At 68.8% G+C, this 57,331-nt stretch carries 53 protein-coding genes, 1 tRNA gene and 1 pseudogene (1 of these 55 cut by a window edge); 33 read left to right on the top strand and 22 right to left on the bottom strand.

Annotation, left to right across the window (positions count from 1 at the left end):
* Together A5655_RS28935 and A5655_RS21685 are read left to right on the top strand one after the other, a co-directional pair.
* Positions 1-62, top strand: partial view of a zinc finger domain-containing protein gene (locus A5655_RS28935; RefSeq protein ID WP_231999234.1) — the 3' portion only. Its footprint begins 409 nt before the window's first position; 62 of the gene's 471 nt are visible here — the last part of the coding sequence; its start codon lies off the left edge, out of view; it ends in the stop codon at positions 60-62.
* Between the two features lie 29 nt (positions 63-91).
* A complete protein-coding gene (locus A5655_RS21685) occupies positions 92-841 on the top strand; it encodes an SDR family oxidoreductase (RefSeq protein ID WP_067013595.1) in 750 nt (249 codons plus the stop codon).
* A 3-nt stretch (positions 842-844) separates the two neighbouring features.
* On the opposite strand, the gene pgi is transcribed toward A5655_RS21685, so the two are convergent.
* The gene (gene pgi / locus A5655_RS21680) at positions 845-2,509 is read right to left on the bottom strand and encodes a glucose-6-phosphate isomerase (protein ID WP_067013593.1); all 1,665 of its coding nucleotides are present in this window, start codon (positions 2,507-2,509) and stop codon (positions 845-847) included.
* A 112-nt stretch (positions 2,510-2,621) separates the two neighbouring features.
* Positions 2,622-2,939, bottom strand: coding sequence for a chorismate mutase (locus tag A5655_RS21675; protein ID WP_082978798.1), 318 nt, complete (start codon positions 2,937-2,939; stop codon positions 2,622-2,624).
* Between the two features lie 236 nt (positions 2,940-3,175).
* Between A5655_RS21675 and pcrA the strand changes: the two genes are divergently transcribed.
* Positions 3,176-5,509, top strand: coding sequence for a DNA helicase PcrA (gene pcrA / locus A5655_RS21670; RefSeq protein WP_067013589.1), 2,334 nt, complete (start codon positions 3,176-3,178; stop codon positions 5,507-5,509).
* 85 nt (positions 5,510-5,594) lie between these two features.
* Here the strand turns inward: pcrA and A5655_RS21665 are convergent, their stop codons facing one another.
* Positions 5,595-6,155 carry a hypothetical protein gene (locus A5655_RS21665; RefSeq protein WP_197508764.1) on the bottom strand — a complete coding sequence of 187 codons (561 nt, stop codon included), beginning with the start codon at positions 6,153-6,155 and terminating at the stop codon, positions 5,595-5,597.
* Position 6,156: 1 nt separating this feature from the next.
* Complete coding sequence (locus A5655_RS21660) at positions 6,157-7,263, bottom strand: M23 family metallopeptidase (protein WP_067013610.1); 1,107 nt, start codon at positions 7,261-7,263, stop codon at positions 6,157-6,159.
* A gap of 278 nt (positions 7,264-7,541) precedes the next feature.
* Between A5655_RS21660 and sucC the strand changes: the two genes are divergently transcribed.
* Together sucC and sucD are read left to right on the top strand one after the other, a co-directional pair.
* Complete coding sequence (gene sucC, locus A5655_RS21655) at positions 7,542-8,705, top strand: ADP-forming succinate--CoA ligase subunit beta (protein WP_067013587.1); 1,164 nt, start codon at positions 7,542-7,544, stop codon at positions 8,703-8,705.
* A gap of 15 nt (positions 8,706-8,720) precedes the next feature.
* Entirely contained in the window at positions 8,721-9,623 is a 903-nt protein-coding gene (gene sucD / locus A5655_RS21650) for a succinate--CoA ligase subunit alpha (protein ID WP_067013585.1), read from the top strand.
* 71 nt (positions 9,624-9,694) lie between these two features.
* On the opposite strand, the gene A5655_RS21645 is transcribed toward sucD, so the two are convergent.
* A complete protein-coding gene (locus A5655_RS21645) occupies positions 9,695-10,543 on the bottom strand; it encodes an LLM class F420-dependent oxidoreductase (protein WP_067013583.1) in 849 nt (282 codons plus the stop codon).
* Between the two features lie 215 nt (positions 10,544-10,758).
* Here A5655_RS21645 and A5655_RS21640 point away from each other — a divergent pair, with 215 nt between their 5' ends.
* The 7 genes and pseudogenes from A5655_RS21640 (at position 10,759) to A5655_RS21610 (ending at position 19,618) form a co-directional block, all read left to right on the top strand.
* Complete coding sequence (locus A5655_RS21640; RefSeq protein WP_067013581.1) at positions 10,759-11,673, top strand: DUF5336 domain-containing protein; 915 nt, start codon at positions 10,759-10,761, stop codon at positions 11,671-11,673.
* A 39-nt stretch (positions 11,674-11,712) separates the two neighbouring features.
* Positions 11,713-12,901: pseudogene (locus tag A5655_RS21635) on the top strand (DUF6350 family protein); the annotation flags it as partial.
* A gap of 192 nt (positions 12,902-13,093) precedes the next feature.
* Positions 13,094-13,723, top strand: coding sequence for a phosphoribosylglycinamide formyltransferase (gene purN / locus A5655_RS21630; protein WP_067013579.1), 630 nt, complete (start codon positions 13,094-13,096; stop codon positions 13,721-13,723).
* Positions 13,720-15,288, top strand: coding sequence for a bifunctional phosphoribosylaminoimidazolecarboxamide formyltransferase/IMP cyclohydrolase (gene purH / locus A5655_RS21625; RefSeq protein ID WP_067013577.1), 1,569 nt, complete (start codon positions 13,720-13,722; stop codon positions 15,286-15,288). Before purN ends, purH begins: the two co-directional genes overlap by 4 nt.
* A 42-nt stretch (positions 15,289-15,330) precedes the next feature.
* Entirely contained in the window at positions 15,331-16,725 is a 1,395-nt protein-coding gene (locus A5655_RS21620) for an ATP-binding protein (protein ID WP_067013575.1), read from the top strand.
* Entirely contained in the window at positions 16,718-18,709 is a 1,992-nt protein-coding gene (locus A5655_RS21615) for a VWA domain-containing protein (protein ID WP_067013573.1), read from the top strand. Before A5655_RS21620 ends, A5655_RS21615 begins: the two co-directional genes overlap by 8 nt.
* A 60-nt stretch (positions 18,710-18,769) precedes the next feature.
* Entirely contained in the window at positions 18,770-19,618 is an 849-nt protein-coding gene (locus A5655_RS21610) for an aldo/keto reductase (protein ID WP_067013571.1), read from the top strand.
* Positions 19,619-19,657: 39 nt separating this feature from the next.
* Here A5655_RS21610 and A5655_RS21605 read toward each other — a convergent pair whose 3' ends face one another.
* The 7 genes from A5655_RS21605 to A5655_RS21575 all read right to left on the bottom strand — a co-directional run bounded on the left by A5655_RS21605 (position 19,658) and on the right by A5655_RS21575 (position 28,769).
* Positions 19,658-20,266, bottom strand: coding sequence for a DUF1707 domain-containing protein (locus tag A5655_RS21605; RefSeq protein WP_067013608.1), 609 nt, complete (start codon positions 20,264-20,266; stop codon positions 19,658-19,660).
* A gap of 114 nt (positions 20,267-20,380) precedes the next feature.
* The gene (locus A5655_RS21600; protein WP_067013569.1) at positions 20,381-21,163 is read right to left on the bottom strand and encodes an enoyl-CoA hydratase family protein; all 783 of its coding nucleotides are present in this window, start codon (positions 21,161-21,163) and stop codon (positions 20,381-20,383) included.
* On the bottom strand, positions 21,163-22,329 hold the full coding sequence (locus tag A5655_RS21595; RefSeq protein WP_067013566.1) for an acyl-CoA dehydrogenase family protein: 1,167 nt from the start codon (positions 22,327-22,329) through the stop codon (positions 21,163-21,165). Before A5655_RS21595 ends, A5655_RS21600 begins: the two co-directional genes overlap by 1 nt.
* Positions 22,326-24,305, bottom strand: coding sequence for a biotin carboxylase N-terminal domain-containing protein (locus tag A5655_RS21590; protein WP_067013564.1), 1,980 nt, complete (start codon positions 24,303-24,305; stop codon positions 22,326-22,328). Before A5655_RS21590 ends, A5655_RS21595 begins: the two co-directional genes overlap by 4 nt.
* A gap of 5 nt (positions 24,306-24,310) precedes the next feature.
* Positions 24,311-25,906 (bottom strand): acyl-CoA carboxylase subunit beta, encoded by a 1,596-nt coding sequence (locus A5655_RS21585; RefSeq protein WP_067013561.1) that lies wholly within the window; start codon positions 25,904-25,906, stop codon positions 24,311-24,313.
* Positions 25,903-27,051, bottom strand: a complete 1,149-nt coding sequence (locus A5655_RS21580) for an acyl-CoA dehydrogenase family protein (RefSeq protein WP_067013559.1) — start codon at positions 27,049-27,051, stop codon at positions 25,903-25,905. Before A5655_RS21580 ends, A5655_RS21585 begins: the two co-directional genes overlap by 4 nt.
* Positions 27,048-28,769, bottom strand: coding sequence for an acyclic terpene utilization AtuA family protein (locus tag A5655_RS21575; protein ID WP_067013557.1), 1,722 nt, complete (start codon positions 28,767-28,769; stop codon positions 27,048-27,050). The genes A5655_RS21580 and A5655_RS21575 overlap by 4 nt, the downstream gene beginning before the upstream one ends.
* A gap of 229 nt (positions 28,770-28,998) precedes the next feature.
* On the opposite strand from A5655_RS21575, the gene rpmF reads away from it, so the two are divergent.
* The 5 genes from rpmF (at position 28,999) to A5655_RS21550 (ending at position 33,657) form a co-directional block, all read left to right on the top strand.
* Positions 28,999-29,172, top strand: a complete 174-nt coding sequence (gene rpmF / locus A5655_RS21570; RefSeq protein ID WP_066942127.1) for a 50S ribosomal protein L32 — start codon at positions 28,999-29,001, stop codon at positions 29,170-29,172.
* A gap of 63 nt (positions 29,173-29,235) precedes the next feature.
* A complete protein-coding gene (gene mprA / locus A5655_RS21565) occupies positions 29,236-29,922 on the top strand; it encodes a two-component system response regulator MprA (protein ID WP_067013606.1) in 687 nt (228 codons plus the stop codon).
* 16 nt (positions 29,923-29,938) lie between these two features.
* On the top strand, positions 29,939-31,486 hold the full coding sequence (locus tag A5655_RS21560; protein ID WP_067013555.1) for a HAMP domain-containing sensor histidine kinase: 1,548 nt from the start codon (positions 29,939-29,941) through the stop codon (positions 31,484-31,486).
* 90 nt (positions 31,487-31,576) lie between these two features.
* Positions 31,577-33,100 carry a S1C family serine protease gene (locus tag A5655_RS21555; protein ID WP_067013553.1) on the top strand — a complete coding sequence of 508 codons (1,524 nt, stop codon included), beginning with the start codon at positions 31,577-31,579 and terminating at the stop codon, positions 33,098-33,100.
* Positions 33,100-33,657, top strand: coding sequence for a molybdenum cofactor biosynthesis protein B (locus A5655_RS21550; RefSeq protein ID WP_067013551.1), 558 nt, complete (start codon positions 33,100-33,102; stop codon positions 33,655-33,657). The genes A5655_RS21555 and A5655_RS21550 overlap by 1 nt, the downstream gene beginning before the upstream one ends.
* A 7-nt stretch (positions 33,658-33,664) precedes the next feature.
* Here A5655_RS21550 and mscL read toward each other — a convergent pair whose 3' ends face one another.
* The 4 genes from mscL to A5655_RS21530 form a co-directional block, all read right to left on the bottom strand.
* Entirely contained in the window at positions 33,665-34,129 is a 465-nt protein-coding gene (mscL, locus tag A5655_RS21545; RefSeq protein WP_067013549.1) for a large-conductance mechanosensitive channel protein MscL, read from the bottom strand.
* 65 nt (positions 34,130-34,194) lie between these two features.
* Positions 34,195-34,863: an SAF domain-containing protein gene (locus A5655_RS21540; RefSeq protein ID WP_067013547.1), complete on the bottom strand. Its 669-nt coding sequence runs from the start codon at positions 34,861-34,863 to the stop codon at positions 34,195-34,197.
* Between the two features lie 66 nt (positions 34,864-34,929).
* Positions 34,930-35,277, bottom strand: coding sequence for an FmdB family zinc ribbon protein (locus A5655_RS21535; RefSeq protein WP_067013545.1), 348 nt, complete (start codon positions 35,275-35,277; stop codon positions 34,930-34,932).
* Between the two features lie 75 nt (positions 35,278-35,352).
* Positions 35,353-35,943, bottom strand: a complete 591-nt coding sequence (locus A5655_RS21530) for a 5-formyltetrahydrofolate cyclo-ligase (RefSeq protein ID WP_067013543.1) — start codon at positions 35,941-35,943, stop codon at positions 35,353-35,355.
* Positions 35,944-36,020: 77 nt separating this feature from the next.
* Between A5655_RS21530 and A5655_RS21525 the strand changes: the two genes are divergently transcribed.
* From A5655_RS21525 to A5655_RS28020, 7 genes are all read left to right on the top strand, one after another.
* Positions 36,021-36,932: a UTP--glucose-1-phosphate uridylyltransferase gene (locus A5655_RS21525; protein WP_067013541.1), complete on the top strand. Its 912-nt coding sequence runs from the start codon at positions 36,021-36,023 to the stop codon at positions 36,930-36,932.
* A gap of 33 nt (positions 36,933-36,965) precedes the next feature.
* Entirely contained in the window at positions 36,966-38,246 is a 1,281-nt protein-coding gene (gene glp, locus A5655_RS21520; protein ID WP_067013539.1) for a gephyrin-like molybdotransferase Glp, read from the top strand.
* A 21-nt stretch (positions 38,247-38,267) separates the two neighbouring features.
* Positions 38,268-38,921: a GNAT family N-acetyltransferase gene (locus A5655_RS21515; RefSeq protein WP_082978800.1), complete on the top strand. Its 654-nt coding sequence runs from the start codon at positions 38,268-38,270 to the stop codon at positions 38,919-38,921.
* Positions 38,922-39,074: 153 nt separating this feature from the next.
* Positions 39,075-40,082, top strand: a complete 1,008-nt coding sequence (gene glpR, locus A5655_RS21510; protein WP_067013604.1) for a gephyrin-like molybdotransferase receptor GlpR — start codon at positions 39,075-39,077, stop codon at positions 40,080-40,082.
* 50 nt (positions 40,083-40,132) lie between these two features.
* Positions 40,133-40,208, top strand: a tRNA-Ala gene (locus A5655_RS21505).
* An 89-nt stretch (positions 40,209-40,297) separates the two neighbouring features.
* Entirely contained in the window at positions 40,298-40,516 is a 219-nt protein-coding gene (locus tag A5655_RS21500) for a hypothetical protein (protein WP_156764978.1), read from the top strand.
* A gap of 265 nt (positions 40,517-40,781) precedes the next feature.
* Positions 40,782-41,252: a DUF732 domain-containing protein gene (locus A5655_RS28020; protein WP_156764977.1), complete on the top strand. Its 471-nt coding sequence runs from the start codon at positions 40,782-40,784 to the stop codon at positions 41,250-41,252.
* Positions 41,253-41,275: 23 nt separating this feature from the next.
* Here the strand turns inward: A5655_RS28020 and A5655_RS21495 are convergent, their stop codons facing one another.
* Complete coding sequence (locus A5655_RS21495; protein WP_156764976.1) at positions 41,276-44,170, bottom strand: hypothetical protein; 2,895 nt, start codon at positions 44,168-44,170, stop codon at positions 41,276-41,278.
* Here A5655_RS21495 and A5655_RS29155 point away from each other — a divergent pair.
* The 3 genes from A5655_RS29155 to A5655_RS21485 all read left to right on the top strand — a co-directional run bounded on the left by A5655_RS29155 (position 44,157) and on the right by A5655_RS21485 (position 47,157).
* The gene (locus tag A5655_RS29155) at positions 44,157-44,288 is read left to right on the top strand and encodes a hypothetical protein (protein WP_255362022.1); all 132 of its coding nucleotides are present in this window, start codon (positions 44,157-44,159) and stop codon (positions 44,286-44,288) included. The genes A5655_RS21495 and A5655_RS29155 overlap by 14 nt on opposite strands.
* 384 nt (positions 44,289-44,672) lie before the next feature.
* Entirely contained in the window at positions 44,673-46,601 is a 1,929-nt protein-coding gene (locus A5655_RS21490) for an alpha/beta hydrolase (RefSeq protein WP_067013602.1), read from the top strand.
* Complete coding sequence (locus A5655_RS21485; protein WP_067013531.1) at positions 46,582-47,157, top strand: hypothetical protein; 576 nt, start codon at positions 46,582-46,584, stop codon at positions 47,155-47,157. The genes A5655_RS21490 and A5655_RS21485 overlap by 20 nt, the downstream gene beginning before the upstream one ends.
* Positions 47,158-47,159: 2 nt before the next feature.
* On the opposite strand, the gene A5655_RS27415 is transcribed toward A5655_RS21485, so the two are convergent.
* Positions 47,160-47,393: a hypothetical protein gene (locus A5655_RS27415; protein ID WP_082978795.1), complete on the bottom strand. Its 234-nt coding sequence runs from the start codon at positions 47,391-47,393 to the stop codon at positions 47,160-47,162.
* A gap of 160 nt (positions 47,394-47,553) precedes the next feature.
* On the opposite strand from A5655_RS27415, the gene A5655_RS21480 reads away from it, so the two are divergent.
* The gene (locus A5655_RS21480) at positions 47,554-48,687 is read left to right on the top strand and encodes a M20/M25/M40 family metallo-hydrolase (RefSeq protein WP_067013529.1); all 1,134 of its coding nucleotides are present in this window, start codon (positions 47,554-47,556) and stop codon (positions 48,685-48,687) included.
* Here A5655_RS21480 and A5655_RS21475 read toward each other — a convergent pair.
* Positions 48,684-49,430, bottom strand: a complete 747-nt coding sequence (locus A5655_RS21475; protein WP_067013527.1) for a class I SAM-dependent methyltransferase — start codon at positions 49,428-49,430, stop codon at positions 48,684-48,686. The genes A5655_RS21480 and A5655_RS21475 overlap by 4 nt on opposite strands.
* Before the next feature lie 78 nt (positions 49,431-49,508).
* On the opposite strand from A5655_RS21475, the gene A5655_RS21470 reads away from it, so the two are divergent.
* The 3 genes from A5655_RS21470 to A5655_RS21460 are packed head-to-tail and all read left to right on the top strand — an operon-like array spanning position 49,509 to position 51,890.
* Positions 49,509-50,525, top strand: a complete 1,017-nt coding sequence (locus tag A5655_RS21470) for a GNAT family N-acetyltransferase (protein WP_156764975.1) — start codon at positions 49,509-49,511, stop codon at positions 50,523-50,525.
* A 6-nt stretch (positions 50,526-50,531) separates the two neighbouring features.
* Positions 50,532-51,206: a DUF5642 family protein gene (locus A5655_RS21465; RefSeq protein WP_067013523.1), complete on the top strand. Its 675-nt coding sequence runs from the start codon at positions 50,532-50,534 to the stop codon at positions 51,204-51,206.
* Positions 51,207-51,233: 27 nt separating this feature from the next.
* On the top strand, positions 51,234-51,890 hold the full coding sequence (locus tag A5655_RS21460) for a DUF5642 family protein (protein WP_067013521.1): 657 nt from the start codon (positions 51,234-51,236) through the stop codon (positions 51,888-51,890).
* On the opposite strand, the gene A5655_RS21455 is transcribed toward A5655_RS21460, so the two are convergent.
* Positions 51,887-52,483 carry an alpha-ketoglutarate-dependent dioxygenase AlkB gene (locus A5655_RS21455; protein WP_197508763.1) on the bottom strand — a complete coding sequence of 199 codons (597 nt, stop codon included), beginning with the start codon at positions 52,481-52,483 and terminating at the stop codon, positions 51,887-51,889. The genes A5655_RS21460 and A5655_RS21455 overlap by 4 nt on opposite strands.
* Before the next feature lie 70 nt (positions 52,484-52,553).
* On the opposite strand from A5655_RS21455, the gene arcA reads away from it, so the two are divergent.
* The gene (gene arcA, locus A5655_RS21450; RefSeq protein WP_067013517.1) at positions 52,554-53,765 is read left to right on the top strand and encodes an arginine deiminase; all 1,212 of its coding nucleotides are present in this window, start codon (positions 52,554-52,556) and stop codon (positions 53,763-53,765) included.
* 56 nt (positions 53,766-53,821) lie between these two features.
* Here arcA and A5655_RS21445 read toward each other — a convergent pair whose 3' ends face one another.
* Together A5655_RS21445 and A5655_RS21440 are read right to left on the bottom strand one after the other, a co-directional pair.
* A complete protein-coding gene (locus A5655_RS21445; protein ID WP_067013515.1) occupies positions 53,822-54,670 on the bottom strand; it encodes a hypothetical protein in 849 nt (282 codons plus the stop codon).
* Positions 54,671-54,786: 116 nt separating this feature from the next.
* The gene (locus tag A5655_RS21440) at positions 54,787-56,346 is read right to left on the bottom strand and encodes a dolichyl-phosphate-mannose--protein mannosyltransferase (protein ID WP_067013513.1); all 1,560 of its coding nucleotides are present in this window, start codon (positions 56,344-56,346) and stop codon (positions 54,787-54,789) included.
* Between the two features lie 24 nt (positions 56,347-56,370).
* Between A5655_RS21440 and rsmI the strand changes: the two genes are divergently transcribed.
* Entirely contained in the window at positions 56,371-57,207 is an 837-nt protein-coding gene (gene rsmI / locus A5655_RS21435; protein WP_067013511.1) for a 16S rRNA (cytidine(1402)-2'-O)-methyltransferase, read from the top strand.
* Positions 57,208-57,331 lie beyond the last annotated feature (124 nt).

Raw genomic sequence — 57,331 nt, 5'->3', positions numbered from 1 at the left:
CGACGTGCCAGACCGGCGGCAAGGTGCTCGCCGACCGCCGCTTGTCGCGGCTGCTCAAGTAGCCGCCGGCGACGGTCGATATGCTGCCCGGGTGACTCGCCAGAAGATCCTGATCACCGGCGCCAGTTCCGGTCTGGGCGCCGGCATGGCGCGCTCCTTCGCCGCCAAGGGCCGCGACCTGGGGCTGTGCGCCCGTCGCACCGAGCGCCTCGACGAGCTGAAGACCGAACTGACACAACGGTATCCGGGAATCAAGATCGCCGTCGCTGCACTGGACGTGAACGACCACGAGCAGGTGCCGAAGGTGTTCGCCGAAATCAGCGACGAGCTCGGTGGCGTCGACCGCATCGTCGTCAACGCCGGCATCGGCCATGGCGCGAAGCTGGGTTCGGGCAAGCCGTGGGCGAACAGGAAAACCCTCCAGACCAACCTGGTGGCCGGTCTGATCCAGATCGAGGCCGCGCTGGAGATGTTCAACGAGAGCGGGTCCGGCCATCTGGTGCTCATCTCGTCGGTGCTCGGCAACAAGGGGGTGCCGGGCGTCAAGGCCGCTTACGCCGCAAGCAAAGCCGGGATGCGCTCGCTGGGTGAGTCGCTGCGCGCCGAATACCGCGGCGGCCCGATCAAGGTTTCGCTGATCGAGCCGGGCTACATCGAGTCGGAGATGACCGCCAAGTCGGAGAGCACAATGTTCATGGTGGACAACGAAACTGGCGTCAGGGCGCTGGTCGACGCGATCGAACGCGAACCCGGCCGCGCCGTGGTGCCGTGGTGGCCGTGGGCTGCCCTGGTGCAGCTGATGCGGGTGCTGCCGCCGCCGCTTACGAAACTGTTCGCGTAGTCATCAGCTCGTGCGTCCCCGCTCCGTCCGGTAGCGACGGACCAGCGCGTCGGTCGAACTGTCGGTCTGCGGCGCGGGTGAGGCGTCGGCGGTGATCACCGGAAGCAACGCCTTGGCCTGCGTTTTGCCCAGCTCCACACCCCACTGGTCGAACGAGTCGATGCCCCAGATCACGCCCTCGGTGAAGACCTGGTGCTCGTAGAGCGCGATCAGCTGGCCCAGCACCGACGGGGTGAGCCGGTCGGCCAAAATCGAAGTGGACGGCCGGTTTCCGGGCATCACCTTGTGCGGCACGACGTCGGCGGGGGTGCCCTCGGCGGCGATCTCCTCGGCGGTCTTGCCGAACGCCAGCACCTGCGTCTGGGCGAAGAAGTTGCTCATCAACAGGTCGTGCATGCTGCCGGTGCCGTCGGCGGTGGCAAGGTCGTCGACGGGTTGGCTGAAGCCGATGAAATCGGCCGGCACCAGCCGGGTGCCCTGATGGAGCAACTGGTAGAACGCGTGCTGGCCGTTGGTTCCCGGTTCGCCCCAAAAGATTTCGCCGGTGTCGGTGGTGACCGGCGTGCCGTCGGCGCGGGTCGACTTGCCGTTGGATTCCATGGTCAGCTGCTGCAGGTAGGCGGCGAAGCGCGACAGGTCGTTCGAATACGGCAGCACGGCGCGCGATTGCGCGCCCATGAAGTTGGAGTACCACAGCCCGATCAGGCCGAGCAGCACCGGCGCGTTCGACTCCAGCGGGGCGGTCTTGAAATGCCGGTCGACGATGTGGAATCCGGACAGGAAATCGGCGAACGCCTCTTTGCCGATGACGGCCATCAGCGACAGCCCGATCGCCGAGTCGACCGAATAACGCCCGCCGACCCAGTCCCAGAACCCGAACATGTTGTCGGTGTTGATGCCGAAGTCGTCCACCAGGCGCTTGTTGGTGGAAACCGCCACAAAGTGCTTGGACACCGCGGCGTCGCCGAGCGCGTCGGTCAGCCAGCGGCGCGCGGCGGTCGCGTTGGTCAGCGTCTCCAGCGTGGAGAAGGTCTTCGACGCGACGATGAAAAGCGTTGTGGCAGGGTCCAAGTCGGCCAGCTTCGCGACCAGGTCGGCCGGGTCGACGTTGGAGACGAAGCGTGCCGAGATCCCGGCGTCCGCGTAGTGGCGCAGCGCCTGGTAGACCATCACCGGGCCCAGGTCCGACCCGCCGATCCCGATGTTGACCACCGTGCTGATCTTTTTCCCGGTGGCCCCGGTCCATTCACCGCTGCGTAACCGGTCGGTGAAGTCGCCCATGGCGTCCAGCACGGAGTGCACGTCCTCGACCACGTTCTGGCCGTCGATGACCAGCTGGGCGTCGCGGGGCAGCCGCAGCGCGGTGTGCAGCACGGCCCGGTTCTCGGAGGTGTTGATGTGCACGCCGGCGAACATCTGGTCGCGGCGCTCTTCGAGATTAGCCGTCCTGGCCAGGTCGACCAGCAGCCCCAGCGTCTCTCGGGTGACGCGGTGTTTGCTGTAGTCGATGTAGAGGTCGCCGACCGTGACGGTGAGCTCGCGGCCGCGATCGGGATCGTCGTCGAAGAACTGCCGCAGATGGTCCTGGCCGATTTGTTCGTGATGCCTGCGCAGGGCGTCCCACGCCGGGGTGGCGGTGATGTCAGGGATGGTTTGCACGGATGTCACGGGCGCCGCTCCTCCTCATCGCAGAGCTCTGCATCGTCGCCGACGCGGGTCATGCTTCGACCCTAAGCGGCCCGGCGCGAGGCAGCCAGGTGTGGCCGCCCTGCCGCCGGCTTCAGTGGCCGAGCCGGCCCCTGCCCAGCCGCAGCAGCAGCATCGCGAGGTCCTTGCCGTCCGGACCGAGTTCGCTGTAACGCTCGATGACCTTCATCTCGCGGCTGTGGACCAGCCGGGTGCCGCCGGAGGCCATCCGCACCTTGCCGATCGCCTGGGACACTTCGGCCCGCCGCTTCACCGCGGCGAGGATCTCGGCGTCCAGCCGGTCGATCTCCTGGCGCAACGCGTCAATGTCGGTGTCCTCGTGGGACTCGACCATCTCGATGTTCATCTCTGCCAACTCCGCATTCTCTTGATGTGGGGGTTCTGGTCTCATCCGTTATCGGGCCTCACAAAAGAGACGAGCCCCGAATCCGGAAGCGGACCACGGGGCTCTGCGAAAGCAGCTACGCCACGGGCACCGCTGGCCGGTACCCGTAGAAAAATCGCCACTGCCTGTTGAGCACTCACCGAGTGTGCCACTAGGGGCCGCGACCACGCAAAAATGGGCGCGCCGCGCCGAAGGGCCTGGCCAGCGAAGTCGTCGGCGGGCGGCGGTAAATTTGGACCGACATGAGTGTGCACGCGACCAGTAATCCCGATGCCAAGTCCGCCCCCGAAGCAGAGCAGCTGCTCGACGGGCTCAACCCGCAGCAGCGTCAGGCGGTGGTGCACGAGGGTTCGCCCCTGCTGATCGTCGCGGGCGCGGGCTCGGGCAAGACGGCCGTCCTGACCCGGCGCATCGCCTACCTGATCGCGGCGCGCGGCGTCGGCGTCGGCCAGATCCTGGCGATCACCTTCACCAACAAGGCCGCCGCGGAAATGCGCGAACGGGTGGTGCGGCTGGTGGGCCCCAGGGCCCGCGCGATGTGGGTGTCCACGTTCCACTCGACCTGCGTGCGCATCCTGCGCAACCAGGCGTCGCTGATCAAGGGACTCAACTCCAACTTCTCGATCTACGACGCCGACGACTCGCGGCGCCTGCTGCAGATGATCGGCCGCGACATGGGGCTGGATATCAAGCGCTACTCGCCGCGGCTGCTGGCCAATGCGATCTCCAACCTGAAGAACGAGTTGATCTATCCCGACGACGCCGTGACCAACCTGTCCGACGATTCCGACGAGTTGAGCCGCACGGTGGCCTCCGTCTACGGCGAGTACCAGCGGCGGCTCCGGGCGGCCAACGCCCTGGACTTCGACGACCTGATCGGGGAGACCGTCGCGGTGCTGCAGACGTTCCCCGAGATCGCGCAGTATTACCGGCGGCGCTTCCGGCACGTGCTGGTCGACGAGTACCAGGACACCAACCACGCGCAGTACGTGCTGGTCCGGGAATTGGTGGGCACCGAGACCATCGACGGCGTGCCACCCGGCGAGCTGTGCGTCGTCGGCGACGCCGACCAGTCGATCTATGCGTTTCGCGGCGCCACCATCCGCAACATCGAGGACTTCGAGCGTGACTACCCCGACGCGAGAACCATTCTGCTGGAACAGAATTACCGCTCCACGCAGAACATCCTGTCGGCCGCCAACTCGGTGATCGCCCGCAACTCCGGGCGCCGCGAGAAGCGACTGTGGACCGATGCCGGCGCCGGCGAGCTGATCGTCGGCTACGTCGCCGACAACGAGCACGACGAGGCAAGGTTCGTGGCCGAGGAGATCGATGCGCTCGCGGAGCGCGGCGAGATCACCTACAACGACGTGGCCGTGTTCTACCGCACCAACAACTCGTCGCGGTCGTTGGAGGAGGTCTTCATCCGCGCCGGGATTCCGTACAAAGTCGTTGGGGGAGTGCGGTTTTACGAGCGCAAGGAGATCCGCGACATCGTCGCCTACCTGCGGGTGCTGGACAACCCGGGCGACGCGGTCAGCATGCGGCGCATCCTCAACACGCCGCGCCGGGGCATCGGGGATCGCGCCGAGGCGTGCGTGAGCGTGTACGCCGAGAACACCGGCGCCAGCTTCGCCGACGCGCTGGTGGCCGCGGCCGAGGGCAAAGTGCCGATGCTGAATACGCGCGCGGAGAAGGCGATCGCGGGTTTCGTCGAGCTGCTGGACGACCTGAGGGGCCACCTCGACGACGACCTCGGCGACCTGGTCGAGTTGGTGCTCGAGCGCTCCGGATACCGCAACGAGCTGGAGTCCTCCACCGATCCGCAGGAGCTGGCCCGGCTGGACAACCTCAACGAATTGGTCAGCGTCGCACACGAATTCAGTACGGATCAGGCCAACGCGGCGGCGCTGGACGAGTCGGAGTCGCCACTCGAGGACGAGGACGTCCCGGACACCGGTGTGCTGGCGGCGTTTCTGGAACGCGTGTCGCTGGTCGCCGACGCGGACGACATCCCCGAGCACGGCGCCGGCGTGGTCACGCTGATGACGCTGCACACGGCGAAGGGCCTGGAGTTCCCGGTGGTGTTCGTCACCGGCTGGGAGGACGGGATGTTCCCCCACATGCGGTCGCTGGACGATCCGACCGAGCTCTCCGAGGAGCGGCGGCTGGCCTACGTCGGCATCACCCGGGCGCGCCAGCGCCTGTACGTGAGCCGGGCCATCGTCCGGTCCTCGTGGGGACAGCCGATGCTCAACCCCGAATCGCGCTTCCTGCGCGAGATTCCGCAGGAGCTCATCGACTGGCGGCGCAGCGCGCCCGCGCCGTCGTTCAGTGCGCCGGTGAGCGGCGCCGGACGGTTCGGCGCGCCGCGCCCGTCGCCGACCCGCTCTGGGGCGAGCAAACGCCCGCCGCTGGTGCTGCAACCCGGCGATCGGGTGACCCACGACAAGTACGGGCTCGGCCGGGTCGAGGAGGTTTCCGGCGTCGGCGAATCGGCCATGTCGCTGATCGACTTCGGTAGCGCGGGCAGGGTGAAGCTGATGCACAACCACGCCCCGGTCAGCAAGCTTTAAGCCCGGTGCGCCGCCGAGCGTGCAGCCACGGCGAATTTTTCGCGGATTTTTCGCCCTGAGAACACGTTCGGCGCGGAGGGCTTGGCTAGGCCGACAGCCAGCGTTTGGTTTGCGGGTGAAACGCCAGCACCACGCTGGCGACCGGCAGCAGCCACAGGGTGTACACGATCCACGCCACCCGCGCGCCGGCGATGAACACGCCGCCGTAGGTCAGCACGGCGACCACCGCGCCGGCCGCAATGAGGTAGCGCCCCACCGGCCGATGCTGCAGCAGCAAGATCACACCCGAAACGGTGGTTATAGCGAACACCAGCGCGAGAAAGGCCACCGCGATGCAGAACAGGCGGTCGGTGCGCCACCACCCGGCGATCAGGTCGGTGGCGACCACCGACGTGGCCCAGCCGCTGACAATGCTGACCGCGGCGGCGGCGACGGCGGTCCGGCCGCTGGGTTCGTGGCCCGGCAGGCCGCCGCGGCGGGCCGGCGCCTCGTACGAGGGCGGCTGCCGGGGGATGTGGGTGGTCGGGGACTCCGGCACGACGGGCATCGGCCCGGTCGGGGCCCGCCGGATGATCCGAGTCTGCGATTCCGAGGGGGGTGCTGCGGTCTCGGGCGGCGGGACAGGGGGATCGTTGGGCGAACTCACCTCAGCCAGCGTAATTGCCGACGTTAAGTCCCCGCTTTGCGAGCCACGGCACGGGGTCGATCCGCTCCGTGCCGCCCTGTAGCACCTCAAAGTGCAGGTGCGGGCCGGTGGAATTGCCCCGGTTGCCCATGGTGGCGATCTGGTCACCCGCCATGACGCGCTGGCCGACGCTGACCAGCGTCGTGTTGACGTGGCCGTAGAGCGTGACCGTGCCGTCGGCATGGCGGAGCTTGACCAACGCCCCGTAGCCCGCGGCCGGTCCGGAGTCGATGACGACGCCGTCGGACACCGCGTAAATCGGGGTGCCGATCGAGTTGGCCAGGTCGATTCCGGCGTGCAGCACACCCCAGCGGTACCCGAAGTTGGAGGTGAAGATGCCCTTCGTCGGCATCACGTACAGCGGCTGCTGCAACCGCGCCTCGCGCTGCGCGCGGTCGTTGGCGAAGGCCACGCCCCTGGCGAATTCCTCGTTGTGCACCGCGGCGTTGGCCGCGGGCTGGACCGCGATCACCTGGGCGCCGCGGATGGTGTTCGGCCCCGCCCCGCCGGTCATCGCCGACGCGTTGGCCGTCAGCACGGCCTCCGTCTTGGGGGTGTCGGCGTGGCTGGTCGCCGTGTGGGCCGCCGCGGCCGCCGCCCCGGCCGCCATCGCGGAGATCAGCAGGCGCCCCCTGGCCGCGCTGGTTGGCTGCTTGCGGTGCGCCCCGCCGCGCCGGATCGCGGGAATGACGTCGGTGATGTCCGAGTGATTGGGACGAGGTGCGTCGACATCCGGGGCTTCGGGCTGAAACCTCGCCGGGACGGGCACGGCCGCGGGCGCCGCCAGCAACAGCGGACCGAGGTCGTCGATGTCGTGCAGGTCGTCGAGCTCGGGAGCCAGCAGCACCTGAGCCTCGTTGTCGAAGGTCGAGTCGTTGCTGAAGTCCAGGTCGCCGAGATCACCCGACTCGTCGGCGAATTCCAGGTCGTCGAAGTCGAATCCGTCGAGGGGAAGGATCTCGGTGACTTCGTTTCGGTTCGCCTCGGTCCATCGGCCCCCGGCCGCGCGGCCGACCCTCACGACGCCGGTTGACACGGCAGAAGGACGGGCTAAACGGTGCTGCGACAAGCTGAATTGTCCTCGTATCGTGACCATAACGTTATCTGGACCCTAGGAAGGTATCCGCTAACCGACGGGGCTGGCAACCTCGGGCCAAGAACCCGACGAATATTGTGATTCGCATCACTTTTGAGGCTTGCCGGTATGCCGTGAGGTGTGCCACATCGGTGGACGCGACGGTAGCAGGCGTTCGGCGGGTGGATACAGTGCCAGCGTGCGAGTTGCCGAATCCGGCGCCGCCGCCCACGTACAGGCCTAGCAGCAAGCCGACCGAAGACAGTGAGCCCATGGACCTTTTCGAGTATCAAGCAAAAGAGTTGTTCGCCAAGCACAACGTACCGAGCACGCCCGGCCGGGTGACCGACACCGCCGAGGGCGCCAAGGCCATCGCCGAGGAGATCGGTGCCCCGGTGATGGTCAAGGCGCAGGTCAAGATCGGGGGCCGCGGCAAGGCGGGCGGCGTCAAGTACGCCGCCACCCCCGAGGACGCGTACGAACACGCCAAGAACATCCTCGGCCTGGACATCAAGGGCCACATCGTGAAGAAGCTCCTGGTCGCCGAGGCCAGCGACATCGCCGAGGAGTACTACATCTCCTTCCTGCTCGACCGCGCCAACCGCACCTACCTGGCGATGTGCTCGGTGGAGGGCGGCATGGAGATCGAGGAGGTGGCCGCCACCAAGCCCGACCGGCTGGCCAAGGTGCCGGTGAGCGCCGTCAAGGGCGTCGACGAGGCGACCGCGCGGTCCATCGCCGAGCAGGGCCACCTGCCGGCCGAGGTGCTCGACGCCGCCGCCGTCACCATCTCCAAGCTGTGGGAGCTTTTCGTCGCCGAGGACGCGACGCTGGTCGAGGTCAACCCGCTGGTCCGCACGCCGGACGACCGGATCCTCGCGCTGGACGGCAAGGTCACGCTGGACGCCAACGCCGACTTCCGCCACCCCGACCACGCCGAGTACGAGGACCGCGACGCCACCGACCCGCTGGAGCTCAAGGCCAAGGAACACCACCTCAACTACGTCAAGCTCGACGGCCAGGTCGGCATCATCGGCAACGGCGCGGGCCTGGTGATGTCGACCCTCGACGTCGTCGCCTACGCCGGCGAGAAGCACGGGGGCGTCAAGCCGGCCAACTTCCTCGACATCGGCGGCGGCGCCTCGGCGGAGGTGATGGCCGCCGGGCTGGACGTGGTCCTGGGTGACCAACAGGTCAAGAGTGTGTTCGTCAACGTCTTCGGCGGCATCACCTCCTGCGACGCCGTGGCCACCGGCATCGTCAAGGCGCTGGAAATCCTCGGCGGCGAAGCCAACAAGCCGCTGGTGGTGCGCCTCGACGGCAACAACGTCGAAGAGGGCCGCCGCATCCTGACCGAGGCCAACCACCCGCTGGTGACGCTGGTGGCCACCATGGACGAGGCCGCCGACAAGGCCGCCGAACTGGCGAGCGCCTGAAAGGACTTGGAAACCATGTCGATCTTTCTGAACAAGGACAACAAGGTCATCGTCCAGGGCATCACGGGCAGCGAGGCCACCGTGCACACCGCCCGAATGCTCAAGGCGGGCACCCAGATTGTGGGCGGCGTCAACGCGCGTAAGGCGGGCACCACGGTCACGCACGAGGACAAGGGCGGCCGGATCGTCAAGCTGCCGGTGTTCGGCGGCGTCGCGGAGGCGATGAAAGAAACCGGCGCCGACGTGTCGATCATCTTCGTGCCGCCGAAGTTCGCCAAGGACGCCATCATCGAGGCCGTCGACGCCGAGATCCCGCTGCTGGTAGTCATCACCGAGGGAATTCCCGTGCAGGACACCGCTTTTGCGTGGGCCTACAACGTGGAAAAGGGCGGCAAGACGCGCATCATCGGCCCGAACTGTCCCGGCATCATCACCCCGGGTCAGGCGCTGGTGGGCATCACCCCGGCCAACATCACCGGTTCGGGTCCCGTCGGGCTGGTGTCCAAGTCCGGCACGCTGACCTACCAAATGATGTACGAGCTGCGCGATTTCGGGTTCTCGACGTCGATCGGCATCGGCGGGGACCCCGTGATCGGGACCACCCACATCGACGCCATCGAGGCGTTCGAGAAGGACCCCGACACCAAGGTCATCGTGATGATCGGTGAGATCGGCGGCGACGCCGAGGAGCGCGCGGCCGACTACATCAAGGCCCACGTCTCCAAGCCGGTCGTCGGCTACGTCGCGGGATTCACCGCGCCGGAGGGCAAGACGATGGGCCACGCGGGCGCGATCGTGTCCGGCTCGTCGGGCACCGCGGCCGCCAAGAAGGAGGCCCTGGAGGCCGCGGGCGTCAAGGTCGGCAAGACCCCGTCGGAGACGGCCGCGCTGGCCCGGGAGATCCTGAAGAGCCTGTAACGCTCTTTGCGCGACCAGACCCAAAAGCCCCCGCTGACCGGCGTGTCGCGGCGCTCTTGTGTCTGCTCGCGCTAGACGGCTGCCGCCAGCTTGCCGGCCAGCCGCTCCACGTAGGCGGCGATCTCGTCTTCGGGGCGATCCGGCAAACCGAACAGCACCTCGGTCACGCCCAGCTCGGCCCACCGCGCCAGCTTCTCGGGGATCGGCTTGAAGTCCAGCGCGACGATCTGCGGAGCGCCGTCGCGGCCCGCGGCGGCCCAGGTGTCCTGCAGCAGCCTGACCGGCTCGTCGATGTCGAAGTCGCGGGGTGTGGTGATCCAGCCGTCGGCGCTGCGCGCGATCCACTTGAAGTTCTTCTCGTTGCCGGCCGCGCCCACCAACACCGGAATGTGTGACTGCACCGGCTTCGGCCAGGCCCAGCTGGGACCGAACTTGACGAATTCGCCGTCGTAGGCGGCCTCTTCCTCCGTCCACAACGCGCGCATCGCCTCGATGTACTCGCGCAACATGGTGCGGCGCCGCCCGGCCGGCACCCCGTGGTCGGCGAGCTCGTCGGTGTTCCACCCGAACCCGACGCCGAGGCTGACCCGGCCGCCGGACAGATGGTCAAGGGTGGCAATGCTTTTCGCCAACGTGATCGGGTCGTGCTCGACGGGCAGCGCGACCGCGGTCGACAGGCGCACCCGCGACGTGACGGCGCACGCCGCGCCCAGGCTTACCCAGGGGTCCAGCGTGCGCATGTAGCGGTCGTCCGGCAGCGACGCGTCGCCCGTCGTGGGATGCGCCGCCTCGCGCTTGACCGGAATGTGGGTGTGTTCCGGCACGTAGAACGTGTGGAAGCCGTTGTCGTCGGCAAGCTTGGCGGCCGCCGCGGGGGAGATGCCGCGATCGCTGGTGAAAAGCACGAGCCCGTAATCCATGCACAGGATTAGAACGTGTTCTACCGGCGCGGGGCAAGCTGCGCAGGCGCGGCGTCCCGGCACGGCCGCCCGGACGTGCGCTAGCGTGGGTGATCGATCGCGTCGCAACGCAACATGGGGAAGGTGTTCGAAGCGGCGCGCCCGGCGACTCGGCGTCGCGCGTGAATGCGACACCGCCGAGACACCCCAAGACACGGGAAGCAACAGGAGGAGTCATGACCTACTCGCCCGGTAGCCCCGGATACCAACCCTCGCAGCCCGGGGGCTCCTATGCCGGCGGCACGCCGTCCTTCGCCAAGACCGACGACGGCGAAAGCAAGCTTCCGCTGGTCCTGAACGTCGCCGTGGTGGTGCTCGGCATCGCGGTGTATCTGCTGAACTTCGGACCGACGTTCACCATCGGCGCCGACCTCGGTCCGGGCGGTGGACGCGCCGGCGATGCGGGCACCGCGGTCATCGTCGCGGTGCTGGCTTCCCTGCTGGCCGGAATCAGCTTGTTGCCCAAGGCCAAGAGCTACGTGGGAATCGTCGCGGTGATCGCGGTGCTGGGTGCGCTGCTGGCCATCACCGAGACCGTCAACACGCCCGCCGGTTTCGCGATCGGCTGGGCCATGTGGCCCTTGGTCGCCTGCAGCATCTTCCAGGCGCTCGCCGCCATCGCCGCGTTGCTGCTGGACGCCGGCGTCATCACCGCGCCCGCCCCTCGGCCGAAGTACGACCCGTACGCGCAATACGGCCAGTACGGGCAATACGGCCAGTACGGGCAGCAGTACGGCCAGCAGCCGTCGTACTACGGCCAGCAGCACGCGGGACACCAGGAGCCGCCGCGGCCTTCCGGGTACGGCGCCCAGTACGGGGGCTATCCGTCGAGCCAGGACGTGACTCAGCAGGCGATCCCCACGTCGACCGGCGGCTTCGGTGCACAGCCCTCGCCGCAATCCGGGCCCCAGCCGGCGGCGCACCAGCAGGGACCGTCCACCCCACCCACCGGCTTCCCCAGCTTCAGCCCGCCGCCGTCGTCCAACGCGAGCGGCCCGGAGTCACAGGCGGGTTCGGCCCCGGCCGACCAATCCAGCCACACCGGCGGCCAGGAGCAGCAGTCGCCCTCCGGGCCGGCGGCACCGGCCTAAGCCTGCGCTCTCGCGCGTAGTCGGGCACGTGCGCCAAGAGTGACAAGGGTGTCGGAAAGCGCGGACAGCCAGGCGGCTGGCGCTCGCCAGGCGCGCGACCTTGTCCGGGTGGCGTTCGCGCCGGCCGTGGTGGCCTTGGGCATCATCGCCGCGGTCACGTTGCTGCAGTTGCTGATCGCCAACAGCGACATGACCGGCGCGCCGGGCGCCATCGCCAGCATGTGGCTCGGGGTGCACCAGGTGCCGATCTCGATCGGCGGCCGCGAACTGGGCGTCCTGCCGCTGCTGCCGGCCATGTTGATGGTGTGGGGCACCGCGCGCAGCAGCGCGCGGGCGACGGCTCCCTCCTCGTCGTGGCTGGTGGTCCGCTGGGTGATCGCCTCCGCGCTGGGTGGGCCCCTCCTGATGGCGGCGATCGCGCTGGCGGTCATCCACGACGCGTCGTCGGTGATCACCGAGCTGCAGACGCCCAGCGCCCTTCGGGCGTTCGCCAGTGTGCTGGCGGTGCACGCGATCGGCGCGGCGATCGGCGTGTGGTCACGGGTGGGCCGGCGCGCGTTGGCGGCATCGCCGCTGCCCAACTGGCTCGGTGATTCGCTGCGCGCCGCGGTCGCCGGTGTGCTGGCGCTACTCGGGCTTTCCGGCCTGGTGACCGCGGGCTCGCTCGTTGTGCACTGGGCGACGATGCAGGAGCTCTACGGGATCACCGATTCGATATTCGGCGAGTTCAGCCTCACGGTGCTGTCGGTGCTGTACGCGCCCAACGTCATCGTCGGCACCTCGGCGGTCGCCGTCGGGTCCAGCGCCCACCTCGGTTTCGCGACGTTCAGCCCGTTCACCGTGTTCGGCGGCGACATGCCCGCGCTGCCGATCCTGGCCGTGGCCCCCACGCCGCCCCTGGGTCCGGTCTGGGTCGCGTTGCTCATCGTGGGTGCCTCGTCCGGTGTGGCGGTGGGACAGCAGTGCGCCCGGCGGGCGCTGCCGCTCCTGCCGGCGATGGCCAAACTGCTGGTCGCCTCGATCGCCGGGGCCCTGGCGATGTCGTTGCTGGCCTACGGCGGTAGCGGCCGGCTGGGCAACTTCGGCCACGTCGGCGTCGACCAGGGGGCCCTGCTGATCGGCGTGTTCTTCTGGTTCGCGGTGGTCGGCTGGATAACCGTCGTGATGGCCGGCGGGATCTTGCCGATCCGGCTCAGGCGCCGCAAGAGCCCTCCCGTTGCGGCGGCTGAGGAACCGGCGGACTTCGCGGAGCTCTTCGACGAGCCGGCCGACGAGGCCGATAACGAGGAGCGGCCGGTCAACGAGGACGACGAGACGCCGCCGCAGTCGTGATCGAGTCTGCGCTCAGCGCCGACACGCCGGGCGAGGTAGCGCTGGACGGAGAGTCGGCGCGCAGGGGCGCCCGACTAGGCTCCCCGTTGTGCCCCAACCGCTTCACGTGCCCCCGAGCGCGCCGGCGCGGGTGGTGGTGCTGGCGTCGGGCACCGGTTCGCTGCTGGGCTCCCTCGTCGAAGCCGCCACGGGTGACTACCCGGCGCGGATAGTCGCCGTCGGCGTAGATCGCGAATGCCGGGCCACCGAGGTCGCGGCGGCGGCGTCGCTGCCGGCGTTCACGGTCCGCCTCGGCGACTACCCCGACCGCACCGCCTGGGACGCCGCCATCACCGACGCCACCGCCGCGCACTCGCCCGATCTCATCGTTTCGGCGGGGTTCATGAAAATACTTGGACCGCAATTCCTTTCACGCTTCTGCGGCCGGACCCTGAACACACATCCGGCGCTGCTGCCGGCGTTCGCCGGGGCGCACGCCGTGCCCGAAGCGCTGGCTTACGGTGTGAAGGTCACCGGCTGTACGGTGCACCTGGTAGACGCCGGCATGGACACCGGGCCGATATTGGCGCAGGAGCCCGTTTCGGTACTCGACGACGACGACGAAGAGACCCTGCACGAACGCATCAAGGTCATCGAACGGCGACTGTTGGTGGACGTGGTGGCCGCGATCGCTACCCGCGGCGTGACCTGGACCGGACGAAAGGCGACCATAGGATGAGCGACGAGTCAAGAAGGGCGATTCGCCGCGCGTTGATCAGCGTGTACGACAAGACGGGGCTGATCGGGCTCGCCGAGGGCCTGAGCGCGACGGGCGTGGAAATCGTATCGACCGGCTCGACCGCGAAAACCATTGCCGACAAAGGGATTCCGGTCACCAGGGTGGAGGAGCTGACCGGCTTCCCCGAGGTGCTCGACGGGCGGGTCAAGACGCTGCACCCGCGGGTGCACGCCGGCCTGCTGGCCGACCTGCGCAAGCCCGAGCACGCCGCGGCGCTCGAGGAGCTCGGGATCGCGGCCTTCGAACTGGTCGTCGTCAACCTCTATCCGTTCAGCGAGACCGTCGGCTCCGGCGCGGGCATCGACGAATGCGTCGAGCAGATCGACATCGGCGGGCCGTCGATGGTCCGGGCGGCCGCCAAGAACCATCCCAGCGTGGCGGTGGTGGTCGACCCGCTCGGGTATGACGGGGTGCTCGCCGCGGTGCGCAACGGCGGATTTACCCTCGCCGAGCGCAAAAGGCTGGCGTCGCTGGCGTTTCAGCACACCGCGGACTACGACATCGCCGTGGCCGGCTGGATGGAGTCGACGCTGGCGCCCGAGCATCCGCCCACCGCTTTCCCACAGTGGCTCGCCGGCAGCTGGCGGCGAACGGCGATGCTGCGCTACGGGGAGAACCCGCACCAGCAGGCGGCGCTGTACAGCGACCCCGGCGCCTGGCCGGGCCTGGCGCAGGCCGAACAGCTGCACGGAAAAGAGATGTCCTACAACAACTTCACCGATGCCGACGCGGCGTGGCGGGCCGCCTTCGACCATGAAGACATCTGCGTGGCAATCATCAAGCACGCCAACCCTTGTGGGATCGCGATCTCGTCGGTGTCGGTGGCCGATGCGCACCGCAAGGCCCACGAATGCGATCCGCTGAGCGCCTTCGGCGGGGTGATCGCGTCGAACACCGAAGTCAGCGTCGAGATGGCGGAATACGTCAGCACCATCTTCACCGAGGTGATCGTCGCGCCGGCCTACGCGCCGGGCGCGGTCGACGCGTTGACGCGCAAGAAGAACATCCGGGTGCTGGTGGCCTCCGAGCCGCTGGCCGGTGGCACCGAGCTGCGCCCGGTCAGCGGGGGATTGCTGGTGCAACAACGGGATCAGCTCGACGCGCACGGCGACAACCCGGCGAACTGGACTCTGGCGACCGGCTCACCGGCCGACCCGAACACCTTGACCGACCTGGTCTTTGCGTGGCGGTCCTGCCGCGCGGTCAAGTCGAACGCGATCGTCATCGCCGCCGACGGCGCGACCGTCGGCGTCGGCATGGGGCAGGTCAACCGCGTCGACGCCGCCCGGCTGGCCGTGGAACGCGGCGGCGACCGGGTCCGCGGCGCGGTCGCGGCCTCGGACGCGTTCTTCCCGTTCCCCGACGGGCTCGAAACACTGACCGCAGCGGGGGTCAGGGCGGTGGTGCATCCGGGCGGATCGGTGCGCGACGACGAGGTCACCGCGGCGGCGGCCAACGTCGGCGTCACCCTCTACCTCACCGGGGCGCGTCACTTCGCGCACTAGAACACTTACCGCGTGGGCGCGGGGCGTTACGCGTAGCGTGGAGTGGTGCAATCACCGAGCAACCTGCCCCGCACGGTCGGCGAACTGCGCGCCGCCGGCCACCGCGAACGGGGAGTCAAACAGGAAATCCGCGAAAACCTGCTGACGCGTCTCGCCGAAGGCGCAGATGGTGAAGCGGTCTGGCCGGGCATCCTGGGCTTCGACGACACCGTGTTGCCTCAGTTGGAGCGCGCGCTGATCGCCGGCCACGACTTCGTGCTGCTGGGCGAGCGCGGCCAGGGCAAGACCCGGCTGCTGCGGGCCCTGGTCGGGATGCTCGACGAGTGGACACCCGTGATCGACGGGGCCGAGCTGGGCGAGCACCCCTACCGGCCGATCACGCCGGAGTCGATCCGGCGGGCCGCGACCCTCGGCGACGACCTGCCCGTGGCGTGGAAGCACCGCAGCGAGCGCTACACCGAGAAGCTGGCCACGCCGGACACCAGCGTCGCCGACCTCGTCGGTGACATCGACCCGATCAAGGTCGCCGAGGGCCGCAGCCTCGGTGACCCCGAGACCATCGCCTACGGGCTGATCCCGCGCGCGCACCGCGGCATCGTCGCGGTCAACGAGCTGCCCGACCTGGCCGAACGCATCCAGGTGTCCATGCTCAACGTCATGGAGGAGCGCGACATCCAGGTCCGCGGCTACACGCTGCGCCTGCCGCTGGACGTACTGGTGGTCGCCAGCGCCAACCCGGAGGACTACACCAACCGCGGCCGCATCATCACCCCGCTCAAGGACCGGTTCGGCGCCGAGATCCGCACGCACTACCCGCTGGAGCTGGAGGCCGAGGTAGGCGTGATCGTTCAGGAGGCGCACCTCTCGGCGCAGGTGCCCGACTACCTGATGCAGGTGATGGCGCGGTTCGCCCGGTACCTGCGCGAGTCCAACTCGATCGACCAGCGGTCCGGGGTGTCGGCGCGGTTCGCGATCGCGGCGGCCGAGACCGTCGCGGCCGCCGCCCGGCACCGCGGCGCGGTGTTGGGGGAGACCGACCCGGTGGCCCGGGTGGTCGACCTGGGCACGGTCATCGACGTGCTGCGCGGCAAGCTGGAATTCGAATCCGGTGAGGAGGGCCGCGAACAGGCCGTGCTGGAGCACCTGTTGCGCCGCGCGACCGCCGACACCGCGGCCCGGGTGCTGGGCGGCATCGACGTCGGCGCGTTGGTGGCCGCGGTCGAGGGTGGTTCCGCTGTCACCACGGGAGAGCGGGTGTCGGCCAAGGACGTGCTGGCGGCCGTGCCCAACCTGCCCGTCGTGGACAAGATCGCGGCCAAGCTGCACGCCGAATCCGAAGGCGAGCGCGCGGCGGCATTGGAATTGGCGCTCGAGGCGTTGTATCTGGCCAAGCGGATCGACAAGGTGTCCGGGGAGGGCCAAACCGTCTATGGCTAGAGGGCATTCGTCGCGATACTCGGCCTACACCGGCGGGCCCGACCCGCTGGCGCCGCCGGTGGATCTGCGCGAGGCGCTCGAACAGATCGGCCAGGACGTGATGGCCGGCACGTCACCGCGGCGCGCGCTGTCGGAGTTGCTGCGCCGCGGCACCAAGAACATGCCCGGCGCCGACCGGCTGGCGGCCGAGGCGAACAAGCGCCGACGGGATCTGTTGCGCCGCAACAACTTGGACGGCACCCTGCAGGAGATCAAGAAGCTGCTCGACGAGGCGGTGCTGGCCGAGCGCAAGGAGCTGGCCCGCGCGCTGGACGACGACGCCCGCTTCGGCGAGCTGCAGCTGGACGCGCTGCCGGCGTCACCGGCCAAAGCCGTCCAGGAGCTGTCCGACTACGACTGGCGCAGCGGCGAGGCCCGCCAAAAGTACGAGCAGATCAAGGATTTGCTCGGACGCGAGCTGCTGGACCAGCGCTTCGCGGGGATGAAGCAGGCCCTCGAGGGAGCCACCGACGAGGATCGCCAGCGCGTCAACGAGATGTTGGATGACCTGAACGAGCTGCTGGACAAGCACGCCAAGGGCCAGGACACCCAGCAGGACTTCGAAGACTTCATGGACAAGCACGGCGAGTTCTTCCCGGAGAACCCGCGCAACGTCGACGAGCTGCTGGACTCGCTGGCCAAGCGCGCCGCCGCGGCGCAGCGGTTCCGCAACAGCCTGAGCCCCGACCAGCGCGCCGAGCTGGATGCGTTGGCGCAGCAGGCATTCGGGTCTCCGGCGTTGATGGAGGCGTTGGGCCGGCTCGATGCCCACCTGCAGGCGGCGCGGCCGGGCGAGGACTGGACCGGCTCCGAGCAGTTCTCCGGCGATAACCCGTTCGGCATGGGCGAAGGCACCCAGGCGATCTCGGACATCGCCGAGCTGGAGCAGCTGGCCGAGCAGCTGTCGCAGAGTTACCCGGGCGCCACCATGGATGACGTCGATCTGGACGCGCTGGCCCGCCAGCTCGGCGACGAGGCGGCCATCGATGCGCGCACCCTGGCCGAATTGGAACGGGCCCTGGTCAACCAGGGCTTCCTGGACCGTGGTTCCGACGGCCAGTGGCGGCTCTCGCCCAAGGCGATGCGCCGGCTCGGCGAGACGGCGTTGCGCGATGTCGCGCAACAACTTTCGGGCCGCAACGGCGAGCGCGATCATCGGCGCGCGGGCGCCGCCGGCGAGTTGACCGGCGCGACGCGGCCCTGGCAATTCGGTGACACCGAGCCGTGGAACATTCCCCGCACGCTGACCAACGCGGTGCTGCGGCGGGCGGGAACGGCGACGATGAGCGGCCCGGACGGCGCGGGCGTTTCGCTGCGGATCACGGTCGACGACGTCGAGGTCTCCGAGACCGAAACCCGCACGCAGGCCGCAGTGGCGCTGTTGGTCGACACGTCGTTTTCGATGGTGATGGAGAATCGCTGGCTGCCGATGAAGCAGACGGCGCTCGCGCTCAATCACCTGGTGTGCACGCGTTTTCGCTCGGACGCCTTGCAGATCATCGCCTTTGGCCGGTACGCCCGGACGGTGACGGCCGCCGAGCTGACCGGCCTGGAGGGCGTCTACGAGCAGGGCACCAACTTGCATCACGCGCTGGCGCTGGCGGGTCGACACCTGCGCCGGCACCCCAACGCGCAGCCCGTCGTGCTGGTGGTGACCGACGGTGAGCCGACCGCTCACCTGGAGGACTTCGACGGCGACGGTTCGGCGGTGTTTTTTGACTACCCGCCGCATCCGCGGACCATCGCCCACACCGTGCGCGGATTCGATGACATGGCAAGGCTCGGCGCGCAGGTGACGATCTTCCGGCTGGGCGACGACCCGGGGTTGGCACGGTTCATCGACCAGGTCGCGCGGCGCGTCGAGGGCCGCGTCGTGGTGCCCGACCTCGACGGCCTGGGTGCCGCCGTGGTGGGCGACTACCTGCGCTCGCGCCGCCGTCGCTGATTCCCACGGCGGAATAGACGCTCCCTCGACCAGGTTATGGGGCGACGAAGGAGGAGATGCATGAGCAAGGTCCCAACGATCGAACTGAACGACGGTGTGAGCATCCCGCAGCTGGGTTTCGGCGTGTTCCAGATCAAGCCGGACGAGACGGCCGCGGCCGTCAGGCGCGCGCTCGACATCGGGTATCGGCACATCGACACCGCGGAAATGTATGGGAACGAAAGGGAAGTGGGTCAAGGCATCCGCGACGCCGGCCTGGACCGCGCCGAGGTTTTCATCACCAGCAAGCTCAACAACGGCTTCCACAAGCCCGACGATGCGCGCCGCGCGTTCGACAAAACGCTGGAAGCCCTGGACTCCGACTACGTCGACCTGTTCCTCATTCACTGGCCGCTGCCCACGCTCTACGGAGGGGACTTCGTCTCAACCTGGAAAGTCCTCGAAGAGTTCGCCAACGACGGCCGCGCGCGCAGCATCGGCGTCTCGAATTTCCAGGTCCCACACCTGGAGCGCCTCGCCGCGGAGACCGAAACGGTTCCGTCGGTCAACCAGATCGAGGTTCATCCGTACTTCACCAACGAGCAGGTCCGCGCCTACGGGCGCGATCACGGCATCGTCACCGAGGCGTGGTCGCCGATCGCCCAGGGCAAGGTGCTCGGCGATTCGGTGATCAACCGTATCGCCGACGCGCGCGGCAAGTCGCCGGCGCAGGTGGTGCTGCGCTGGCACGTTCAGCGCGGCGACATCGTCTTCCCCAAATCCGTTACGCCGGAACGGATCAGGCAGAACTTCGAGCTGTTCGACTTCGATCTGGACGGATCCGACATGGATGCGATCTCGGCGCTGGACAAGGGGGAATCGGGCAGGAGGGGCCCCAACCCGGACAAGTTCGATTACATTCCCGGCTAGCGACGGTCAGAGCGCTTGCGGCACAAGGCGTCTGAGGTGCTATCGGGGCCGGCGGGCCTTACGCTTTACGCCCACCCCACCCCAGAGCGAAAAGCCGCGGATCTTCACCTTGGGCGCGCCGGGCGTGCCCTGACCCAGCACCGCGTTGTCGAAGCCGCCCATCACGGCGCGGCCGTGGATCTCCACGTTGACTTCGGGTGGCAGCAGGATGTTCTGCGCGCCCATGATCGAGATCGCGTGGATGTCGACTTCGGTGGAGGTGAAGTCGGCGTAACGCAGATCCACCACCCCGGTGCCCCAGAATGTGAAGGTGGTGAGCTTCTTCGGGACGTTCCACCGACCGCGCCGCTCGAAATTGCTCATCAACGCCAGCAGCAGGGTCGACGGCGCCGGGTTGGGCTTGCCGCCCCTGCGCGGGCTCAGCATCGCGCCCGGCAGGTCGGCCCGGAGCTCGTCGAGCTCCTCGTAGGTTGTCGCGGCGTAGGCCTTCGTCAGTCGGTCTTCGTAGTCCTTCATCTGCAGGCGGCCCTGCTCGGCCGCATACGCGAGCAACTGCGCGACCTGGATGCGGTCCGTGTCGGCCGCGCGGGACGGTACGTCGCGCGCGGCCTCCGTCTCGCCGGCATCGCGCTGCGCTGAGTTGCTCATCATCCACGAGCGTACGACGTAGAAGTTTTGCTGCAAGGGGGTTGGCTAAACTGCAACGTTCTTCCCAGGTCGAAGCCCTGGCAGGGGGCCTTTTCCGCAGGTCGCGCGGCCCCGTTAGACGTTTGCCCAACTGGGCGGGCGCTTCTGCAGGAACGCCAGCATGCCTTCGCGGGCTTCGTCGGATACGAACAGCCGGGCCGATTCCTCGGTGAGCCGTTCGGCGTCGCGGTCGAAGCCCTCCAGCACGGCGGCGGTGGTCAGCGCCTTCGACGCCGCAAGCCCCTGCGGCGACCCGCGGCTCACGTCGGCGACGACCTTCGCCACCGCGGCGTCCACGTCTTCGGCCGCCATCGTGACGAGTCCGATCTCGGCGGCCACCGCCGCGTCGAACGTCTCGCCGGTCAGGTAGTAGCGCGCCGCGGCGCGCGCCGACATCTTCGGCAGCAGCGTCAGCGAAATGATCGCCGGCGCGACACCGATCCGGGCCTCGGTCAGCGCGAAGGTGCTGCGCGGTCCGGCTATCGCGATGTCGCAGGCGCCGACCAAACCGAACCCGCCGGCGCGGACGTGTCCGTCGACGGCGGCGATCACCGGCAGCGGCGAGGAGACGATGGCGCGCAACAGTGCGGTCATTTCGCGCGCCCGCGCGACGGCCATGTCGAACGGGTCACCGCCGCCCGCCTCACCGAGGTCGGCGCCGGCGCAAAAGGTGTTGCCGGTATGCCCCAACACCACCGCGCGCACGGCCGGGTCGTCCGCGGCGTCGCGCAGGCCCTGGTGCAACTGCTCGACGAGCGCGGTCGACAGCGCGTTGCGGTTGTGGGGCGAGTTCAGCGTCAGGCGCGCGACCGGGCCGCCGCTATCGGCAGGACCGGCGTATTCGACCAGCGTGTCCATCAGTAGCTTCGGGGCAGGCCCAGCGACGTCTGCGCGACGAAGTTCAGCACCATCTCGCGGCTGATCGGGGCGATCCGTCCGAGCCGCGCCGAGGCGAGCATCGCCGCCACCCCGTACTCCTTCGTCAAGCCGTTGCCGCCCATCGACTGCACGGCCTGGTCGACCGAGCGCGTGGCCGCCTCGGCCGCGGCATACTTGGCCATGTTGGCGGCCTCGGCCGCGCCCGCGTCGTCGCCGCTGTCGTAGAGCGTCGCGGCCTTCTGCATCATCAGCTTGGCGAGTTCGACCTCAATGTGGCACTGCGCCAACGGATGTGACAGGCCCTGGTGCGCCCCGATCGGCGTGGACCAGACCTGTCGCGTCTTGACGTAGTCGACGGCCTTGCTCAGCGCGAACCGGCCCATGCCCACCGAGCTGGCCGCGCCCATGATGCGCTCGGGGTTCAGGCCGGCGAAAAGCTGTGCGATGGCGGCGTCTTGGGCCCCGACGAGCGCATCGCCGGGCAGCCGGACGTCGTCGAGGAAGACCTGGAATTGCCGCTCGGGGCTGATCAGCTCCATCTCGATCGGGGTGTAGGTGAAACCCGGCGCGTCGGTCGGCACCACGAACAGCGCCGGGCGCAGCTTGCCGGTCTTGGCCTCCTCGCTGCGGGCCACCATCAGCACCGCCTGCGCCTGGTCGATCCCGGAGATGAAAACCTTCTGGCCCTTGAGGATCCAGTCGCCGCCGTCGCGGCGCGCGGTCGTGGTGATCTTGTGCGAGTTGGAGCCGGCATCGGGCTCGGTGATCGCGAAAGCCATCGTCAGGGAGCCGTCGGCGATGGAGGGGATCCAGCGCTTCTTCTGCTCCTCGGTGCCGAACTTGCTGATGATGGTGCCGTTGATGGCGGGTGACACCACCATCAGCAGCAGTGCGCTGCCGGCGGCCGCCATCTCCTCCATCACCAGCGACAGCTCGTACATTCCGGCGCCGCCACCGCCGTACTCCTCGGGCAGGTTCACCCCGAGGAAGCCCAACTTGCCCGCCTCGGCCCACAATTCGTTGGTGTGTTCGTGTGCGCGGGCCTTCTCCAGGTAGTACTCGGCGCCGTAGTTGGACGCCCACTCGGACACCGCCTTGCGCAGCGCCCGGCGCTCCTCGTTTTCGATGAAGCTGCTGTCGGTCACTGTGAATCTCCTTCTGCTTCGGGCGCTTCCACTCTTGCCAGGACGGCGCCCACTTCGACTTGCTGACCGGTGGTGACGTTGAGCTCGGCGAGCACGCCGTCCGACGGCGCGGTGATGGTGTGTTCCATCTTCATCGCCTCCAGCCAGATCAGCGGCTGGCCGAGTGTGACGGTGTCGCCGACGGCGGCGCCGACGCGAATGACGTTGCCGGGCATGGGCGCCACCAGGGACCCCTTTTCGACGGTCGAGCCCGGCTCCGGGAAGCGCGGCAGCGCGACCAGGTGGACGGGACCGCGCGCCGAATCGACGTAGACGTCGGGGCCGTACCGCCGCACCGCGAAGGTGAGTTCCACCCCGTCGTCGGCGAGGACGACCCGATCCGCCGCGGCGCGGACCAGCCGCACGGTCGGGTGGTCGGGAAGTGTCAATCCCGTTCTGGTGAACCGGTATTCGACCCGGTGCTCGGTGTCGCCGTCGTCGCGGTAGGTCTTGACCTGATAGCCCGACGCCAGGTTGCGCCAGCCGCTGGGCAGAGAGCCGAGCGCGGTGGCGCTGGCGCGGTTGTCGGCGGCGTCGGCGAGGGCGGCGGCGACGGCGGACAGCCGGATGACGGCGTCGTCGGCCAGCGGTGCGGACAGTTCGTTCAGGCCGTGCGTGTCGAAAAACGCGGTGTCGGTGGCGCCGTCGAGGAACGCCGGGTGACGCAGCACGTTCACCAGCAGTTCGCGGTTGGTGCGCACGCCGTGCAGGCGGGCGCGCGCCAGCGCGTCGGCGAGCACCAGCGCGGATTGCCGCCGCGTCGGGGCGTAGGAGATGACCTTGGCGAGCATCGGGTCGTAGTGGATCGACACCACCGATCCGTCCACGATCCCGGAGTCCAGCCGGATCCCGGTCCGGTGCCCCAGCGAGCCGAACTCGGCCCGGACCGCCGGCACCTCGATCGCGTGCACCGGGCCGGCCTGCGGCTGCCAGCCGTGCGCGGGGTCCTCGGCGTAGAGCCGGGCCTCGATCGAATACCCCTGGGCGGTGGGCGGTTCGGTGTCGAGCCGGCCGCCGGCGGCGACGTGCAGCTGCAGCTCGACCAGGTCCAGCCCGGTGGTCTCCTCGGTGACCGGGTGCTCGACCTGCAGCCGGGTGTTCATCTCCAGGAAGTAGAACTCGCCGTCGTCGTCGGCGAGGAATTCGACCGTGCCGGCGCCGGTGTAGCCGATCGCGCCCGCGGCCAGCCGGGCCGCGTCGAACAGCTTGGCCCGCATGCCCGGCGTGCGCTCGACCAGCGGCGAGGGCGCCTCCTCGATGATCTTCTGGTGGCGGCGCTGAATCGAGCATTCCCTTTCCCCGACGGCCCACACGGTGCCGTGGGCGTCGGCGAGGACCTGGACCTCGACGTGGTGCCCGGTGGGCAGGTAGCGCTCGCAGAACACCGTCGGGTCGCCGAACGCCGAGGCCGCCTCGCGCCGCGCCGCCTCGACTTCGCCCGCCAGAGCGGACAATTCGCGCACCACCCGCATGCCGCGGCCGCCGCCGCCCGCCGAGGCCTTGACCAGCACCGGCAGCTGGGCCTCCGTGACCGTGTCGGGGTCCAGCTCGTCGAGCACCGGAACGCCCGCGGCGGCCATCAGTTTCTTGGACTCGATCTTGGAGCCCATCGCGCGCACCGCGTCCACCGGGGGCCCCACCCAGGTCAGGCCCGCGCCCTGCACGGCGGCGGCGAATTCGGCATTCTCCGAGAGGAATCCGTAGCCGGGGTGCACGGCGTCGGCGCCGGCGGCGCGGGCCGCGGCGACGATCGCCTCGGCGTTCAGATAGTCGTTGGTCTTGGGCAGCCGCACCCGGGCGTCGGCCTCGGCGACGTGCGGCGAGGCGGCGTCGGGGTCGGTGTAGACGGCGACGGTGCCGAGACCGAGCCGACGGCAGGTGGCGAACACCCGGCGGGCGATCTCGCCCCGGTTGGCGACCAGCACTCGAGTGACCATGGGGCTCACATCCGGAAGACGCCGAAGTTCGACGTCCCCTTGATCGGGCCATTGGCGATGGCGGACAGACACATTCCCAGCACGGTGCGGGTGTCGCGGGGGTCGATCACGCCGTCGTCGTAGAGCATGCCGGACAGCACCAGCGGCAGCGACTCCGCCTCGATCTGGCCCTCGACGGCGGCCCGCATGGCGGCGTCGGCCTCCTCGTCGACTTGCTGCCCGCGGGCTTCGGCGGCCGCCCGGGCCACGATCGACAGGACGCCGGCGAGCTGGGCGCCGCCCATCACCGCGGACTTGGCGCTGGGCCAGGCGAACAGGAACCGAGGGTCGTAGGCGCGCCCGCACATGCCGTAGTGGCCCGCGCCGTACGACGCCCCGATCAGCAGCGAGATGTGCGGCACGGTCGAGTTGGACACGGCGTTGATCATCATCGAGCCGTGCTTGATCATCCCGCCCTCTTCGTAGTCCTTGCCGACCATGTAGCCGGTGGTGTTGTGCAGGAACAACAATGGCGTGTCCGAGCGGTTCGCCAGCTGGATGAACTGGGTGGCCTTCTGGGACTCCTCGCTGAACAGCACGCCGCGCGCGTTGGCCAGGATGCCGAGCGGGTAGCCGTGCAGCCGGGCCCAGCCGGTCACCAGCGACGACCCGTACATGGGCTTGAATTCGTCGAAGTCCGACCCGTCGACGATCCGGGCGATCACCTCGCGGGGGTCGAAGGGGATGCGCAGATCGGCGGGCACGATGCCGATCAGCTCCGCGGCGTCGAACAGCGGCTCGGTGATCGGCCTGGGCGCGGGCCCCTGTTTGACCCAGTTCAGCCGCGACACGATGCGCCGCCCGATCCGGATCGCGTCGAGCTCGTCGACGGCGAAGTAGTCCGCCAACCCCGAAGTGCGGGCGTGCATTTCGGCGCCGCCGAGCGACTCGTCGTCGGACTCTTCGCCGGTGGCCATCTTGACCAGCGGGGGACCGGCGAGGAACACCTTCGAGCGTTCCTTGATCATCACGACGTGGTCGGACATGCCCGGGATGTAGGCCCCGCCGGCGGTGGAGTTGCCGAATACCAGCGCGATGGTCGGGATCCCCGCCGCCGAGAGCCGGGTCAGGTCCCGGAACATCTGCCCGCCGGGGATGAAGATCTCTTTCTGGGTGGGCAGGTCCGCCCCGCCGGATTCCACCAGCGATATCACCGGCAGCCGGTTCTGGAAGGCGATCTGATTGGCGCGCAATATCTTTCGCAGCGTCCACGGATTGCTGGTGCCGCCCTTGACCGTCGGGTCGTTGGCGACGATCAGGCATTCCACGCCCGAGACCACGCCGATGCCGATGACGGTGCTGGCGCCGATCTGAAAGGCGCTGCCGTACGCGGCCAGCGGGCTGAGCTCCAGGAACGGGGAATCCGGGTCGACGAGCAGCTCGATGCGCTCCCGGGCGGTCAGCTTGCCGCGCGCGTGGTGGCGCTCGACGTACTTTTCGCCCCCGCCGGCGAGCGCCTTGGCGAGCTCGGCGTCGATCTCGTCGAGCCGTTCGGCCGCCCTCGTCGCCGCGTCGGTGAAGGCGGGCGAGCTCGGGTCGAGGGTGGACTTCAGTGCGGTCATGATTGGAATCCCAGGGTTTTCGCGGCGAGTGCGGTCAGGATCTCGGTGGTTCCCCCGCCGATGCCGAGGATCCGCATGTCCCGGTATTGGCGTTCGACTTCGGATTCGGCCATGTAGCCCATGCCGCCGAACAGCTGCACGGCCTGGTTGGCCACCCATTCGCCGGCCTCGACGGCGGTGTTCTTGGCGAAGCACACCGGCGCGATCAGGTTCGTCTCGCCGGCGAGCTGGCGCTCGACCACGTTGCGCGCGTACACCCGCGCGACGTCGATGCGGCGGGCCATCTCGGCCAGCGTGTTCTGCACCGATTGCCGCGAGATCAGCGGCCGGCCGAACGTCTCCCGGTCGCGGCACCAGGACACGGTGATGTCGAGGCACCGCTGGGCACTCGAATACGCCTGCGCGGCAAGGCCGATCCGCTCCGACACGAAGGCCTGGGCGATCTGGGCGAATCCGCTGTTGGCGGCGCCGACCAGGTTACCCGCCGGCACGCGCACGTCGGTGTAGGAAAGCTCGGCGGTGTCGGAGGACCGCCAGCCCATCTTGTCCAGCTTGCGGGTCACCTCGAAGCCGGGCGTCCCCTTCTCGACCACCAGCAGCGAAACTCCCGCGGCGCCAGGGCCTCCCGTGCGCACCGCGGTGACGACGTAGTCGGCGCGGACCCCGGAGGTGATGTAGGTTTTCGCGCCGTTGACCACGTAGTGGTCGCCGTCGCGCACCGCGCTGGTCCGCAGGTGCCCGACGTCCGAACCGCCGCCGGGTTCGGTGATGGCCAGCGAACCGATCTTCTCGCCGGCCAGCGTGGGCCGTACGAAGGTGTCGATCAGCCGCGCATCGCCGGAGGCGATCATGTGGGGCACCGCGATGCCCGAGGTGAACAGCGACGCGAACACGCCTCCGGGGGCGCCGGCGTGGTGCACTTCCTCGCAGATGACCACCGCGTCGGCGCCGTCGCCGCCACCGCCGCCGACCGATTCGGGGAAGCTCGCGCCCAGCAGCCCGGCCGCCCCGGCCCGGCGGTGCAGGTCGCGCGGCAGGTCGCCGGTGCGTTCCCATTCGTCGGCGTGGGGCAGGATCTCGCGTTCGGTGAAGGAGCGCACCGTCTTTCGCAGCTGTTCGCGCTCGGGGGTGGTCCAGATACTCATAGGAGGCTCTCCGGGATGTCGAGGTGGCGGCCGCGCAGCCATTCGCCCAGCCCCTTGGCCTGGGGATCAAACCGCGCGTTATAGGCGACGCCCTGGCCCAGGATGCCGTCGATGACGAAGTTCACCGCGCGCAGGTTGGGCAGCACGTGGCGGGTGACGTCGAAGTCGGCCGCCTCCGGCAGCAGCTCCTTGAGCCGCTCGACGGTCAGGGCGTTGGCCAGCCAACGCCATTGATCGTCGGTGCGCACCCACACGCCCACGTTTGCCGACCCGCCCTTGTCGCCGCTGCGGGCCCCGGCGATGCGGCCCAGCGGCACCCTGCGCGCCGGGCCGGCCGGCAACGGCTCGGGCAACGGCGGGGGGTCGGCGGGCGCCAGCTCCAAAGTGTCGGTGGCGCAAGGGATGTCAACGCGGGTGCCGTCGGCGTGCACGGCGGCGTGCGGGACCTCCTTGGCGTCGACGTAGCCCGGGGTGAACACGCCGTAGACCTGACCGTCGCCCGGCGGGGCCGTCACGTGGAAGCCGGGATAACTGGCGAGTGCGAGTTCCACTGCCGCGGAAGAGAACTGGCGCCCCACGTTGGCGGGGTCCGGGTCGCGGACGACGCAGTGCAGCAGGGCGCTGGCGGCCTCCTCGGTGTCGGCGTCGGTCTTGTCGGTGCGGGCCAGCGACCACTCGAGCTCCGCGGGCTTCACCGTCAACGTGGCCTCGAGCTGGCGGCGCAGCAGGTCGGCCTTGGCCTCGATGTCGAGGCCGGTCAGCACGAACGTCATGGCGTTGCGGAACCCGCCGATGCTGTTCAGCGACACCTTGTAAGTGGGTGGCGGCGGTTCGCCGCGCACACCGCTGATGCGCACCCGGTCGGGGCCGTCCGCGGTCAGCTCGACGGTGTCCATCCGCGCGGTGACGTCGGGGTTGGCGTAGCGGGCGCCGGTGATCTCGTAGAGCAACTGCGCGGTGACGGTGTCGACGCTGACGAGGCCGCCGGTGCCCGGGTGCTTGGTGATGACCGAGGAGCCGTCGGCGTGCACCTCGGCGAGCGGGAAACCGGCGTGGGTCAAATCCCGAATCTCGGTGAAGAAGGAGTAGTTGCCGCCGGTGGCCTGCACGCCGCATTCGATGACGTGGCCGGCGACCACGGCGCCGGCGAGGGGGTCGTAGTCGGTGGGGTCCCAGCCGAAGTGCGCCGCGGCCGCCCCGACGATCACCGAGGCGTCGGTGACCCGGCCGGTCACCACGACGTCGGCGCCGTCGTTCAGGCAGTCGACGATTCCCCACGCGCCGAGGTAGGCGTTGGCGGTCAGCGGCGTGCCGAGCCCCAGCTCCGCCGCGCGGGGCAACAGGTCGTCGCCTTCGACGTGGGCGACCCGCGCCGGGACGCCCAGACGTTCCGCGAGCGCGCGGATCGCGTCGGCCAGCCCGGCGGGGTTGAGGCCGCCGGCGTTGGCGACGATCCGCACCCCGCGGTCTCGGGACTCACCCAGGCAGTCCTCCAGCTGCGTCAGGAAGGTCTTGGCGTAGCCGCGCTCGGGGTGCTTCATCCGGTCGCGGCCCAGGATCAGCATGGTCAGTTCGGCCAGGTAGTCGCCGGTGAGGTAGTCGACGTGTCCGCCGGTGAGCATCTCGCGCATCGCCGAAAGCCGGTCACCGTAAAAGCCCGAACAGTTCGCGATCCGGACGGCGCCATCGGTGCGGGAAGCACCGGGACCAGAGGCCATGCAGTCCTCCAATCTGCGATTCACCGGCGAGCGCAAACCAACCAACCACTCGGTAGGTTAGCGGGTACCCGCGGTGCCGCGTCAAGGAGCCGGCTCGGGGCCGGCGGGCGCCGTTTTGGCGACCGGCAGGCCACCCACTATCCTGTTAGGCAATCGTCGCACGTTCGGCCCGACCGGCCACGCCCCGCGGCATGCCCCATCAAGCCCCAACGAGGAGTTAGGCCCGACCATGGCCACACCCAAGCGCAGGATGTCGCGCGCGAATACCCGAAGCCGGCGCTCGCAGTGGAAGGCCACGAAGACCGAACTCGTCGGGGTGAACGTCGCAGGCCAGAAGCACAAGGTGCCCCGCAGGCTGCTCAAGGCGGCCCGGCTCGGTCTGATCGATCTCGACAAGCGCTAATCTCGGCAAATACCCGGCGCGCCTCTCAGCCCGCTCTCAGGCGCTAGGACGAAACTAGTGGCCGTGCGCATACTTGTCGTCGACGACGATCGCGCGGTGCGCGAGTCGCTGCGCAGGTCGCTTTCGTTCAATGGCTATTCGGTAGAGCTCGCCCACGACGGGGTCGAGGCCCTCGACATGATCGCCAGCGACCGGCCCGACGCCCTCGTCCTGGACGTGATGATGCCGCGGCTGGACGGCCTCGAGGTGTGCCGTCAGCTCCGCAGCACCGGCGACGACCTGCCCATCCTGGTGCTCACCGCTCGCGATTCGGTGTCCGAGCGGGTCGCGGGCCTGGACGCCGGCGCCGACGACTACCTGCCGAAGCCGTTCGCGCTCGAAGAGCTGCTGGCCCGGATGCGCGCGCTGCTGCGGCGCACCAAGCCCGACGACGCCGCCGAGTCGGTGGCCATGACGTTCTCCGACCTCAGCCTGGACCCGGTGACCCGCGAGGTCACCCGCGGGCAGCGCTGCATCAGCTTGACCCGCACCGAGTTCGCGTTGCTGGAAATGTTGATCGCCAATCCGCGCCGGGTGCTCACCCGCAGCCGAATCCTCGAGGAGGTCTGGGGATTCGACTTTCCCACCTCGGGCAATGCGCTGGAGGTCTACGTCGGCTACCTGCGCCGCAAAACCGAGGCCGACGGTGAGCCGCGACTGATCCATACGGTCCGAGGGGTGGGATACGTCCTCCGGGAGACGCCGCCGTGATGGGTCAGCGCCAACGATGATCCGGCTCCGTCGGCGCCGGCGCGCACCGCTGCGGCCCACCAGCTCGTTGTCGCTGCGGTGGCGGGTGATGCTGCTGGCGATGTCGATGGTGGCAATGGTCGTGGTGCTGATGTCGTTCGCCGTGTACGCGGTGATTTCGGCCGCGCTCTACAACGACATCGACAACCAGTTGCAGAGTCGCGCGCAGCTGTTGATCGCGAGCGGTTCGCTGGCCGCCGACCCAGGGAAGGCCATCGAGGGCACCGCGTATTCGGATGTCAACGCGATGCTGGTGAACCCGGGTCGCTCCATGTACACCGCCAATCAGCCGGGCCAGATCCTGCCCGTCGGAACCGCCGAAAAGGCCGTGATCAACGGCGAGTTGTTCATGTCCCGTCGCACCGCGTCCGACCAGCGAATCCTGGCCATCCACCTGCCCAACGGCAGTTCGCTGCTGATCTCCAAGAGCCTCAAGCCCACCGAGGCGGTGATGACCAAGCTGCGGTGGGTGCTGCTGATGGTCGGCGGCGTCGGCGTCGCGGTCGCGGCGGTGGCCGGGGGCATGGTCACCCGCGCGGGGCTGCGCCCGGTGGGCCGGCTGACGGAGGCCGCCGAGCGGGTGGCGCGCACCGACGACCTGCGGCCCATCCCGGTGTTCGGTAGCGACGAATTGGCAAGGCTCACCGAGGCTTTCAACCTGATGCTGCGGGCGCTGGCCGAATCGCGGGAGCGGCAGGCGCGGCTGGTGACCGACGCCGGACACGAATTGCGCACCCCGCTGACCTCGCTGCGCACCAACGTCGAACTGTTGATGGCCTCGATGGAACCGGGGGCGCCGCGGCTGCCGGATCAGGAGATGGTCGACCTGCGCGCGGACGTGATCGCCCAGATCGAGGAACTGTCCACCCTGGTGGGCGATCTGGTCGACCTCACCCGCGACGACGCCAGCCAGGTCGTGCACGAGGCCGTCGACATGTCCGAGGTGATCGATCGCAGCCTGGAGCGAGTCAGGCGGCGGCGCAACGACATTCACTTCGATGTCGAGGCGATCGGCTGGCAGGTGTACGGTGACGCCGCGGGGCTCTCGCGCGCGGTGCTGAATCTGATGGACAACGCGGCCAAATGGAGCCCGTCCGGTGGGCATGTCGGCGTCAGGCTGCGGCAACTCGACCCGACGCACGCCGAGCTGGTGGTGTCCGACGAGGGCCCGGGCATCCCGGTGCACGAGCGCCGCCTGGTGTTCGAACGGTTCTACCGGTCGACGACGGCGCGGGCGATGCCGGGCTCGGGGCTCGGGCTGGCGATCGTGAAAAAGGTGGTGGAGAGCCACGGGGGGTTGCTACGTGTCGAGGACACCGTGCCGGGCGGCCAGCCCCCGGGCACGTCCATCTATGTGCTGCTTCCCGGGCGCCCGGTGCCGGTTTCGGGATACCCGGCGGCCGAGGCCGACACTAAGATTTTCGCAGCAGAAGCCCAGACGGACCCGGTCGTGCCCGTCGCGGAGAACTCTCGGGAATCGGCGAGCGTTATCTCAGTGGACTCTCAGTCCGCGCGGGCAAGGTAGTTCTGCAGTTAGGGTTGAAATCGAGCCGCGTCGAGCCGACGAGACCGAATGCCCGAAGTAGCCGATATAGAGGAAGAGCGACGTAGCGACATGACGAATGACCCGAGGTATTCGCCACCGCCGCAGCAGCCGGGATACCGTACGGGGCCTAATCAGCCTGTGCCCCCCGCCTATGCGCAGGGGCAGCAGCCGTACAACCAGCAGTTCGACTGGCGCTATCAGCCGTCCCAGCCCGCCCAGCCGTCGCAGCCGAACGCGCAGTACCGCCGGCCCTACGAGCCGTTCGGCGGCACCGGGCCGGGCCGGATCCCCGGCGGCACCGGACCGGTTCCGCTCCCCGGGGGCACCGGGCCGGGCCCGATCCCCGGGGGCACCGGGGTGGGACCCATACCGGCGGGCACGGGGACGGGACCGATACACATGCTGCCGCCGATGCCCCCCGGGCCGCCGCCTGTTCCCCAGAAACGTTCTCGCGCAGGTCTATTGACCGCGGGCGCGCTGGCGATAGCGGTGGTGTCGGCCGGCATCGGCGGCGCCGCGGCGACGGCGGTCGAGCTGGGCACGCACTCCGCCGGCGGCAACGGCCACAGCATCATCCCGGGCGCGGCTCCCAGCGTCCCGGCCGCGAACATGCCGCCGGGCACCGTCGAGCAGGTCGCCGCCAAGGTGGTGCCGAGCGTCGTCATGTTGGAGACCGACCTGGGTCGCCAGTCCGAGGAGGGCTCCGGCGTCATCCTGTCGGCCGACGGGCTGATCCTGACCAACAACCACGTGGTCGCGGCCGCGGTCAAGCCGGGCGGCGGTCCCGCGGGCCCGGGTGGGCCGCCGGGTGCTCCGCCGGGCGCCCCGCCGCCGAAAACGACGGTGACCTTCTCCGACGGCCGCACGGCGCCGTTCACGGTGGTCGGTGCCGACCCCACCAGCGACATCGCGGTGATCCGGGTGCAGGGCGTTTCGAACCTCACGCCCATCACGATCGGCTCCTCGTCGGACCTGCGCGTCGGGCAGCCGGTGGTGGCGATCGGCTCACCCCTGGGGCTGTCGGGCACCGTGACCACCGGGATCATCAGCGCGAAGAACCGGCCGGTGTCCACCACCGGCGAGTCGGGCAACCAGAACACCGTGCTGGACGCGATTCAGACCGACGCCGCGATCAACCCGGGTAACTCCGGGGGCGCGCTGGTCAACATGCAGGGTCAGCTGGTCGGCGTCAACTCCGCCATCGCCACCCTGGGCGCCGATTCGCCCGATTCCCAGAGCGGGTCGATCGGGCTCGGCTTCGCGATCCCGGTCGACCAGGCCAAGCGCATCGCCGACGAGTTGATCTCGTCCGGCAAGGCGACGCACGCGTCGCTGGGCGTGCAGGTGACCAGTGACAAGGGCACCCCCGGCGCCAAGGTCGTCGACGTCATCGCGAACGGGGCGGCGGCGACGGCCGGAGTGCCCAAGGGTGTGGTGGTCACCAAGGTCGACGACCGCCCGATCAACAGCGCCGACGCGCTGGTGGCCGCCGTGCGCTCAAAAGCGCCCGGCGACAAGGTATCGCTGACGTTTCAGGATCCCGGCGGCGGGAGCCGCACCGTGCAAGTCACCCTCGGCAAGGCGGATCAGTAATGAGAGTCGATGAGCCCTCGGCGGCCGGGTTGTCGGAGGTCGGATATACGGTTGCACCCATGGAAACGGGTGCGGAGTTGGTAGTCGGCCGTGCGCTGGTCGTGGTCGTCGACGATCGCACCGCGCACGGCGACGAGGACCACAGCGGTCCGCTGGTCACCGAGCTGCTGACCGAGGCGGGGTTCGTCGTCGACGGCGTGGTGGCGGTCGCGGCCGACGAGGTCGAGATCCGCAACGCGCTGAACACCGCGGTGATCGGCGGGGTGGACCTGGTGGTTTCGGTCGGCGGGACCGGTGTCACCCCACGCGACGTCACGCCCGAGGCCACCCGCGAGATCCTGGACCGCGAAATCTTGGGCATCGCCGAGGCCATCCGCGCCTCGGGGCTGTCCGCGGGCATCATCGACGCCGGGCTGTCCCGGGGCCTGGCCGGGGTGTCGGGCAGCACGCTGGTGGTCAATCTCGCCGGTTCCCGCTACGCGGTGCGTGACGGAATGGCGACGCTGAACCCGCTCGCCGCCCAGATCATCGGCCAGCTGTCGAGCCTCGAGATCTAACCGTGGGTCACCGCGATTCGGCCTCCGCGCGCGGTCCGTATTCCGGCGGCGGTGTCGTGGCCGCCGAACCTCCGTGCTTACCGGACGACGAGTCCCCATCGGTTTGCGCCAGCAGGTCGCGGATTTCGGTGAGCAGCAGGACTTGCGCGTCGTCCGCCTGCTCGACCTCGCCGCGCTTGAGCAGCGTGTTGTAGGGGAGCACGACGAAGAAGTAGACGACGGCCGCGATCAGGACGAAGTTGATCGCGGCGGACAGCAGGATGTTCAGGTCGATCGTTTGGCCGCCGCCGATGCCGATCTTCAGGGCGCCGACGTTGGACTGCTGATTGACCCCGACCCGATTGATTAGCGGCGTGATGATGCTGTCGGTGAACTTGGTGACCAATCCGGTGAAGGCAGTACCGATGACGACCGCTACGGCCAGGTCGACGATGTTGCCCCGCGAGAGAAACTCCTTGAACCCCTTGAGCATAAGGACGCCCTTTCTGGTCTGGACAGAGTTTGCCAGCGATCACGTGCCCAACAGCGGCCAGATACTCAATGCAGGGTGAGGGTTACCGTCTGCCCCAGCGCCGAGCCTGCCACCGCGTTCGCCACGCGAGCCGGCAGCGCAACCAACACTACGCGGTCGGCGTCGGCGGCCTGGGTCTTCTGCTTCGCCGACACGAGGACGACGACGGCATCGGTGGCCACCACCCTGCTGGCCACCGGGCCCGTCGTCGGCGAGTCGGTGGCCGGCGCGGCCAGCACGTCGACGACGTCACCGGCCCGGACCAGGTCGAGCAGGGCGCCGTCCGCCAGGTGCAGCGGCACGATGCGAGCGCCGGGCCCGGCGGTGGATTCGGCGAGCCGGCTGCCGAGCAGCCGGACGTCGGTGAGCACCTCGCCGCGCCGGGCGGGGCCGGCCAGGGTCGAACCGACGACCGCGGCGAGGTCTGCCTTCGACCCGTCGGGAATCGTTGCGGCCGAACGCTTTTCGAGCCGGACGTCGTCCGGGCTCAACGCGGCGCCCGGGCGCAGGTCGCGCGACGCCACCACCACCTCGGCGTAGTCACCGTCGGGATTCGACCGCAGTGTCGCGATGCCGGCCAGCACGACGAGCCCGCCCGCGGCCACCCGCCGGGCCAGGACGGTACGCGTCCAGTCGGGGCGCAACGACGCCGACATGCGCCTGAACACGCTTGGGTTCAGCGATGATTCGCCCACCCGGCAACGGTAAGCGCGGCCGGGCGCCGGCAGTGCCGGCCGGCGCTGACGCTGTGGATAACCGCTTTAGCTCGAGGCGGCCGCGGTGGCCGGGGTGGCGCTGCTGGTCGACTTGTCGCTCGACCCGCCCTTGTCCCCGGACCCGCTCTTCTCGCTCGACCCGCCCTTGTCGCCGGACCCCGAACTCGACGCCGCCTCAGTGGAGCCGTTGGACGAGCCCTTCGACTTCTTGCGGTCCTCGCGGCTGTCGGTGCGGTAAAAGCCGCTGCCCTTGAACACGACGCCGACGGAATTGAACAACTTGCGGAGCCGGCCCGAGCACTTCTCGCACGTGGTCAGCGCGTCGTCGGTGAAGGCCTGCACGACGTCGAAGCGGTCGTCGCACTCGGTGCACGCGTAGCTGTAAGTCGGCACGAAAACCTCCGAATGATTACGGGCTTGAATTAGCACTCTACCGTGCCAAGTGCTAGAACCGCCACGTGATCGCGATCATTCCCACGGAAGCGCGATCAGTCCCCGCTTCGGTGTCAGCGCGTGGGTCATCGGCACGTCGTGGCGCTCGGCGGGCAGTTCGTCGAGGAATTCGGCGTCGCGCACCACCGCGATCAGGCGCGCCTGCGGGTTTCGGCCGCCCAGCGAGCGGTCGTAGAAGCCGGCGCCCCGGCCGAGGCGCACGCCCCGACGGTCGACGGCCAGCGCCGGCACGATCACCAGGGCGGCCTCGCGCAGCGCCGACGCGGCCAGCACCGGTCCGGGCGGCTCCAGCAGGCCCCACGGTCCGGGGACCAGCGAGCCCGGCCGGTATTCAGCCCACCCCAGCGGCAGCGGCGCCTTGTCGGCGCCCGTGCGCGCGACCGGCAACAACACCCGTCCCGAGCGACGCAGCAACATGTCGAGCAGCTCGACCGACCCCGGCTCGGTGCCCACCGGCACGTATGCGCAGACGGTGGTCGCGCCGTCGACCGCCGCCTCCAAATGCTCGTGCAGCTCGCGCGCCTCGGCGGCGCGGACGTCGTCGGTAACGCGCCGCCGGGCCGCCAGCAGGCGTTCGCGCAACGCGGCCTTGCTCGCGGGTGGCATGCCCTCAACGATGACAGGCCGGGGTTTCGCGCCGCCACACCGCGGTGTCGTACCCCACGAGGGTTATCGTTTGAACAATGTCACGCCCAGATGTTCCGATCCCATTCACGGCGATCGTCCCTGCGGCCGGCCTGGGTACGCGGTTTTTGCCCGCGACGAAGACGGTGCCCAAGGAGCTGCTGCCGGTGGTCGACACCCCCGGCATCGAGCTGGTCGCCGCGGAGGCGGCCGGTGCCGGGGCGGAACGCCTGGTGATCATCACCTCCGAGGGTAAGGACGGCGTCGTCGCGCACTTCGTCGAAGACCTGGTGCTGGAGGGGACCCTCGAGGCGCGCGGCAAGAAGGCCATGCTCGACAAGGTGCGCCGGGCGCCACAGCTGATCAAGGTGGAGTCCGTGGTGCAGGCCGAGCCGCTCGGGCTGGGGCACGCCATCAGCTGCGTGGAGCCGAGGCTGGCGGCGGACGAGGACGCAGTCATGGTGCTGCTGCCCGACGACCTGGTGTTGCCGACGGGCGTCCTGGAGACGATGGCCAAGGTACGCGCCGACCAGGGCGGCACCGTGCTGTGCGCCATCGAGGTGACGCCCGAGGAGATCAGCGCCTACGGCGTTTTCGACGTCGAACCCGTTGTGGGCGGCGACAATCCGGACGTCCTGCGGGTCAAGGGGATGGTCGAGAAGCCCAAGGCCGAGGACGCGCCGTCGATGTACGCGGCGGCCGGCCGGTACGTGCTCGACCGCGCCGTCTTCGACGCGCTGCACCGCATCGACCGCGGCGCCGGAAACGAGGTACAGCTCACCGATGCGATCGCGCTGCTGATCAAAGAGGGCCACCCGGTGCATGTCGTCGTGCATCGCGGATCCCGACACGACTTGGGAAATCCCGGCGGCTACCTGAAGGCTGCGGTTGACTTTGCATTGGATCGTGACGACTATGGCCCGGATTTGCGGCGATGGTTGGTGGCGCGGTTAGGCCTGACCGAGCAGTAGCCGGGCGCCCCGCCAGGTCAGAGAGGCGCGCTTGTGCGTTCTGTTGAGGAGCAGCAGGCCCGGATAACGGCGGCCGCGGTGGCCCCGAGGCCGATACGGGTCGCCATTGCCGAGGCGCAGGGATTGCTGTGCGCCGAGGAGGTGGTGACCGAGCGGCCCATGCCCGGGTTCGATCAGGCCGCCATCGACGGCTACGCGGTGCGCAGCGTCGACGTGCTGGGCGTCGGCGAGGTGGGCGCCGAAGGTCTCGGCGCCCCGTCCGACGACGAGGACCTGCGCGACGGGCTGGTGCTGCCGGTGATGGGAACGGTCGAAGCGGGCTCGCGCACGCCGAGCCGGCTGCAGCCCCGGCAGGCGGTCCGGGTGCAGACCGGCGCCCCGCTGCCCACCCTGGCCGACGCCGTCCTGCCGGTGCGATGGACCGACGGGGGAACCAAACGCGTGCGGATCCTGCGTGGGGCCCCGTCGGGCGCCTACGTGCGCCGGGCCGGCGACGACGTGCAGCCCGGCGACGTTGCCGTGCGCGCCGGCACCATCGTCGGGGCCGCGCAGGTCGGTCTGCTGGCGGCGGTGGGTCGGGAACGGGTGCTGGTGCATCCCCGACCACGCCTGTCCGTCATCGCCGTGGGCGGCGAGCTCGTCGACATCTCGCGCACCCCGGGGAACGGGCAGGTCTACGACGTCAACTCCTACGCGTTGGCGGCGGCGGCCCGCGACGCCGGCGCCGAGGTCAACCGCGTCGGCATCGTCAGCAACGACCCCAAAGAGCTGCGCGAGGTCGTCGAAGGCCAGATCAATCGCGCCGAGGTCGTGGTTATCGCCGGGGCGGTCGGGGGCGCGGCCAACGAGTCGGTGCGGTCGGTGCTGTCCGAGCTCGGCGAGATGGAGGTGGTCCGGGTCGCGATGCATCCCGGCTCCGTCCAGGGCTTCGGACAGCTGGGCCGCGAGGGCGTCCCGACGTTCCTGCTGCCGGCCAACCCCGTCAGCGCGCTGGTGGTCTTCGAGGTGATGGTCCGGCCGCTGATCCGGCTGTCGCTGGGCAAGCGCCAGCCGATGCGCCGCATCGTGCAGGCCCGTGCCCTGTCGCCGATCACGTCGGTCGCCGGGCGCAAGGGGTACCTTCGCGGGCAGTTGATGCGCGACCAGGACAGCGGTGAATATTTGGTGCAGGCACTCGGCGGGGCCCCGGGATCGTCGTCGCACCTGCTGGCCACCCTCGCCGAGGCGAACTGTCTGGTCGTGGTTCCCAGCGGCGCCGAGCAGATCCGCACCGGCGAGATCGTCGACGTCGCGTTCCTGGCCCAGCGCGGCTAGGCGAAGCTGCCGCACATGCTCGTGAACCTGTTGCGCTCTAATCCCCGTCATCCGGGTTGGCCGGCGGACGTGGGGCCGCTGCGGGTGCCGGGCGGTGTCGTCCGGTTGCGGGCGGTGCGGATGCGCGACGGCGCGCAGTGGAGTCGCATCCGGTTGGCCGATCGCGCGCATCTCGAGCCGTGGGAGCCCAGCACGGACGGCGATTGGACGATCCGGCACACGGTCGCGGCGTGGCCCGCGTTGTGTTCCGGGCTGCGCGCGGAGGCCCGCAAGGGGCGCATGCTGCCCTACGTGATCGAGCTCGACGGGCGTTTCTGCGGCCAGCTGACCATCGGCAATGTCACCCATGGGGCGTTGCGGTCGGCGTGGATCGGCTACTGGGTGCCCAGGTCGGCCACCGGCGGCGGGGTCGCGACGGCGGCGTTGGCGCTGGGTCTGGATCACTGCTTCGGCCCGGTCATGCTGCATCGCGTGGAGGCGACCGTGCGTCCGGAGAACGCCGCTAGCCGGGCCGTGCTGGCAAAGGTGGGCTTCCGCGAGGAGGGTCTGTTGCGCCGCTACCTCGAGGTGGACCGGGCCTGGCGCGACCACCTGCTGATGGCCATCACGGTCGAAGAGGTGCAGGGATCGGTAGCGGCAACCCTGGTCCGCTCCGGTCACGCGAGCTGGGCGTGACGACCCGCGCCGTGTGGCTATCGCGACACGAGTGACATTTGGTGCTTGTGAGAGGCAAATTACAGGTGTGTAATTGTGCTGGTCACCTTGGTCCAGCCGCATCGGCCACAGACGAGCCTCGCGGGGGTCGGGTCCAGTAAGGAGCAAGTCATCATGCCAAGCATCCCGCAGTCGCTGTTGTGGATCTCGCTCGTGGTGCTCTGGCTGTTCGTCCTTGTTCCGATGCTGATCAGCAAACGCGACGCCGTCCGTCGCACCAGCGACGTCGCCCTGGCGACCCGGGTGCTCAACGGGGCCGGCTCCCGGCTACTCAGGCGCAGTGGGCCCGCCGCGGGTCATCGCAGCGACCCGGATTGGAAGCCGCAGGAGGACGCGGCCGAGGACGAGCTCGCCGAGCCCGAGCACGAGGACGACGACGCCGAAACCGAGGAGGTGGCGCGTCCGGTGGTGGTGCGGGCTGCGGCGACCGACCAGGCCGAGCCCGAGTACCTGGATGTCGATGTCATCGAGGATTCCGGGGCGCTGCCGGCGGGGGCGGTCGCCGAGGAGGACGAAGACGCCGACGAGACCGAGCCTCAGACCGTGGCCGAGCGCGCTGAGACCGACGAGGACGCGGACCTGGACGACCGCTACGAATACGTCGAGGACTCCTCGGGTTTGGAGCCCGAGGCGGACCGCGAGGAGGACGAGGATCCGCGGGCGTTCGTCGCCGCGGGCGCGTCGCGGCGGCGCCGGTTCGACCCCAAGGCCGCGGCCGCGGTCAGCGCGCGCAAGTACGCATTCCGCAAGCGGGTGCTGATGGTGATGGCGGTCTTCCTGGTCGGCTCGGCCACCGCCGCGTTCGAGGTGTCGCCGGCGGCCTGGTGGGTGTGCGGCAGCGCCACCGCAGTGACGATGCTGTACCTGGCGTACCTGCGTCGGCAGACCCGCATCGAGGAGAGGGTGCGTCGCCGCCGGATGCAGCGGATGGCGCGGGCCCGGCTCGGCGTGGAGAACGCCTACGACCGCGAATACGACCTGGTGCCCTCGCGGTTGCGCCGGCCCGGCGCGGTGGTGCTGGAGATCGACGACGAGGACCCGATCTTCGAGCACCTGGACTACGCGATGCCGATGCGGACCTTCGGCTGGCCCCGGGACCTGCCGCGCGCGGTCGGCGAGTAGCGCCGGCGGTTCGTCGGTTCGCCGCGCGGCTGGTAGCCTGCTAGCGGTCAGGGGCTATGGCGCAGTTGGTAGCGCGACTCGTTCGCATCGAGTAGGTCAGGGGTTCGAATCCCCTTAGCTCCACCACATTCAGTGAGGTAAGTGGGGGTCCAAATTAGCTGCGTCACTGTCGGTGAAGCCCGGCGCGCAGTGGTTACGTGGGAGGGTTGAAGAGCATGGCTGTTGATCCGGAAAGAATGCGCGAATGGCGTGAAGCCGCCCAAAAGTATGCCGACATGGCGGTCAAGCTCGTACAGGCGTTGCCGGAGGAACCGACTGAACGCGATTACTCGAGGGTTTCTATGGTCGCGTCGATATCCGCGCTGTATTACGCCACGGCGTTAGATGCCGATCACTTCGGTGACGCGCCGGAGGATGTTGTAGCGCCCGAATGAGGTCATAGCCTCACAACTTCCGATCGGGCATTGGGCGGTCGAACCGCCACATCTAGGTTGCTCGCCACACCGACCAGGTCTTCATCGGGTAGGTCAGGGCACCCGCGTTCGGTCAGGCTTACGAAGCCGTCCGCAGTAGCCTGGATCGCCGCGTCCAGTCGATCTGCTACGCCGTCCAGAACCTCGCCGTAACGAATTGCCGAACATTTCCGAAGTGAAATGAGTGCGCAGCTGTGCACTTCCGCGAGCAACTAGGAGCGACGCAATGACGGCACTGATGATGTACCGCCCATGGAATACACAGACGGTTCGTCGCTCCTCGGTGGTTCGCCAACGGACGGTCTGGGCAGGCATCATCGACGCCGCTTCGGCGGCGCTTCGTCCACTAGCAGTCGCGGCGGGCCTCATCGCCGCTGCAGCGGCGTTTCCTGCTGTCGCGCAGGCCGACTCGCCCAACGGATCAGCCGGTGTCGCTGCCGGGCAGTCGATCTGTCCGATGCTGGTGCAGCCGGGTGCGACGCTAGCGTCGATAGCATCGCAGCTGACGGGAAGCACGGGACTTTCGCCAGGCATGGCCCGATTTGTGGCCACGTTGGCGATACAGACGCAGTGCCCGAGCTTCATGCAATCGCTCGCCAACGGGCAAATGCCATCCCAGCTGCAAGCGCTCGGCGGTCATACCCTTCCATCCATCCCGCTTATGACGCCAGGCGCCAGCACGGTTCCACCTCGCTAGCCGGCACAATTCGCAACGATCGATCAGCCAAGCGCTGGTTCGGCAGTTCGCCCTTTGGCTCCACAGAGTTTCTCCAGGTCGGGCGCCGTCGGATTTGAGATTTTTCCAACCTTCGTCAGGAACTCGACGCACTTCAAGGCCTGGCGCCCCATGATCCGTCCCATCTCCGTGTAGGCGGCGAATTGCCCTTCGTTGAACCATTGGTCGGACGTGGGGTCGTGGGGGAACACGCCGTTGGAGGCGGCATAGGTCAACAGCCACTCGGGGAAATCCCGGCACAGCACCGCTTTGGTGAAGATCAGGACGCCGCGACGTTCTTCTTCGGTGAGGCCGGAGGCCGCCGGGTAGGTGATCAGGCCGACGGCGACGGTCCTTTTGGCGAGCCGGTCTTTCAAGCTGTAAAACGGGTCGCCCTTTTTGAACGGCTCGCCGGCGCCGGGCGTGAGGTCGCGCAAGGAGTATCCGGGGAAATCGTCGAACGTGATCGTCACGCCCAGTTCGTATTCGGCCAGCCGCAGGGCGTCGGCCAGCCCGCTGGCCAAGGGCGGCGTGTCGCCCCCGCCGTCGACGCAGAAGATCAGTCGGCTGCGGCGGCGCAGCGCCTCGACCAGCCCGAGGTTCTCGTAGTGGCCGCCGTCGGTGACCTGCACCAGCCGACCGTCGCTGTAGTTGAAACCCAGCAGCTCGCGGTAGTAATAGCCGGCGCCGCGAACGGCGGGCAGCGACCTCGGCCAGGGCCTCTTGTTGTCCGCGGGGTCGATGCATTCGTCCTTCTCGGCGCCCGCGAGGTTGGCGACGAATCTCGGGTTGGGCAGCCAGGTGCCCAGGCGGGCGCCCGAGATGGCCAGCAGCTTCTCGAATCCTTTCTGATGGCGGCCCATGGCCGAGGCGAATGCCGCGCCGCTCACCGCGACCGCCGTCAGGACGGTGAGATCGCGCTTGATTCTCGGCGGCGCTTCGCGAAACAGCTTCGGGGTTTTCAGCCATCCCAGGTCGGGGCCGCCGATGTAGTCGTGGCTCAGCACATAGGACACCGCGTTCAGTCCCGGGGCGGGCTTGTCCTTTCCGGCGATGGTGGCCGCGGCCGCGAAGACGAACTTGGGGCCGCCGGCGGGCACTTTGCCAAACTCGTTGAACCAGGTGAATTTGTTGCGGTCGTAGGCTTCCGCGTGCCAGTGGTCGGCGTGCTTGACGCGCTGGACGGCGAACGCCTGGCCCAATCGGTACCGATAAAAGGGATTCAGGCTGATCGAGGCGATATCCACCGAGCCGACCCACAGCATGGTCAGCAGCAGCAGTACCGGGAGCCACCACGAGGAGAACGGCATCTGGACAAGGGCGTTCTCCTTACCGTCGGCGGTGGCGTGCTGAAACACGCTCGCGGCGAAGCAGCCCAGGGCGACCAGCCACGCGACCAGCAGGACGGTCAGGGTCGCCATCACCAGGATCAATGCGACGACGCCCGGCGGCAACAGCCGTTTCAACGACGAAAGTTTTGTCGCCTCCTTCGACAGCCAGTCGCGGTCCTTCCACACCATTGCGGCGATCGCCGCCAGGTAGTTCAGGCCGACCAACCCCGAGACGGCCGCGGCGGCGCCGCCCTGATTTCCTGGCGTGCGCTCACCTAGCCACCAGCAGAGCCGCATCAACGCGGGCAATCCGGCGACCACCGCCAGAACCAGCACCGCGAATACCGCGCTGCCCAGCGCGAGGCTCTGCAGCCGGAGCTTGAGCCACTCGCTCCATCTTTTCCACGATACGAACTCGACGAGCATCGCCGCGCTCGTGAAGAGGACGGCGAGAAGCGCGAAGGCGGCGACGGCGTACCACGAAGCGGAATGCCCTGTCAGGCAAAGGAGAGAGGGCGAGCGATCAAGCTTTTGATTCGGCACCGGAACCATTACGGCGAAGGAGAAGACGGAACGAGAAAGCAGATATCCGAGCACCGAGCCCAGCACCGCTGGCAGGGTGAAGAGGATGGCCATCGATGCGGTCAAATTCTTCAATACATTGGTCAGCGCGAGGAGCAATTCTCCGGGAGAGTCCGCGATATAGCTCGAGTGCCGCCGGAAATGGTCGAACTCGGGTGATCCCTCCTCGAAACGCTGTGACAACAAAGGGCTTTCATTGTCGTGCACGGCCAGCAGTCGCGCCCCGGCGGTGTAACCGCCGCCGGATACCGATATCACGTAGTCGACGGCGTCGATGAGCTTGGGAGCTGCCGCTCTGCGGCGAAAGCGCCGCCTGATTTTCGGCGTCAACTTGATCGGAGGCGCCTTCGAGAACTCTTGCGTCACACCCATGGCAATGCACGCCGATCGCACCCCGCCACCGGACAGGCAAATGGCCTGGACCGGGTCACCCTCCCGGGACTTCCGGATGTCCTCGGCGCCGGGTACGTAATATGCGTTGCCCCAGCTCAATTCGTCCGTTTTTACCCGCCTGGGCGGAGGTTTCGGTGACAAATCGCGCCACCACGTGGCGCCGGTCCTACCGGAGCAGGCGATTTCGGTCTTGCCGGGGGAGCACGCTTGGAACCACCGCGACCGCGCCGCCACCTCGCGCACGCGGGTTCGCAACCAGCGCCACGGCCACGTCAGCGCGGAGGAGCAGGCCCCAAGCCAGCGCCACCTCTCCGCCCGTTCGGACACCCACTCCCGCAGGCGCCGGGACCAGGGCACCAGCGCGCGCAGGAAAACTCCCAACGTTGCGAGGAACCCGCCGAGGGCCAGCAGTCCCGCGCACCATTTGACGATCGACGCCGCGGCTGCCGCCGTGACCAAGTTCGCCGAATCGTGGTGGCGGATGGCGCAATCGAGCAGCGCATGCTTGGCGAGGTCAGCGGCGACCGTAAGTCCCACCGCCACCGCGACGTATTTCGCTGACAGCTGGCCGAACGCGGAGATGGCCCACAGCAAGAAGATCCAGGCAAACCCGGCCAGCGCCAGGCCGTACCCGGCGATGAACCAGAAGTCGGTGGACAACGCGGCCCGAACCTGGTCGACGACGGCCGGATCCGGTGACCCGCCGCCGTAGACGTACCTCGCAACCGCCGACGGCGAACCCGGTCGTGGCCAGGAAAGCACCGCTATTGCCAGCCCCACCGCGACAAAGATTGATGCGGCCGCCGTTGGGACGAGTCGGCTTGCCCGCCGTTTCGCTGATTCGGTATCCGACATGGCGATCCTCTTCGATTCGAGTCGGTGTTCAAGCGCGTAGGCGCTCGTTTACCAAACCGCCACTGCGGAGGACGCAGTAGCGTAAGCCACTACCCCAACCGGGTGCCGCCGCGTTTCCTGTCGATCGACAGGATTTCCGTCTATGCGACCGGAGTCGCGGTAGTAGCGTTGTCACCAGCTCGGAAAGGGGGATCGCGATGCATGTCGATATAGATTCCCCGTGCTCGCGACGGGCAGTGCGGTGCAGCTGCGCTACATAAGCGTCCCGGCGCTGATCGCCGAGGCGGGCGGCGATCCGTGGTTGATCAACCAGAGCCTTCAGGTTGGTCGGCCGGCGCAGATCTCCGAGTTGGCGGAGGCCTTCCATGCCGCGGGTCGGTGCACCGCCGAGTCCAGCGCCTCGTTCGAGGAGGCGCGCCGCCGCTTCGAGGCGGCCTGGAACCACGAGGACGGCGACCACCCGATCAACGACTCCGCCGAGGTGCAGCGGGTGACGAAGGCGCTGGGCGCGCAGTCCCTGCAGCTGCCCAAGATCGGCTCCGACCTGGAAAGCATCGCCGCCTCCTTGGCCGAGGCGCAGCGAACCGGCGCGGGCGTGATCTCGACGCTGGAGGGTCAGCTGCAGCAGCTCGACAACGAGATCGGCCAGGCGGTGGAGGCCGAGAAAGACGTCCACCTGACCGCGGGCGAGCGAAAGCTGCTGGATCTGCACATCGCCGACCTCGAAAACGAGGCCATCGCCGACACCAAATCCGCTCTGGGCCAGATCGTATCGATACGCGATGGCTATTCGGCTTACCTGCAGGGGGCGCTGGCCACGCTGCGCGCCGAGGGCTACGACCCCGAGGTTCTGCAGGCGGTGGACGCCAAACCCGAGATTCCGCCGCCGGGCACCAGTCCGGAGGACGTGAACAGGTGGTGGACATCGTTGACGCCGGGGGAGCGCCAGCAACTCATCGCCGAGCACCCGGATCAGATCGGCAATGTCAACGGAGTCCCGGTCCTCGCGCGCAGCGACGCCAACATCGCGGTGATGACCCAGGACCTCAACCGGGTCCGCGACATCGCCGGCCGCTTCGGCGTCTCCCCGGACGACGTGCTGCGCGACCCGGCCAAGTACGGCCTGTCGGCCACCGACGTCACCCGCTACCAGAACGCCGATCAGACCAAGCAGGGCCTCGACCGCGACTCGGATCATGGCCACAACCCGGTGTTCCTATTCGCCTATGACCCACTGGCTTTCGGCGGTAAGGGCCGCGCCGCGATCGCCATCGGCAACCCCGACCTGGCCAAGAACACCGCGGTGATCGTGCCGGGCACCAGCAGCAGCGTGAAGGGCGGTTGGCTGCACGACGGCCACAACGACGCGCTCAACCTCTTCGGCCAGGCCAACGCCGCCGACCCGAAAAACCCCACGGCGGTGATCGCGTGGATGGGATACGACGCCCCCAACGACTTCAAGGACGTCCAGCGGATTTCCACCCCGGCGCTGGCCCGCACCGGCGGTCAGTCCCTGGCGCAAGACGTCAACGGCCTGTGGGCCACGCACCTCGGCGGCGGCCAGCACGTCACGGTGCTGGGCCACTCGTACGGCTCGACGACGGTGGCCGACGCGTTCGCCCTGGGCCACATGCACGCCAACGATGCGGTGCTCATCGGCTGCCCGGGCACCGACCTCGCACCCAACGCCGCCAGCTTCCATCTCGACGGCGGCCACGTGTACGTGGGCGACGCGTCGACGGATCCGGTCGGCATGCTCGGGGAGCTGAATGGCCTGAGCCACTACGTCAACCGGGACAACATCGGCGGTCAACTGCTCGGGTTGACGCCCGGCCTCGGCGCCGACCCCGCGGCCGACGGATTCGGATCGGTGCGGTTCCGCGCCGAGGTCCCCGGCTCCGACGGCATCAATCCGCACGACCATTCGTACTACTACCATCCCGGCAGCGAGGCGCTGCACAGCATGGCCGACATCACCTCGGGCCACGGCGACGCGCTGGAATCCGACGGCCTGACGGCCCAACACCGTTATCAGCCGGGCAAGGTCAACATCCCGGGCCTGGGTCCGGTCGGCCCCGGGATACCCGGTGTCGTCATCGACCCGGAGTGGGGCCGGGCGCCGGGATCTGTTACCGATGATCATGTCTTCGATGACCAACACCACCACTGAGCGGCAACGCATTTGGTCGCGGCGAGCACGGCTCGCCGCGACGGTGGTCGTCGTCATGCTGTTAGGAGGGTGTTCGCTGGTGTTTCCGAAACCGCATTCCTCGGGCTCTTCCAACCCCTTCGACGATTCCGCCCACCCCCTGACCGACGACCAGACCAAGGCCCAGGTGATCGAGCCGGCCAAGGAGATCGTCGCCGCCGCGGACCTGCAGGGCGTCGACGGCGGGTTTTCGTTCGCCTCCTGCAACGACCAGGGCGATCCGCCCTATCAGGGCAGGGTGACGATCGGGTTTCTGTTGCAGGGCGACCCCGACGCGTACTTCCAGCACATCCGCGACGCGATGCGGGCACGCGGCTGGAGCGAGGGCGCCCCACCCGGACAGCACTACCACGGCACCACGCTGAACAAGAACGGCGTGACCGCAAACATGAGCTTCCTGCCGTCGGACCACAGCCGCGGGCAGATCATCCTGTACGGCGAATGCCGGGACACGACCGACCACCACCACGACCCGGGCGCGGGGCTCGATATCACCGGCCAGCTGACCGCGCGCTGAGGCTAGCTGGACTTCTTGCCGCCCTTGCGGCCCGCGGCCTTCTTCTGGGACTGGTTACCGCCGCTGCCACTACCGCTGCTACGGCTGCTTTGGCTCCTGCCCGAACTCTTTCCGCCCCTGCTGGAGGCGCCCGGCGAATTAGATATTGCCGCCGCTCGGGACTTGCTCATCCCCTTTTTGCGCAGACCCTCGTACTGCTTGTCGTTCTTGACGCTCGACCCATGATCTTTCGCCACTTTGGTCTCCTTTACACCGTGGAACCCGAATACCCACTTTCAATCGCGCAGCACAGGACCCGGGACTCCACGGGATCGCTGTGATCGGACACCGGGTTGCCGATTTCCAATTTGGGTACTGGTCCAGTTGTCGACCAGCCCAGTGACGGGAAAGGACCGGATGGCGCCCCGAGATCCCGACGCGACCGACGCGCTGCTCAAAGAGCTGCTGCACACCTACGGGCCGTGCGGCCAGGAGGACGAGGTTCGGGCCGTCTGTGCCCGCGAGCTGCAACCCGTCGTCGACGACATGTGGACCGACGAGGCCGGGAACCTGATCGGCTACGTCGCCGCGGATGGTCGTCGCGAGGGCACCGCGCACCGACACCGATCGACCGCCGGGCCCAGCGGCGCGACGCGGGTGATGGCGCACATGGACGAACTGTCCATGCTGGTCAAACGGATCGAACCCGACGGATCACTGCACCTGACACAGCTCGGCACGATGTACCCGGGGAATTTCGGGCTCGGCCCCGTCGCCGTGCTCGGCGATCACGAGACGCTCACCGCCGTGCTCACGCTCGGCTCCGAGCACACCACCAAGGAGAGCCCACGGATCTGGCAAACCAAACCGGACCAGGGCGACCAGGCGCTGGATTGGCATCACGTCTACGTCTTCACCGGCCGCACCTGTAAGGAGCTCGCCGCCGCCGGCGTGCACCCCGGCACGCGGGTGTGCGTCGAACGGAGCAAGCGGACCCTGGTCGAGATCGGCGACTACGTCGGCTGCTACTTCCTCGACGACCGCGCCGCGGTGACCGCCCTGCTGCGCGCCGCTCAGTTGCTGCGCGAGCGCGGAGAACGGCCCGACGACGACGTCTACCTCGTGTTCACCACCAACGAGGAGATCGGTGGGGTGGGCGGCTCTCACGCCAGCGCCACGCTGCCCGGCAAGCTCACCATCGCGCTGGAGGTCGGGCCAACCGAGCAGGAGTACGGGACCACGGTCACCGGCGGCCCGATCGTCGGCTACAGCGACGCCATGTGTGTCTACGACAAGGACGTCGCCGACCGATTGATGGAGATCGCCACCGAGCGGGGCTTCGAACCGCAGGCCGCCGTCCTGGGCGCGTTCATGTCCGACGCCTCCCATTCCAAGGCCAGCGGGCTGACGCCGCGCGCGGGCCTGCTGTGCCTGCCCACGCTGAGCACCCACGGCTTCGAGGTCGTGCCGCGGCGCGCCATCGACGACGTGGCCGCGGTCGTCGTCGACTTCGTGCTGGGGCCCGAAAGCAATTCGGGCACAACGCATTAGCCGCCGGTCGGCTTGGTGGCGGCGACGAACTGCAGCACGCGTTGCGTCTGTTGCCCGACGTCGACGAGGCCGGCTGCGGAGAACAGCTCGACGAAGGCGTCGCGGTTGAACATCTCCAGGCCGATCACGCGAGCGCCGCCCGTCAGCACCCGGCGAAGCGGCGGCGCCCCGGTGGCGTAACTGGTGAGGATCGCGATCCGGCCGCCGGGCGCGAGCACCCGCAGCATCTCGCGGGCCACCCCGAACGGCTCGGGCATCAGATACAGCGCGCCGAAACAGCAGACGGCGTCGAATGTTTCGTCGGCGAACGGCAACGCCCGGGCATCGCCCCGGACGTAGCACGTGCGCGCACCGGAATTGTCCCGCACCGCGCGGGTCAGCATCGGCTCGGAGATGTCGAATCCGACCGCTAGGCCGCCGTCCCGCAGCTCCGCCGCCAGCGGCGCGGTGAAATTGCCCGGCCCGCAGGCGACATCGAGCAACCGTGCGGCGTTGTCGAGACGCAGGGCCGACGCCGCGCGGCGCTGTTCGGCGCGGGTGGTGACCCCGCTGGCGACGTAGAAGGCGGTCGGGCGCCACAGCCGCTCGTAGACGGTCGCGACGAACTGGCTGTTCATCGCGCGCTGCGCAAACGTCGGAGCCGGGGTACTCGTCGACTCGCCCAGCACGTCGAGGAAGCCGTGCCGCAACACCGCGGCCGTCTCGAGGAGGCCGCGCGTCGACTCGACCGGATCCTGGCTCATGCGTCTAGTTTGACCGTCGCACGCGGTGTCATCCTTGCCGCGCCGGGAACGCAACCCATAACGTGGGCAAGGGCCGAGATGACAATACGGATCAGCGGGGACATCGCAGTGGCCGAACTGACCGGAGCGCGGGCGGAAGAGCTCGCGACGATGGACATCTTCGAAGGCTGCCCAATCGAGGAGCTGGTGCCGCTGGCGGCCCGGCTCCAGCCGCTGCGCGCCGCCGCCGGCCAGGTGCTGATGCAGCAGGGCGAGCAGGCGGTTTCGTTCCTGCTCATCTCGTCGGGAACCGCCGAAATCAAGCGCGTCGACAACGACGGCACGATCAACGCCGGGGAGGTATCGCCCGGAACCATCGTGGGAGAGATCGCCCTGTTGCGGAACATCCCGCGCATCGCGACGGTCACCACGGCCGAACCGCTGACCGGCTGGATCGGCGACAACGACGCCTTCACCCGGATGGTGCACCTGCCCGGGGTCATGCCGCGGTTGCTGCGCACCGTGCGCCAGCGTCTGGCCGAATTCATCACCCCGATCCCCATCGAGGTCCGCGACGGTTCCCGCCTGATGCTGCGCCCGGTCCTGCCGGGCGACGACGAGCGCACGGTGCACGGCCACATCCAGTTCTCCAGCGAGACGCTGTATCGGCGGTTCATGACGGCCCGCATTCCCTCCCCGGCGCTGCTGCACTACCTGTCCGAGGTCGACTACGTCGACCACTTCGTGTGGGTGGTGACCGACGGGGACAACCCGGTGGCCGACGCCCGCTTCGTGCGCGACGAGAACGATCCCACGACCGCCGAGATCGCCTTCACCGTCGCCGACGCCTATCAGGGCCGGGGCATCGGCAGCTTCCTGATCGGCGCGCTGTCCATCGCCGCCAGGGTCGACGGCGTCGAAAGGTTCTCCGCGCGAATGCTTTCCGAAAACGCGCCGATGCGCGCGATCATGGACCACTACGGCGCGGTGTGGGAGCGCGAGGACGTCGGCGTCATCACCACCGTCATCGACGTGCCCCAGCGGCTGATCTTCGGGCGCCAGATGGCCGAACAGATCAAGCGCGTCGCCCGTCAAGTGATCGAAGCGGTCGGCTGAACGGGCATGCGGCCCTTCTGGATTGGCATTTCGGCGGTCCTGCTGATGGCGTGCTCACACGGGCCCGCTCACGCGCCGTCCGCCACACCCTCCAAACCTGCCGCCGCCCCCGACTCGAAGGTCAACCCCGCCAACATCAAGCGGGTGGTGGGCGAGCTGCCCCCGCACTACGAGGTGAGCACCGGCATCCCGAGCGGGCTCACACCGAGGGTGGTCTGGAGCCTCGGAGCCGACGCGAGGGCCAAGCCGCCGCAGTGCGCGACGCTCGCCGACCCGGGCGACGGACGCGACCAGTCCGCGCAGGGCTTCTCCGGGTCGGGCACCGGCGGCATCGTCGACGCGGTGGTGGTGACTTTGCCGGGGCCGGTGGACCTCGACCAGGGCGTCGTGGCGGCGTGCGGGCGGTGGACCATGAGCGACGGGCACACCACGGCAACCGTGCACCTCGTCGATGCCCCCCGCATCGACGGCGTCGCGACCATCGGCATGGTTGCCGACACCAAGTCGTCGGTCGAATCGGGTACCGAAATCGATTCGCGCGCATACATCTTCACCGCGTATCTGGGCAACTACTACGCGTTCACGACGCTGACCACTGACCCCGGTTCGGCGCTGCCCGCGCTGCCGGCGCAATTCGCCGCCGATCTCCTCGTCAAAACGGTGTCCACGTTGCGCAGCTGAGCATCCCCGTTGGGTAGATTGGCCACGATGTTGAAGGTGTTGCTCGCGACCGCATCCGTGTGCGTGCTCGCCGGATGCTCGTCGGGCAGCGATCCCGCACCCGTGAAGGCGGACATCGGCAAGGTCGCCGACGTCAAGTCGAGTTTCGGGCCCGACTACAAGGTGACCGACATTCCCGTTCGGGGCGTCGACCCCAAACTGCTCTCGGCCCGAAAACTGCCCGACGGCCTGACCTTCGACCCGGCGAACTGCGCGAAAGCGGCGGTGGGCCCGGACATGCCACCCGACCTGCAGGGCAACATGGCCGCCCTATCCGCCGAGGGCAACGGCAACCGGTTCGTCGTCATCGCCTTGGAGACGTCAAAAGCCCTGCCGTTCAACGACCCCGGAAAGGACTGCGCCAAGGTGGCATTCGCCGGCACCGGGGTGCGCGGCGGCATAGAGGTGATCGATGCCCCGCACATCGACGGGGCCCGCACCACGGGCGTGCACCGGGTCCTGCAGGCCGTGGTCGGCGGGGGAGCCCGCACCGGCGAGCTGTACGACTATTCGGCTCAATTCGGTGATTTCCAGGTCATCGTCATCGCCAATCCGCTGGTCATTCCCGACCAGCCGGTGGCCAAGATCGACACCCAACGCGCGCGGGACCTGCTCGTCAAGGCGGTGGCCGCGGTCCGTTCCTAGCGGACGTCGCGGGGCCGGAACTGGATGCTGACGCGGGGGCCGACGGCCGCCGACGTCTTGGGCACCGCGTGCTCCCAGGTGCGCTGGCACGACCCGCCCATCACCAGCAGATCGCCGTGCGCCTGCGGCAGCCGCAGCGACGGCCCGCCACCGCGCCGCCGCATCGCAAAAGTGCGTGTCGCGCCCAGGCTGACGATCGCCACCATGGTGTCCTGCGAACTGCTGCGCCCGATGGTGTCGCCATGCCAGGCGACGCTGTCCGCGCCGTCGCGGTAACAACACAGCCCGACGGTGGTGAAGGGCTCGCCGAGCTCGCCCGCGTAGATGTCGTTGAGCCGCCGCCGCAGCTTGCCCAGCAGCGGGTGTGGGGGATCCTCGACCGTCAGGTCGTGAAAGCTGACCAGCCGCGGCACGTCGACCACCCGGTCGTACATGTGGCGGCGCTCGGCGCGCCATGGAACGGTCGACAGGAGGTCGGCGAGCAGGACATCGGCCTCGGTCAGCCAGCCGGCGCGGATCTCGATGAAGGCGCCCTCACCGAGCTGCCTGCGCTCGGTGTGCTCGAACAGCGAGCCCTGAACCGCGATGCTCACGGCGCCCAGTTTATCGCACATCCGTTCGATGGCGACGGGGCCGGCCCGGCGACCCGCTACCGTTTTCAGGGTGGGTGTTGTTGAGCTGGGCACCAATTCCGAGGTCGGCGCGCTGCGGGTCGCTATCCTGCACCGCCCCGGCGCGGAGCTGCGCCGGCTCAATCCGCGCAACAACGACCAGCTGCTCTTCGACGGGTTGCCCTGGGTCGCGCGGGCGCAGGAGGAACACGACCAGTTCGCCGAGCTGCTGCGTTCCCGGGGCGTCGAGGTGCTGCTGCTGTCGGATCTGCTGACCGAGGCGCTCAACCACAGCGGGGCCGCCCGGATGCAGGGTGTCGCGGCCGCGGTGGACGCTCGTCGGCTCGGAACGCCACTGGCGCAAGAGCTTTCGGCCTACCTGCGGGGGCTGGACCCGGTGATGCTGGCCTCCGTGTTGATGGCCGGCATGACGTTCAACGAGCTGCCGCCGGACACCCGGACCGACGTCTCCCTGGTGCTTCGCATGCACCACGGGGCGGACTTCGTCATCGACCCACTGCCGAACCTGGTGTTCACCCGCGACTCGTCGATATGGATCGGGCCGCGGGTGGTGATCCCGACGCTGGCGCTGCGGGCGCGCGTTCGCGAGGCGTCGTTGACCGACCTGATCTATGCCCACCACCCGCGGTTCACCGGGGTGCGCCGCGCCTACGAGTCGCGCACCGCCCCCGTCGAGGGCGGTGACGTGCTGCTGCTCGCCCCCGGGGTGGTCGCGGTCGGGGTTGGCGAACGGACGACCCCGGCGGGCGCGGAAGCGTTGGCGCGCAGCCTTTTCGACGACGATCTCGCGCACACGGTGCTCGCGGTGCCGATCGCCCAGCGGCGCGCGCAGATGCACCTGGACACGGTGTGCACGATGGTCGACACCGACACCGTGGTGATGTACGCGAACGTCGTCGACACGCTGTCGGCCTTCACCATCCAGCGCACGCCCGACGGCGTCGCCATCGGCGACGAGACGCCGTTCCCGGAGGCGGCCGCCAAGGCGATGGGGATCGACAAGCTGCGGGTCATCGGCACGGGGCTGGACCCCCTCGTCGCCGAGCGCGAGCAGTGGGACGACGGCAACAACACGCTGGCCCTGGCGCCCGGCGTCGTCGTCGCCTACGAGCGCAACGCGCAGACCAACGCCCGCCTCGAGGAGGCGGGCATCGAGGTGCTCACCATCGCGGGATCCGAATTGAGCACCGGCCGCGGCGGCCCGCGGTGCATGTCCTGTCCCGCCGCGCGCGATCCGGTCTAGTTTCGTCTTGCGCCGAGATTGCCGTCATGGTCGTGGCGGTGCACAAATCGCAGCCCTCACGGCAATCTCGGTGCGTCTCTCCGGGCCAAGGCGGCGCGTGCCCGTTCGATGACGACGTTCGGCCTGTCTTCGTTGATCACCTTGATCACCTGCCAACCGAGGCGATGGATCATCTCGGCTCGGCGGATGTCGCGCACGTATTGCCGCCGATCGGTTCGATGCTGGTCGCCGTCGTATTCGAGTGCCACCATTGGCCCTTCCCATCCCATATCGAGGAACGCGACGAGGATGCCATCCGTGACCCGAATCTGTGTCGTAGGCCGCGGTAAGCCGGCGTCGATGAGCATCAGCCGCAACCAGCTCTCTTTGGGAGACTGCGCGCCACCGTCCATCAGCGAGAGCGCTGTTCGGCACTGACGGACGCCCCGTGCGCCCGGGTGGCGCTCGATCAACGGCATTACGTCCGCGGCGCTGAGGCCGGTAGCGGCCGATAGCGCGTCAAGATTGGCGACTGCGGGATCGCGCGGGAGATAACGCGCCAGATCGAACGCGGTACGCGGCGGGTTCGTCAGTCGCAGCTGATCCCGCTCAACGAGATCCTGCGCGGCGATGCGTTCGCGGCGGACGATGATGCCCGGCGGCGGATGGTTGAACGGCCCGACGATCTCAACAGGAGTGAAGTCCTCGACCCATTTGGCTCCGTGCAGCGCGGCGGCCGCGCGTCCCGCGATGATTCCCCGGCGGCCGGACCGCAACCACGCCGCGTAGATGTCGTCCCTCAGCGAGCGTGACGCGGTCTTGGGTAGATAGACATCGCGATGGATCTTCCTGTAGTTCCAACGCAATTGGCCGCGCGTGAGGGCGCCGCGCGCTACTGCTTCGCTCCCGAGAAAGACCCCCGCCACGCGGCCATGATGCGCGCCACCACCGACAGCCCGCCGAGATTGCCGTCATGGTCGTGATCGCGCGCCAATCACAGCCACCACGGCAATCTCGCAGGCTCGCCGCAGGGCCGCAAAAACTATCGCCAGCTGGGCAGCCAGATCTCCATGTTCCAGGTCTGCTGGGAGATCGGCAGGCCGGTCAGCACCGGGAACAGCCACGCGAAATTGGTGACCACCAACGCCACGTAGCAGCAGACCGCGATCAGTCCCAGCGTTCGCCGCTCGGAGTTTTGGCCACGGGCATAAAGGATGTCGCCGCAGATCAGTGCGATGCCCATGGCCAGGAACGGCGCCATCGTCGAGGCGTAGAAGAAGTACATCTGCCGGTCGATGTCGGCGAACCACGGCAGCCACCCCGCGCAATAACCGATCACGACGGCCGCGTAGCGCCAGTCGCGGCGCACCAGCATCCGCCAAAGCGCGTAGAGCAACACTGGCACCGCCAGCCACCACATCGCCGGGGTGCCCACCAACATCTCCGCCTTGACGCAGGACTGCGCGCCGCAGCCGGGGACGTTCTGCTGGTCGATGGCGTAGAGCACCGGTCGCAACGACATCGGCCAGCTCCACGGTTTGGATTCCCATGGGTGGTAGTTGCCGGCGGAATTCGTCAGGCCCGCGTGGAACTGAAACGCCTTGGCGGTGTAGTGCCACAGCGAGCGAATGGCGTCGGGCATCAGCGGAACAACCGAGTGCGGGCCGATCGACTGGCCGACCTCGTGGCGGTCGATCGCGGTCTCGGACGCGAACCAGGGCGCGTAGCTGGCGAGGTAGACGGCGAACGGGATGAGCGCCAGCGCGTACCCGGTGGGGAGCACGTCGCGCCGCAAAACCCCCAGCCATGGCCGGTTGACTTGGTATTGGCGCCGCGCCGCGACGTCGAACCCCAACGACATCACGCCGAAGAACACCACGAAATACAGGCCGGACCACTTTGTCCCGCAAGCCAATCCGAGCATCACCCCGGCAAGGAAGCGCCACCAGCGCACGCCCAGCCGCGGGCCCCACACGGTTTGGGCGCTGCGGCCCTCCGCGAGCGCGACGTGCAGCCGCAGTCGCACCTGATCGCGGTCGACGATGAGGGCGCCGAACGCCGCCACCACGAAGAAGGTCAGCAGGCCGTCGAGCAGTGCGGTCCGCGCGGTGACGAAGCTGACGCCGTCGCAGATCACCAGCACCCCGGCGATCGCGCCGACCAGCGTCGAGCGGCTGATCCGCCGGACCGTCCGCATCACCAGCACCACCATGACCACGCCGAGCAGGGCGCCGGTGAACCGCCAGCCGACCCCGTTGTAGCCGAAGATCGCCTCGCCGATCGCGATCAATTGCTTGCCGACCGGCGGGTGCACGACCAGACCGAACCCGGGGTTGTCTTCCACCCCGTGGTTGTGCAGCGCCTGCCACGCCTGGGGCGCATAGTGCTTCTCGTCGAAGACGGGTGTGCCGGCATCGGTCGGCGAGCCCAGGTTGAGGAACCGGGTCACCGTCGCCAGCACCGTGATCACCCCGGTTGCGACCCAGCCGCGGATGGTGTCGGTCGGCCCGAACTCCGCCACCGGAACCAGCGGGCCGGGGCTGTCGAGGGGTACGACACGCTCGCGCTCGGCGACGGCGCTTTCGCGGGGCGGGGCGGTCATCACGTCGATCGTAGGCTGTCCGTCATGACCTCCGGTCGCCTATTGCTGGGCGCGACTCCGCTGGGCCAGCCGTCGGATGCCTCGCCCCGCCTGATCGACGCGCTGGTGCGCGCCGACGTGGTGGCCGCCGAGGACACCCGGCGGGTGCGGATCCTGGCCAAGGCGCTGGGAGCCGGTATCACCGGCCGGGTGGTCAGCCTGTACGACCGGGTCGAGGCCACCCGGGTGCCTGCCCTGGTCGACGCGATGACGGCCGGCGCGACGGTGCTGGTGGTCAGCGATGCCGGGATGCCGTTGATCAGCGACCCCGGCTACCGGCTGGTGGTCGCGTGCGTGGATGCCGGCGTGCCGGTCCAGTGCCTGCCCGGGCCGTCCGCGGTGACGACCGCGCTCGCGGTGTCCGGCCTGCCCTCGGAACGGTTCTGCTTCGAGGGGTTCGCCCCGCGCAAGAAGTCGGCGCGCCGAACGTGGTTGGCCTCGCTGGCCGACGAGCGGCGCACCTGTGTGTTCTTCGAATCGCCGCGGCGGCTGGCGGCGTGCCTGCGCGACGCCGCGGACGAGCTCGGCGGCGCCCGCCGGGCGGTGGTCTGCCGGGAGCTGACGAAGGTGCACGAGGAAGTGGTGCGCGGGTCGCTCGAGGAGCTGGCGGCGTGGGCGAACGACGGGGTGCTGGGCGAGATCACCGTGGTGCTCGCGGGCGCGACGCCCCGCGCCGACCTGCCGTCGCTGGTGGCCGAGGTCCAGGAGCTGGTCGCCGGCGGGGTGCGGGTCAAGGACGCCTGCAGCGAGGTGGCCGCGGCGCATCCGGACGTGCGTACGCGCCAGCTCTACGACGCGGTCTTGCAGCTACGTGACGACTAGTTCAGGGTGTGCAGGCCTTCAGCGGACCGATCCCGGGTGTGCAGATCTGCGGGTGCGGCGGCAGCGGCGGCGGGCCGGGCAGGCACTGGACCGGCACGCCGGCATCCACGCACGCGACCACCAG

The sequence above is a fragment of the Mycobacterium sp. 1081908.1 genome (assembly GCF_001673535.1).
Classification (GTDB): domain Bacteria; phylum Actinomycetota; class Actinomycetes; order Mycobacteriales; family Mycobacteriaceae; genus Mycobacterium.
Note: the sequence above shows the minus strand (reverse complement) of the source record. Positions and strands in the feature narration are given on the sequence as shown.

Excerpts from the sequence above, each read along its gene's own strand:
- A5655_RS21465 (WP_067013523.1), top strand. The coding sequence starts at position 50,532 with ATGCGGCCCTTCTGGATTGGCATTTCGGCGGTCCTGCTGATGGCGTGC.
- A5655_RS21615 (WP_067013573.1), top strand. The coding sequence starts at position 16,718 with ATGGCTAGAGGGCATTCGTCGCGATACTCGGCCTACACCGGCGGGCCC.
- A5655_RS21645 (WP_067013583.1), bottom strand. The coding sequence starts at position 10,543 with ATGGATTACGGGCTCGTGCTTTTCACCAGCGATCGCGGCATCTCCCCC.
- A5655_RS21605 (WP_067013608.1), bottom strand. The coding sequence starts at position 20,266 with ATGAGCAACTCAGCGCAGCGCGATGCCGGCGAGACGGAGGCCGCGCGC.
- A5655_RS21555 (WP_067013553.1), top strand. The coding sequence starts at position 31,577 with ATGACGAATGACCCGAGGTATTCGCCACCGCCGCAGCAGCCGGGATAC.
- A5655_RS21480 (WP_067013529.1), top strand. The coding sequence starts at position 47,554 with ATGGCGCCCCGAGATCCCGACGCGACCGACGCGCTGCTCAAAGAGCTG.
- sucC (WP_067013587.1), top strand. The coding sequence starts at position 7,542 with ATGGACCTTTTCGAGTATCAAGCAAAAGAGTTGTTCGCCAAGCACAAC.
- glpR (WP_067013604.1), top strand. The coding sequence starts at position 39,075 with ATGCCAAGCATCCCGCAGTCGCTGTTGTGGATCTCGCTCGTGGTGCTC.
- A5655_RS21460 (WP_067013521.1), top strand. The coding sequence starts at position 51,234 with ATGTTGAAGGTGTTGCTCGCGACCGCATCCGTGTGCGTGCTCGCCGGA.
- A5655_RS28020 (WP_156764977.1), top strand. The coding sequence starts at position 40,782 with ATGACGGCACTGATGATGTACCGCCCATGGAATACACAGACGGTTCGT.
- A5655_RS21600 (WP_067013569.1), bottom strand. The coding sequence starts at position 21,163 with ATGGACACGCTGGTCGAATACGCCGGTCCTGCCGATAGCGGCGGCCCG.
- A5655_RS21530 (WP_067013543.1), bottom strand. The coding sequence starts at position 35,943 with ATGCCACCCGCGAGCAAGGCCGCGTTGCGCGAACGCCTGCTGGCGGCC.
- A5655_RS21590 (WP_067013564.1), bottom strand. The coding sequence starts at position 24,305 with ATGGTCACTCGAGTGCTGGTCGCCAACCGGGGCGAGATCGCCCGCCGG.
- pcrA (WP_067013589.1), top strand. The coding sequence starts at position 3,176 with ATGAGTGTGCACGCGACCAGTAATCCCGATGCCAAGTCCGCCCCCGAA.
- rsmI (WP_067013511.1), top strand. The coding sequence starts at position 56,371 with ATGACCTCCGGTCGCCTATTGCTGGGCGCGACTCCGCTGGGCCAGCCG.
- A5655_RS21640 (WP_067013581.1), top strand. The coding sequence starts at position 10,759 with ATGACCTACTCGCCCGGTAGCCCCGGATACCAACCCTCGCAGCCCGGG.
- A5655_RS21475 (WP_067013527.1), bottom strand. The coding sequence starts at position 49,430 with ATGAGCCAGGATCCGGTCGAGTCGACGCGCGGCCTCCTCGAGACGGCC.
- A5655_RS21575 (WP_067013557.1), bottom strand. The coding sequence starts at position 28,769 with ATGGCCTCTGGTCCCGGTGCTTCCCGCACCGATGGCGCCGTCCGGATC.
- A5655_RS21610 (WP_067013571.1), top strand. The coding sequence starts at position 18,770 with ATGAGCAAGGTCCCAACGATCGAACTGAACGACGGTGTGAGCATCCCG.
- A5655_RS21675 (WP_082978798.1), bottom strand. The coding sequence starts at position 2,939 with ATGAGACCAGAACCCCCACATCAAGAGAATGCGGAGTTGGCAGAGATG.
- A5655_RS21525 (WP_067013541.1), top strand. The coding sequence starts at position 36,021 with ATGTCACGCCCAGATGTTCCGATCCCATTCACGGCGATCGTCCCTGCG.
- A5655_RS21580 (WP_067013559.1), bottom strand. The coding sequence starts at position 27,051 with ATGAGTATCTGGACCACCCCCGAGCGCGAACAGCTGCGAAAGACGGTG.
- A5655_RS21485 (WP_067013531.1), top strand. The coding sequence starts at position 46,582 with ATGACCAACACCACCACTGAGCGGCAACGCATTTGGTCGCGGCGAGCA.
- purH (WP_067013577.1), top strand. The coding sequence starts at position 13,720 with ATGAGCGACGAGTCAAGAAGGGCGATTCGCCGCGCGTTGATCAGCGTG.
- A5655_RS21550 (WP_067013551.1), top strand. The coding sequence starts at position 33,100 with ATGAGAGTCGATGAGCCCTCGGCGGCCGGGTTGTCGGAGGTCGGATAT.
- A5655_RS21470 (WP_156764975.1), top strand. The coding sequence starts at position 49,509 with ATGACAATACGGATCAGCGGGGACATCGCAGTGGCCGAACTGACCGGA.
- sucD (WP_067013585.1), top strand. The coding sequence starts at position 8,721 with ATGTCGATCTTTCTGAACAAGGACAACAAGGTCATCGTCCAGGGCATC.
- A5655_RS21585 (WP_067013561.1), bottom strand. The coding sequence starts at position 25,906 with ATGACCGCACTGAAGTCCACCCTCGACCCGAGCTCGCCCGCCTTCACC.
- A5655_RS21500 (WP_156764978.1), top strand. The coding sequence starts at position 40,298 with ATGGCTGTTGATCCGGAAAGAATGCGCGAATGGCGTGAAGCCGCCCAA.
- rpmF (WP_066942127.1), top strand. The coding sequence starts at position 28,999 with ATGGCCACACCCAAGCGCAGGATGTCGCGCGCGAATACCCGAAGCCGG.
- A5655_RS21560 (WP_067013555.1), top strand. The coding sequence starts at position 29,939 with ATGATCCGGCTCCGTCGGCGCCGGCGCGCACCGCTGCGGCCCACCAGC.
- A5655_RS29155 (WP_255362022.1), top strand. The coding sequence starts at position 44,157 with ATGGCCCACAGCAAGAAGATCCAGGCAAACCCGGCCAGCGCCAGGCCG.
- mscL (WP_067013549.1), bottom strand. The coding sequence starts at position 34,129 with ATGCTCAAGGGGTTCAAGGAGTTTCTCTCGCGGGGCAACATCGTCGAC.
- A5655_RS21440 (WP_067013513.1), bottom strand. The coding sequence starts at position 56,346 with ATGACCGCCCCGCCCCGCGAAAGCGCCGTCGCCGAGCGCGAGCGTGTC.